Origin of the sequence: Sphingomonas oleivorans (assembly GCF_003050615.1) — a bacterium.
Lineage (GTDB): Bacteria > Pseudomonadota > Alphaproteobacteria > Sphingomonadales > Sphingomonadaceae > Sphingomonas_H > Sphingomonas_H oleivorans.
This window is the reverse complement of record NZ_NWBU01000007.1, coordinates 1-56,221: the sequence shown is the minus strand read 5'-3', so window position 1 is coordinate 56,221 and position 56,221 is coordinate 1. Positions and strand designations below refer to the sequence as shown.

55 protein-coding genes, 1 tRNA gene and 1 pseudogene (1 of these 57 cut by a window edge) are annotated in these 56,221 nt (G+C 65.4%); 38 read left to right on the top strand and 19 right to left on the bottom strand.

The genetic code is table 11. The features are described 5' to 3' along the window. The 4 genes from CLG96_RS08500 to CLG96_RS08485 form a co-directional block, all read right to left on the bottom strand. A protein-coding gene (locus tag CLG96_RS08500; RefSeq protein ID WP_107967459.1) for a Gldg family protein crosses the window boundary here: on the bottom strand, positions 1–1,188 show its 5' portion. It extends 51 nt beyond the left edge of the window; only the first 1,188 of its 1,239 coding nucleotides appear in the window; the start codon lies at positions 1,186–1,188; its stop codon lies beyond the left edge, outside the window. A 35-nt stretch (positions 1,189–1,223) separates the two neighbouring features. Further along, positions 1,224–1,511 carry a hypothetical protein gene (locus tag CLG96_RS08495; RefSeq protein ID WP_243395702.1) on the bottom strand — a complete coding sequence of 96 codons (288 nt, stop codon included), beginning with the start codon at positions 1,509–1,511 and terminating at the stop codon, positions 1,224–1,226. Between the two features lie 85 nt (positions 1,512–1,596). Beyond that, the gene (locus CLG96_RS08490; RefSeq protein ID WP_107967458.1) at positions 1,597–2,592 is read right to left on the bottom strand and encodes a cysteine synthase A; all 996 of its coding nucleotides are present in this window, start codon (positions 2,590–2,592) and stop codon (positions 1,597–1,599) included. Between the two features lie 134 nt (positions 2,593–2,726). Beyond that, positions 2,727–3,017 carry a hypothetical protein gene (locus tag CLG96_RS08485; RefSeq protein ID WP_107967457.1) on the bottom strand — a complete coding sequence of 97 codons (291 nt, stop codon included), beginning with the start codon at positions 3,015–3,017 and terminating at the stop codon, positions 2,727–2,729. A 198-nt stretch (positions 3,018–3,215) separates the two neighbouring features. Between CLG96_RS08485 and CLG96_RS08480 the strand changes: the two genes are divergently transcribed. After that, positions 3,216–3,704 (top strand): Ros/MucR family transcriptional regulator, encoded by a 489-nt coding sequence (locus CLG96_RS08480; RefSeq protein WP_107967456.1) that lies wholly within the window; start codon positions 3,216–3,218, stop codon positions 3,702–3,704. Between the two features lie 86 nt (positions 3,705–3,790). On the opposite strand, the gene CLG96_RS08475 is transcribed toward CLG96_RS08480, so the two are convergent. Beyond that, positions 3,791–3,876 (bottom strand) — tRNA-Tyr (locus tag CLG96_RS08475). A gap of 260 nt (positions 3,877–4,136) precedes the next feature. Here CLG96_RS08475 and rlmB point away from each other — a divergent pair. Further along, a complete protein-coding gene (gene rlmB, locus CLG96_RS08470) occupies positions 4,137–4,883 on the top strand; it encodes a 23S rRNA (guanosine(2251)-2'-O)-methyltransferase RlmB (RefSeq protein ID WP_107967455.1) in 747 nt (248 codons plus the stop codon). Positions 4,884–4,890: 7 nt separating this feature from the next. Here rlmB and CLG96_RS08465 read toward each other — a convergent pair whose 3' ends face one another. After that, a complete protein-coding gene (locus CLG96_RS08465; RefSeq protein ID WP_107967454.1) occupies positions 4,891–5,208 on the bottom strand; it encodes a 2Fe-2S iron-sulfur cluster-binding protein in 318 nt (105 codons plus the stop codon). Between the two features lie 80 nt (positions 5,209–5,288). Between CLG96_RS08465 and CLG96_RS08460 the strand changes: the two genes are divergently transcribed. After that, positions 5,289–5,933, top strand: a complete 645-nt coding sequence (locus CLG96_RS08460) for a DNA-3-methyladenine glycosylase family protein (protein WP_107967453.1) — start codon at positions 5,289–5,291, stop codon at positions 5,931–5,933. Between the two features lie 7 nt (positions 5,934–5,940). On the opposite strand, the gene CLG96_RS08455 is transcribed toward CLG96_RS08460, so the two are convergent. Then, entirely contained in the window at positions 5,941–7,257 is a 1,317-nt protein-coding gene (locus tag CLG96_RS08455) for a hypothetical protein (RefSeq protein WP_133175381.1), read from the bottom strand. Positions 7,258–7,361: 104 nt separating this feature from the next. Next, entirely contained in the window at positions 7,362–8,159 is a 798-nt protein-coding gene (locus tag CLG96_RS08450) for an NTP transferase domain-containing protein (RefSeq protein ID WP_107967451.1), read from the bottom strand. 83 nt (positions 8,160–8,242) lie between these two features. On the opposite strand from CLG96_RS08450, the gene CLG96_RS08445 reads away from it, so the two are divergent. Further along, positions 8,243–8,977 (top strand): phosphocholine cytidylyltransferase family protein, encoded by a 735-nt coding sequence (locus CLG96_RS08445; RefSeq protein ID WP_107967450.1) that lies wholly within the window; start codon positions 8,243–8,245, stop codon positions 8,975–8,977. On the opposite strand, the gene CLG96_RS08440 is transcribed toward CLG96_RS08445, so the two are convergent. The 3 genes from CLG96_RS08440 to CLG96_RS08430 all read right to left on the bottom strand — a co-directional run bounded on the left by CLG96_RS08440 (position 8,949) and on the right by CLG96_RS08430 (position 11,339). Beyond that, positions 8,949–9,386: an HIT family protein gene (locus CLG96_RS08440; RefSeq protein WP_107967667.1), complete on the bottom strand. Its 438-nt coding sequence runs from the start codon at positions 9,384–9,386 to the stop codon at positions 8,949–8,951. The genes CLG96_RS08445 and CLG96_RS08440 overlap by 29 nt on opposite strands. A 43-nt stretch (positions 9,387–9,429) precedes the next feature. Beyond that, the gene (locus tag CLG96_RS08435) at positions 9,430–10,551 is read right to left on the bottom strand and encodes a CDP-alcohol phosphatidyltransferase family protein (RefSeq protein WP_107967449.1); all 1,122 of its coding nucleotides are present in this window, start codon (positions 10,549–10,551) and stop codon (positions 9,430–9,432) included. Positions 10,552–10,805: 254 nt separating this feature from the next. Next, a complete protein-coding gene (locus tag CLG96_RS08430) occupies positions 10,806–11,339 on the bottom strand; it encodes a TetR/AcrR family transcriptional regulator (protein ID WP_243395701.1) in 534 nt (177 codons plus the stop codon). Between the two features lie 185 nt (positions 11,340–11,524). On the opposite strand from CLG96_RS08430, the gene CLG96_RS08425 reads away from it, so the two are divergent. Genes CLG96_RS08425 through CLG96_RS08415 form a run of 3 tightly spaced genes read left to right on the top strand, consistent with a single transcriptional unit; the run spans position 11,525 to position 15,671 of the window. After that, complete coding sequence (locus tag CLG96_RS08425; protein ID WP_107967447.1) at positions 11,525–12,949, top strand: efflux transporter outer membrane subunit; 1,425 nt, start codon at positions 11,525–11,527, stop codon at positions 12,947–12,949. 4 nt (positions 12,950–12,953) lie between these two features. Continuing rightward, positions 12,954–14,129, top strand: a complete 1,176-nt coding sequence (locus tag CLG96_RS08420) for an HlyD family efflux transporter periplasmic adaptor subunit (RefSeq protein WP_107967446.1) — start codon at positions 12,954–12,956, stop codon at positions 14,127–14,129. Positions 14,130–14,141: 12 nt separating this feature from the next. Then, positions 14,142–15,671 (top strand): DHA2 family efflux MFS transporter permease subunit, encoded by a 1,530-nt coding sequence (locus tag CLG96_RS08415; protein WP_107967445.1) that lies wholly within the window; start codon positions 14,142–14,144, stop codon positions 15,669–15,671. Between the two features lie 41 nt (positions 15,672–15,712). Here CLG96_RS08415 and CLG96_RS08410 read toward each other — a convergent pair whose 3' ends face one another. Further along, on the bottom strand, positions 15,713–15,949 hold the full coding sequence (locus CLG96_RS08410) for a hypothetical protein (protein ID WP_107967444.1): 237 nt from the start codon (positions 15,947–15,949) through the stop codon (positions 15,713–15,715). A 203-nt stretch (positions 15,950–16,152) separates the two neighbouring features. Between CLG96_RS08410 and CLG96_RS08405 the strand changes: the two genes are divergently transcribed. From CLG96_RS08405 to CLG96_RS08355, 11 genes are all read left to right on the top strand, one after another. After that, on the top strand, positions 16,153–16,725 hold the full coding sequence (locus tag CLG96_RS08405) for a NifU family protein (RefSeq protein ID WP_107967443.1): 573 nt from the start codon (positions 16,153–16,155) through the stop codon (positions 16,723–16,725). A 21-nt stretch (positions 16,726–16,746) separates the two neighbouring features. Beyond that, positions 16,747–17,337 (top strand): malonic semialdehyde reductase, encoded by a 591-nt coding sequence (locus tag CLG96_RS08400; RefSeq protein WP_107967442.1) that lies wholly within the window; start codon positions 16,747–16,749, stop codon positions 17,335–17,337. 4 nt (positions 17,338–17,341) lie between these two features. Then, positions 17,342–17,950, top strand: coding sequence for a tRNA (adenosine(37)-N6)-threonylcarbamoyltransferase complex dimerization subunit type 1 TsaB (gene tsaB, locus CLG96_RS08395; RefSeq protein ID WP_243395700.1), 609 nt, complete (start codon positions 17,342–17,344; stop codon positions 17,948–17,950). Then, positions 17,947–18,438: a GNAT family N-acetyltransferase gene (locus tag CLG96_RS08390; protein ID WP_107967440.1), complete on the top strand. Its 492-nt coding sequence runs from the start codon at positions 17,947–17,949 to the stop codon at positions 18,436–18,438. The genes tsaB and CLG96_RS08390 overlap by 4 nt, the downstream gene beginning before the upstream one ends. Before the next feature lie 86 nt (positions 18,439–18,524). Next, positions 18,525–18,938 carry a Ros/MucR family transcriptional regulator gene (locus CLG96_RS08385; RefSeq protein ID WP_107967439.1) on the top strand — a complete coding sequence of 138 codons (414 nt, stop codon included), beginning with the start codon at positions 18,525–18,527 and terminating at the stop codon, positions 18,936–18,938. A 181-nt stretch (positions 18,939–19,119) separates the two neighbouring features. Further along, complete coding sequence (locus CLG96_RS08380) at positions 19,120–19,542, top strand: Fur family transcriptional regulator (protein ID WP_107967438.1); 423 nt, start codon at positions 19,120–19,122, stop codon at positions 19,540–19,542. Between the two features lie 52 nt (positions 19,543–19,594). Continuing rightward, positions 19,595–20,923, top strand: coding sequence for a tRNA (N6-isopentenyl adenosine(37)-C2)-methylthiotransferase MiaB (gene miaB, locus CLG96_RS08375; protein WP_107967437.1), 1,329 nt, complete (start codon positions 19,595–19,597; stop codon positions 20,921–20,923). A gap of 124 nt (positions 20,924–21,047) precedes the next feature. After that, positions 21,048–22,046, top strand: coding sequence for a PhoH family protein (locus tag CLG96_RS08370; RefSeq protein WP_107967436.1), 999 nt, complete (start codon positions 21,048–21,050; stop codon positions 22,044–22,046). 51 nt (positions 22,047–22,097) lie between these two features. Then, on the top strand, positions 22,098–22,613 hold the full coding sequence (gene ybeY / locus CLG96_RS08365; protein WP_107967435.1) for an rRNA maturation RNase YbeY: 516 nt from the start codon (positions 22,098–22,100) through the stop codon (positions 22,611–22,613). A 23-nt stretch (positions 22,614–22,636) separates the two neighbouring features. Further along, the gene (locus tag CLG96_RS08360; protein WP_107967434.1) at positions 22,637–23,539 is read left to right on the top strand and encodes a hemolysin family protein; all 903 of its coding nucleotides are present in this window, start codon (positions 22,637–22,639) and stop codon (positions 23,537–23,539) included. A 97-nt stretch (positions 23,540–23,636) separates the two neighbouring features. Next, entirely contained in the window at positions 23,637–24,968 is a 1,332-nt protein-coding gene (locus tag CLG96_RS08355; RefSeq protein ID WP_107967433.1) for a PQQ-dependent sugar dehydrogenase, read from the top strand. Between the two features lie 30 nt (positions 24,969–24,998). Here the strand turns inward: CLG96_RS08355 and CLG96_RS08350 are convergent, their stop codons facing one another. After that, positions 24,999–25,430: a VOC family protein gene (locus tag CLG96_RS08350; protein ID WP_107967432.1), complete on the bottom strand. Its 432-nt coding sequence runs from the start codon at positions 25,428–25,430 to the stop codon at positions 24,999–25,001. A 140-nt stretch (positions 25,431–25,570) separates the two neighbouring features. On the opposite strand from CLG96_RS08350, the gene lnt reads away from it, so the two are divergent. The 7 genes from lnt to CLG96_RS08315 all read left to right on the top strand — a co-directional run bounded on the left by lnt (position 25,571) and on the right by CLG96_RS08315 (position 33,701). Beyond that, complete coding sequence (lnt, locus tag CLG96_RS08345; RefSeq protein ID WP_107967431.1) at positions 25,571–27,100, top strand: apolipoprotein N-acyltransferase; 1,530 nt, start codon at positions 25,571–25,573, stop codon at positions 27,098–27,100. Between the two features lie 81 nt (positions 27,101–27,181). After that, positions 27,182–28,345: a methionine adenosyltransferase gene (gene metK / locus CLG96_RS08340; protein WP_107967430.1), complete on the top strand. Its 1,164-nt coding sequence runs from the start codon at positions 27,182–27,184 to the stop codon at positions 28,343–28,345. 96 nt (positions 28,346–28,441) lie between these two features. Next, positions 28,442–29,122: a tRNA (guanosine(46)-N7)-methyltransferase TrmB gene (gene trmB / locus CLG96_RS08335; protein WP_107967429.1), complete on the top strand. Its 681-nt coding sequence runs from the start codon at positions 28,442–28,444 to the stop codon at positions 29,120–29,122. Positions 29,123–29,262: 140 nt separating this feature from the next. Continuing rightward, positions 29,263–30,513, top strand: coding sequence for a tyrosine-type recombinase/integrase (locus CLG96_RS08330; RefSeq protein WP_107967428.1), 1,251 nt, complete (start codon positions 29,263–29,265; stop codon positions 30,511–30,513). A 424-nt stretch (positions 30,514–30,937) separates the two neighbouring features. Next, positions 30,938–31,798, top strand: a complete 861-nt coding sequence (locus CLG96_RS08325; RefSeq protein ID WP_107967427.1) for a type IV toxin-antitoxin system AbiEi family antitoxin domain-containing protein — start codon at positions 30,938–30,940, stop codon at positions 31,796–31,798. After that, the gene (locus tag CLG96_RS08320; RefSeq protein WP_107967426.1) at positions 31,798–32,715 is read left to right on the top strand and encodes a nucleotidyl transferase AbiEii/AbiGii toxin family protein; all 918 of its coding nucleotides are present in this window, start codon (positions 31,798–31,800) and stop codon (positions 32,713–32,715) included. The genes CLG96_RS08325 and CLG96_RS08320 overlap by 1 nt, the downstream gene beginning before the upstream one ends. Before the next feature lie 17 nt (positions 32,716–32,732). Beyond that, positions 32,733–33,701 carry an HNH endonuclease family protein gene (locus CLG96_RS08315; protein WP_341476947.1) on the top strand — a complete coding sequence of 323 codons (969 nt, stop codon included), beginning with the start codon at positions 32,733–32,735 and terminating at the stop codon, positions 33,699–33,701. A gap of 142 nt (positions 33,702–33,843) precedes the next feature. Here the strand turns inward: CLG96_RS08315 and CLG96_RS08310 are convergent, their stop codons facing one another. The 3 genes from CLG96_RS08310 to CLG96_RS08300 all read right to left on the bottom strand — a co-directional run bounded on the left by CLG96_RS08310 (position 33,844) and on the right by CLG96_RS08300 (position 36,653). Further along, on the bottom strand, positions 33,844–34,689 hold the full coding sequence (locus CLG96_RS08310; protein ID WP_107967666.1) for a DUF932 domain-containing protein: 846 nt from the start codon (positions 34,687–34,689) through the stop codon (positions 33,844–33,846). Positions 34,690–34,984: 295 nt separating this feature from the next. Then, complete coding sequence (locus tag CLG96_RS08305) at positions 34,985–35,284, bottom strand: DUF736 domain-containing protein (protein ID WP_107967424.1); 300 nt, start codon at positions 35,282–35,284, stop codon at positions 34,985–34,987. 661 nt (positions 35,285–35,945) lie between these two features. Next, positions 35,946–36,653: a hypothetical protein gene (locus tag CLG96_RS08300; protein WP_341476946.1), complete on the bottom strand. Its 708-nt coding sequence runs from the start codon at positions 36,651–36,653 to the stop codon at positions 35,946–35,948. A 57-nt stretch (positions 36,654–36,710) separates the two neighbouring features. Between CLG96_RS08300 and CLG96_RS08295 the strand changes: the two are divergent. Continuing rightward, positions 36,711–37,374 (top strand): annotated as a pseudogene (locus tag CLG96_RS08295) (DDE-type integrase/transposase/recombinase); the annotation flags it as partial. 49 nt (positions 37,375–37,423) lie between these two features. Next, positions 37,424–37,750, top strand: coding sequence for a plasmid partitioning protein RepB C-terminal domain-containing protein (locus tag CLG96_RS08290; protein WP_341476945.1), 327 nt, complete (start codon positions 37,424–37,426; stop codon positions 37,748–37,750). A 355-nt stretch (positions 37,751–38,105) separates the two neighbouring features. Here the strand turns inward: CLG96_RS08290 and CLG96_RS08285 are convergent, their stop codons facing one another. Genes CLG96_RS08285 through CLG96_RS08275 form a run of 3 tightly spaced genes read right to left on the bottom strand, consistent with a single transcriptional unit; the run spans position 38,106 to position 41,349 of the window. Next, positions 38,106–38,552, bottom strand: a complete 447-nt coding sequence (locus tag CLG96_RS08285; protein WP_107967423.1) for a prepilin-type N-terminal cleavage/methylation domain-containing protein — start codon at positions 38,550–38,552, stop codon at positions 38,106–38,108. Further along, the gene (locus CLG96_RS08280; RefSeq protein ID WP_107967422.1) at positions 38,549–39,766 is read right to left on the bottom strand and encodes a type II secretion system F family protein; all 1,218 of its coding nucleotides are present in this window, start codon (positions 39,764–39,766) and stop codon (positions 38,549–38,551) included. Before CLG96_RS08280 ends, CLG96_RS08285 begins: the two co-directional genes overlap by 4 nt. Continuing rightward, complete coding sequence (locus CLG96_RS08275; RefSeq protein WP_107967421.1) at positions 39,763–41,349, bottom strand: GspE/PulE family protein; 1,587 nt, start codon at positions 41,347–41,349, stop codon at positions 39,763–39,765. Before CLG96_RS08275 ends, CLG96_RS08280 begins: the two co-directional genes overlap by 4 nt. A gap of 205 nt (positions 41,350–41,554) precedes the next feature. Here CLG96_RS08275 and gspG point away from each other — a divergent pair, with 205 nt between their 5' ends. The 11 genes from gspG to CLG96_RS08225 all read left to right on the top strand — a co-directional run. Next, on the top strand, positions 41,555–41,998 hold the full coding sequence (gspG, locus tag CLG96_RS08270; protein WP_207796647.1) for a type II secretion system major pseudopilin GspG: 444 nt from the start codon (positions 41,555–41,557) through the stop codon (positions 41,996–41,998). Then, entirely contained in the window at positions 41,979–42,566 is a 588-nt protein-coding gene (locus tag CLG96_RS08265; RefSeq protein ID WP_165799601.1) for a type II secretion system protein, read from the top strand. Before gspG ends, CLG96_RS08265 begins: the two co-directional genes overlap by 20 nt. After that, positions 42,563–43,651 (top strand): type II secretion system protein GspK, encoded by a 1,089-nt coding sequence (locus CLG96_RS08260; protein WP_107967418.1) that lies wholly within the window; start codon positions 42,563–42,565, stop codon positions 43,649–43,651. Before CLG96_RS08265 ends, CLG96_RS08260 begins: the two co-directional genes overlap by 4 nt. Next, positions 43,593–44,696: a hypothetical protein gene (locus tag CLG96_RS08255; RefSeq protein ID WP_133175380.1), complete on the top strand. Its 1,104-nt coding sequence runs from the start codon at positions 43,593–43,595 to the stop codon at positions 44,694–44,696. Before CLG96_RS08260 ends, CLG96_RS08255 begins: the two co-directional genes overlap by 59 nt. Positions 44,697–44,752: 56 nt before the next feature. Continuing rightward, entirely contained in the window at positions 44,753–45,262 is a 510-nt protein-coding gene (locus CLG96_RS08250; RefSeq protein ID WP_107967416.1) for a hypothetical protein, read from the top strand. 29 nt (positions 45,263–45,291) lie between these two features. After that, positions 45,292–45,954 (top strand): hypothetical protein, encoded by a 663-nt coding sequence (locus tag CLG96_RS18715; RefSeq protein WP_165799600.1) that lies wholly within the window; start codon positions 45,292–45,294, stop codon positions 45,952–45,954. Further along, the gene (locus CLG96_RS08245; RefSeq protein WP_165799599.1) at positions 45,935–48,145 is read left to right on the top strand and encodes a secretin N-terminal domain-containing protein; all 2,211 of its coding nucleotides are present in this window, start codon (positions 45,935–45,937) and stop codon (positions 48,143–48,145) included. The genes CLG96_RS18715 and CLG96_RS08245 overlap by 20 nt, the downstream gene beginning before the upstream one ends. A 167-nt stretch (positions 48,146–48,312) precedes the next feature. Further along, entirely contained in the window at positions 48,313–49,467 is a 1,155-nt protein-coding gene (locus tag CLG96_RS08240) for a multicopper oxidase domain-containing protein (protein ID WP_165799598.1), read from the top strand. A 20-nt stretch (positions 49,468–49,487) separates the two neighbouring features. Continuing rightward, positions 49,488–50,513, top strand: a complete 1,026-nt coding sequence (locus tag CLG96_RS08235) for a multicopper oxidase domain-containing protein (protein ID WP_107967414.1) — start codon at positions 49,488–49,490, stop codon at positions 50,511–50,513. Next, positions 50,510–51,172 (top strand): SCO family protein, encoded by a 663-nt coding sequence (locus CLG96_RS08230; protein WP_107967413.1) that lies wholly within the window; start codon positions 50,510–50,512, stop codon positions 51,170–51,172. The genes CLG96_RS08235 and CLG96_RS08230 overlap by 4 nt, the downstream gene beginning before the upstream one ends. Before the next feature lie 619 nt (positions 51,173–51,791). Further along, positions 51,792–56,221 (top strand): peroxidase family protein (locus tag CLG96_RS08225; RefSeq protein ID WP_279330589.1); only part of this gene is annotated, 4,430 nt, incomplete at its 3' end.

Below are 56,221 nucleotides of genomic sequence, written 5' to 3'. Positions count from 1 at the left end.
CGGCAGGGCGGATGCGACGGCGAAGGCCATAACGATTCGATCGGGACGGACGATCCAGTCCACCCTGTCATCGCGCACCGACATGCCGCCGAGCAGCGCCAGACCGTCGCGAACGAACGGGCCATTGTCGGCAAGGCGCCCCGCGCGATGCGCGCCCAGCGGGCCCGGCCCGACCCACAGCCGATCGTCGAGCAGATCGGCATCGGCAACGAGCAGCGCCCTGCCCCGCCCGATCCGGCATTCGGCCAGCAGCCCCTCATCGGCGGTGGTGCAGGCAGATCCGGTCGCGGTGAAGCGGCCGGGGGCGGCGAAGGCAAGGCGCCGGGACATGCCGGACAATCGTAAATCGCGGACGAGCAGCCGTTCGGGGCACGGATCGAGCCGCAGGCCCCAATGGGCGAGCAACGGGCCCAAGCCATCGTCGCGCGGCGGCCGGCGCGGATCGCCGAGCGGATGATCCGAATGCCAGAGCAAGGCCGGATCGGTGAGGATCAACGCCCGGCCGCCGCCACGCATCCAGGCATCGAGCGCCACGAGCCCGGCCGGCCCCGGCGGGTGCGGCTGGGCGACGAGCAGCAGCCGCACGGGCGCGAGCGCCTCGTCCTGCGCGACATCGACGGGATGGAGCATGAAACGCCGATCCAGAAGCGCGCGGATCGCCGGCACCGCCTTGCCCGATAGCGCAGCCGCAACGCCGCCCTCGCCCCATAGCAGCGGCAGGCCGGTGAGCACGCCCAGCGGCGGCCGCACGGACGGGGACGCACGCTCGCCGGGCAAGGCAAGCCAGGCATAGAGGGTCAGGGGGCCGGGCAGCGCGAGCAGCGCCAGCAAGACGAATCCGGCGAGCGGCAGGCCGATTTTGCCGAGCCAGCGCCGAAACAGGATCGCCACAAGATCGAACGGGACGAGGAGCAGCAGCGCGGCCGCCAAAGCACGCGCGCCTTCCATGAGCGGCCAGCGCCCACCGAGCAGCCGGACGAGCAAAGCCTCCCCCGCCGAGGCGAGCAGCAGGGCCGCGGCATAGATGCCCCAGCGCAGCCGCCATGGGCGAGACGACGGGACAAGCGCGAGCCCCGCGAGCAGCCAGGGCCGGAACGCGACGAACAGCGCGATTTCCGCCCGATCGCGCGCGACGAAGGCGCCGAACATGGACGCGACCGCCAGCTCGGCGAGAGCGAAGCCCCCCACCGCGACCAGCGATAGCGCTATGTTGCGACCTGCCTTCAGCGTTCCGTGCCGGACCCGGCCTGCGATTGAGCCGGCGGCGGCGGCGACTCCGCCGGCGCGGGCTCCTCCGGCGCATTGCCGGGCGCCACGCCCAGTTCGGCCAGCGGATCGCGCGGCGCGCCCTCGGCCGACGCCTCGCGCGTTATCGCCTTCGCGCCGCTACCCGAAACGGTGGTCACCGTCGTTACCGCGTCCTCATGCGTAAAACCAATGAAGGCCGCGGCCAGCAGCACCACCAGAAAAACGCAGGCCAGCCCGGTCAGACCGATGCGAACCCTTTGCATCCGTACCTTTTCCCAACGCCCCCGGAGTTGGAGGCGACCAGCAAAGAACAGTGTATCAAACGGTCCGTCGCATGTCGAACCCGGTTTATCGCCGCAGCCATTCCGGAATGGGCAGGCCCTTGGCCGCCAGCCACTGAGGATTGAACAGCGTCGAGAGATAACGCATTCCCGAATCGCACAATATGGTGACGATCGTCTTGCCCGGCCCCAGCTCGCGGGCGAGCGCGATCGCGCCGGCGACATTGATACCCGAAGACAGGCCGACGCACAGCCCCTCATTCTGGAGCAGCGAATAGACCTGCTCCAGCCCCTGCTCGTCCGAGATGCGAAACTGGGTGTCGATGGGCGCGCTTTCCAGATTGCCGGTGATGCGGCTCTGGCCGATGCCCTCGGCGACCGAATTGCCCTCGGCCTTGAGTTCGCCATGCGCGTAGAAATTATAGAGCGAGGCGCCATAAGGATCGGTGAGCGCGATCACCACATCCTCGCTGCGCTCCTTGAGCCCCAGCCCGACGCCCGCCAACGTGCCGCCCGTGCCGACGGCGCAGGTGAAGCCGTCGATCCGGCCGCCGGTCTGCTCCCATATCTCGGGCGCGGTGGTGCGGATATGCGCCATGCGGTTGGCGATATTGTCGAACTGGTTGGACCAGAGCGCATTGGGTGTCTCCTCCGCGATGCGGCGGGAGGTGTGCACATAATGGGCCGGATTCGAATAAGGCGCGGGTGCGACCAGCACCAGCTCGGCCCCCAGGGCGCGAAGCGTATCCTGCTTTTCCCGGCTCTGCGTGTCCGTCATCACGATGATCGTGCGATAGCCCTTGGCATTGCCGACCAGCGCGAGGCCGATGCCGGTATTGCCGGCCGTGCCCTCCACGATCACGCCGCCGGGACTGAGCAGCCCCTGCTCCTCCGCATCCTGGACGATGAAGAGCGCAGCGCGGTCTTTCACCGAGCCGCCGGGATTCATGAACTCGCATTTGGCGAGGATTTCACATCCCGTCGCCTCGCTGGGGCCTTTCAGCCGGACGAGAGGGGTATTGCCGATGAGGGCGAGCGCGTCGGGCGCATTGCGGATAGCCATAAGCGAGCGATAGACGAGCCCGCATCGGCGCCGCAAGCGAGCTTCGCTTGCACCCGCCCTAGCCCCAATTGCGACAGGCCGGCCAAGCATATCATAGTAACGACAAAGAAACAAAATTGGCTATGCCAAGTATGCTAGCCTCCATTCACATTAAAGACGGCAATGAGCTGCAAGATAGAGGGGAAGCGCGGAATGATGAACGGAGCGGCACTGGCAGCATTGATCGCGACATGCGGCGTATCGATCTGCTCGACGATCGCCAACCCGGAAAGTTGGATCGAAAGAACCCGCCCGTCGCTTGGCAGGGGCGCGGCAACGACGCCCCTGCCCCACCCGCACCCTGAAAGCAGCCGCAAAGGGGCCTCCTGTTCCGGCCGCGCCGCCGCAAGGAAAGCGGAATGCCCGGCGCCATCGACCGTCATCATGCGGCCGAACCATCTTCCTTTCTGAATCCCCTCTCCCGGAACGCCGCCGCTCCGCCATGGACCGCGCCGGTGTAATGCCGACCGTAAAAAGTCCGGGGCCCGCCGCCCTGTTCTGGATAGGGTCTTTTCATTACATTGGGATGTGCAGTGATAATCTTTTGAGCTGGACAGCATTTCATAACGAGGGGAGTGACAGCAGTGGAGCAAGATCAAAATGAAACGCTGGTCAGCCTGACGGCGGAAATCGTATCGAGCTTCGTGGCGAATAATCGGATCAGCACCAACGAGGTCGCCGATCTTATCCGCAACACGCATGACGCGCTCGGTGGATTGGGAAGAACGGCCGAACCCGACGGGCCGCAACATTCCCCCGCCGTTTCGGTACGGGCTTCGCTCAAGTCCAAGGACCATATCGTCAGCCTGATCGACGGCAAACCTTACAAGATGCTCAAGCGCCATCTGCAGAAACATGGCCTGACGCCGGAACAATATCGCGAGCGTTTCAACCTGCCGGCCAATTATCCGATGGTGGCAAGCGCCTATGCCGAGGCCCGGCGCGACCTTGCCCGCACCATCGGTCTCGGGCGCAAGGCCGCCCTCCAGGCCGATGAGAGCGAATCGGAAAGCGAGCCGGAACAGGATGTGGCGCCGCGACGCTCCAGGACACGCTCCAAGGCCAAGGCCTGAGCACGACCGACAGCCAGGCGGACGGCGGAGAGGTTCGGCACGGATGGGAGAGCCGCCCTCCTGCGGGCGGGAACGCTTCGGGGCGGTGGTGGACAGGGCTGGATTCGAACCAGCGTACGCTCACGCGGGCAGATTTACAGTCTGCTGCCTTTAACCACTCGGCCACCTGTCCGGCGCCCCGAAGCGAGGCGCGCTCAATGGCGAAAGGCTGGCGGCCTGTCAACGCCGCTCTGCGCTTTTAGATCGACTTCCATCTGATTGAATCATCGCGCCCACCCTGAGCTGCCGAAGCCCATATCGAGCCTCGGATGAATCCCGGCATCCTTCGACAACTCAGGGTGAGCGCGGCCAGGTGAGAGACTCTCCAGCGCGGCGCAAGCTTCGGAATATCCTGCCTTGCCCGCGGAACGGCCACGTGGAAAAGCGTGCGCCATGCGCAGAGGACATAGACCATCCACCCCCGCCGCCGGCCGCCCCCGCTTCTGGGGCCGCCATGCCGTGATCGCGGCGCTCGCCAATCCCAACCGCACCGTGCGCCGCATGTGGGGCACGCGCGAGGCGCTTTCCGCGCTCGACCTGCCGCCGGTGATTCCCGTGACCTATGCCGACGCCGCCGATCTCGGCCGGCTGGTGCCGCAGGATGCGCCGCATCAGGGGCTGGTGATCGAGGTCGATCCGCTGCCCGACCTATGGCTGGGCGACCTTCTGGAGCAGGGACAGGATGACCGCCGTCCGCTGCTGATCCTCGATCAGGTGACCGATCCGCATAATGTGGGCGCGATATTGCGCTCGGCCGCGGCGTTCGACGCGCTGGGGATCATCACCCAGGATCGCCACGCTCCGCCCGAATCGGGCGCGCTGGCGCGGGCCGCGTCGGGCGCGCTGGAGCTGGTGCCGTGGGTGCGCGTCGTGAACCTCGCGCGCGCGCTGGACGAGATAGCCGAAGCCGGCTTCTGGCGCATCGGCCTGACCGGCAAGGGCCCGAAGACCCTGGCCGAAACAATCGGCGAGGCACGCATAGCGCTGGTGCTCGGCGCCGAGGGCGAAGGCATGCGCGCCAATACGGAGGCGCATTGCGACGAACTCGCCCGCCTGCCGATCAGCTCGCGCGTCGAAAGCCTGAACGTGTCGAACGCGGCCGCGATCTCGCTCTACGCGGTCGCGACGCGCGGCGGCTGAAAAAGGATCAATCCTCGGGGGCGATCCGGACCTTCAGACCATCCAGATCGTCTCCGAAAACCACCTGGCAGGACAGGCGCGACGTTTCGTTGCGATGATCCGAACTGTCGAGCAGGTCGCTCTCGTCATCGCTGATCGGCGGCAGCCTATCGACGAAGGTGGGATCGACATGGATGTGGCAGGTGGCGCAGGAGCAGCAGCCTCCGCACAGCGCCAGAAGCTCGTCAATGCCGTTGTCGCGGATGACCTCCATCACCGACAGGCCGGCCTCGCCCTCCAGCTCCATCTCTTCGCCTTCGCGGGTGACGACGATCAGCTTCGGCATTATGGCTCCTCTTGGTCCGGCCCCAGGGTGGCGGGTGCTATGTCGCGGCAGGCCCACGAAATCAAGCCAGGGAGACGAGGATGGGCCTGTCGGCCGAGCAGATCAGGCATGGGATGGACGCGCTGGCCGGGATCGAACCGGCCTTTGCGCGGGGGCTGGAGCGGATCGGCTATCCCGCGCCGCGCATCCGCCCCCGCGGCCATGAAACGCTGCTCAGGACGATCATCGGCCAGCAGGTCAGCGTCGCTTCCGCCAACGCCATCTTCGCCCGGCTCCAGGCCGCGATCGGGCCGGAGCTCGATCCGGCGGCGATCGCCGCCGCACCCGACGAGCTGCTGCGCGGCGCGGGACTGTCGCGGCAGAAGATCGCCTATGTGAAGAGCCTGGGCGAGGAGATCGCGTCCGGCACGCTCGACCTGACGCATCTGCCGGAAAATGATGAGGAGGCGATCGCGGCGCTGGTGCGGATCAAGGGCATCGGCCGCTGGTCGGCGGAAATCTACCTGCTCTTCGCGGAGGGACGCGGCGACGTCTGGCCGGCGGGCGACCTTGCCGTGCAGATCGAAACGGGGCGGATATTGGGGCTGGAGGAACGGCCTTCGGAGCGGCAGACGCGCGCGCTGGCGGAAGGCTGGCGGCCGCATCGCGGCACGGCGGCAATCTTCACCTGGCATCATTATGCCAATGCCGCGAAGAGCGCCAAAGAGGGTGCGAGCCCGCTCTGACGGGACTTCAGGGCGCCGCCCGCCGCGCCCCCGCGATCAACCCGCGCGTCGGAGCCGGCAGCGCCGCGCGCGACCCGACCTCGCGATGCAGGAAGCCGGCGATCGCATCGGCCGCGCGACGCGAGGAGGAAATTTCGCCGAGATCGAAGGTGGCGTCGAAACGCCTCCGCTGCTCGCCCTCGAACAAGGGCAGGCTGGCGCGCGCCGCGTCGACCGCAGCGACGATCGCCGAGACATCGTCCAGCACCGGCCCGAAATGCCAATGGCCATAATTCTCGTCCCCCTGCCAATCGACGCCATTGGCATTGAGGAACAGGCAGGGGCCGGGCTTGCGAATATATTCATAGACCTGGCTGCTGACGTCCCCGACATAGACGTCGGCAATCGTCGTGTAGCTCATCTCCACGCAGCGATCCGATCCCAGATCGACATGAATATGGGGCAGATCGGCATAGGGCGCGATGAGCGCCATCGTCCGGGCGCGCTTGGCGGCGCTGTCGCACATGCGGACATGCGGCGCGAGGATCAGATTGTAACGATCCTGCGCGGCAAAGGCGGCGACAAGCTGGACGCCGAAACGATCCCATGAGCCGAGATCGGAAAAATGGGGATTGTAGAGGACGATCGGCCGATCATTGTCGAACGGGCGCCAGCAGGGATCGCGCATCGCATCCGCCGCATCGAATTTGGGATAGCCCACTATGGCATGATCGCCCGGACGGATCAGCCCCGCCCGCTCGAACCGCTCGCGCTGCTTCTCGCCCGCCATCAGCACGAAATCGAATTTGGCGATGCGCGGATCGACGCCGACCTCGCGATCGCCCGCGCCATGATCGATATGAATGAAGCGTGTGCGACGGACGCCGAGCTTGCGCAGCGCGATCGAGGTGCGTTCCGGCAGCGCGATCGCATCGAAGCGGCGCATGGCGGGTGCGATCGCGGCGAGCGTCAGCATCTTGGGCGCGATCGACGAACCCGTCATCCTCGCGATCAGGCGCAGCAGCTCGGACCCGGCCAAGGAAAAGCGGATCGGCGCGCCGCCCATCCGGGCGACGAGCGCACGGGCATAGGCCAGATTTTCCCGACTGACCGACATGACATGAACATCGACATCGCCGCGCCGGGCGAGTTCGGCCGCGGTGGTGATGCCATGGAGCAATTGATGAAGCTGCGCATTGAACAGAAAGCAGATGGAAGGCCGCGCCTGTTCCGTCCGGTCGGCCCGCTCCGTCCAATCCTTAGCGGAAATCCCCGACCGCACATTTGCGCCGGCCTGGACACGAAACATCGCACCCTTCAGCCCCAACCGACCTGTCGATACCAAGCCGTTTGCCCCTCATCCCGATAATGAAACCGCCCAGCCGGCTCATAGCCTTTTGCGGCCTTAATTGCGAGCCGCGCAACCGACAGACCGCCGCAAAGATCGGGTCAGTCGTCCGAACGGGCTCGCAGGATGCGTTCAGCCAGCACATGATCGGACGGCTTATCGACGTCGATCGCAGCTTCGGCGAAGGGCAAGGCGACCGGCCGCGCGACGAAGCCGAGCCGGCGGCCGGCGATCGCCATGGCATGGCCGAGCGAGATGGTGCGGGTGAGCGCGCGCAGCGCGAGGAGCGGCCCGAAATGCCAGATGAGCTTCAGCGCCTTCTTGCGATCCTGCTCCACCTCGCTCCAGGCAGCGAGCGCGCGGGCGGCGCGGGCGGAGGTGAGCGCGAAGAGATTGGCGCCGGTATAGAAATCGTCCGAGAAACGCAGCCAGGTGCGGCGGCTTTCGGGATAGGCGGCGATGAGCGTGCGGCGGCCGACGACGCCGACCGCGACATCCGCGCCCTCCGTCCCGGCGAGGAAGGTTTCGATCATCGCCGGGGTGAGCAGCGGATGATCGGCGGTGGTGACGAGGACCGGCCAGGGCGCGGCATCCGTTCCGGCGATGGCGGCGATGCTGGCGGAGATGCCCGACGCGCTGTCCGCCACGGCGATGCGGGGCTCGTCGGCCAGCCAGGCGAGATCCTGGATGAGCAGTTCGTTAGCACCCTGGGCGAGGATCAGGATCCTTTCCAAGGCGGGGACGGCAAGCAGGCTGCGCGCGACATGGCCGAGCATCGGCTGCCCCGCGATCGGGACCAACGCCTTCTTTTCCAAGCCGAATTGGGCGGCGAGCGGATCGGTGCCGGGGCGCTGCCCAGCGAGGAGGATGGCGGTCCACTTGGCCTTTGGGATGGTCATGGGACCGTTCCTATCGGCAGTTCGTCATCTTTTCGCCACGGAAAAATGCGGGAGGCGTTGGCGAACATATCAACGGAATTCCCATGACGATCGACAAAGCCATCATCCTGAGCGCGGGCAAGGGATCGCGCCTGCTGCCGCTGACCGAAAGCCGGCCCAAATGCCTGATCGAGCTTTCGGGCCGGACGCTGCTCGAATGGCAGCTCGACGCGCTCGCCGCCAACGGGATCGAAGATGTGACGATCGTCACCGGCTTCCGCGCCGATCTGGTGGACGAGGTGGCAGAGACGCGCAACGGCGTTCGCACGCTCTTCAACCCCTTCTACCATGTCGCCGACAATCTCGGCTCGGTCTGGATGGCACGCGAGCGGTTCGACCGGGACACGCTGCTGCTCAACGGCGACACGCTCGTCTCGCCGGAGCTGGTTGCCCGGGTGCTGGCCGAAGCTTCCGCGCCGATCAGCGTGACGGTGGACGAGAAGCCCGAATATGATGCGGACGACATGAAGGTGCTGCGCAGGGACGGCCGGCTGCTTCGGATCGGCAAGACGCTGGCGGCGGATCAGTGCAACGCCGAATCGATCGGCCTGCTCGCCTTCCGCGGCGCGGGCCGACAGATCTTCATCGAGGCGGTGGAAGAGATCATGCACACGCCCGCCGGCACGGCGAGCTGGTATCTGAAGGTGATCGACAGCCTGGCCGATAAGAATGAGATCGGCACGGTGAGCATCGTCGGCCAGGAATGGGCCGAGGTGGATTTCCCCGCCGATGTCGATGCGGCGCGCGCGCTTACCGCGCGCTGGGCCAGGCGTTTCTGATCGCGCCGCACAGCGCCGCGACCTGAGCGGAATCGAGCGCGACCGACTGGCCGAGCGCGGGCGCCTTGGGCCAACCCGCATCGGGCAGGCTGATGCCAGCCACCATGCGTTCCCCGTCATAGCGGGGGATGACATGGAAATGGACGTGGCGATCGACCATCATCAGCATGAGATAGTTGATCTTCTGATAGTTGACCGCCTGGGTGAGCGCCTGCTCGATCGCGGCGATCACGGTGGCGAGCTCCGAGAAGGCCTCGGGCGAGAGATCGCCAAACGCCTCGGCATCGCCCTTGGCGGCGAGGACGAGGCTGCCGACGGTCGGCTGTTCCGGGCGGAGCAGCACGACCCAATGCGGATATTCCGCGATCAGCGTTTCGGGATAGCCGAAGCGGTGGATCGTCTCGTTCATATGCCCTCCGTTCATCGCCGCCATAGATATAGGATCGGCCGGTTCAGCCGAGCCAGCTCTTCACCGGCCTGCCCTGCGCCTGGACGATCAACGCGTGGAAGAGCTGGACGATGTGGACGAGGAGCGAGGCCAGCGTCCAGATCGCGACCGCGATCAGGCCGAGATCGGGCCGGCCCACGAGCAGGCTGGCGAACAGGATGATCATGTTCGGATTGCGCCGCGCGGTGATCAGGCGGAACCAGCTGTCGAAGCGGCGCCAGACATGGATGTGGATGCCGAAACGGACGATGAAGGCGCCCTCGATCAGCCGCTGGACGACATAGCCGGCAACGATCACGCCCATGCAGATCCAGAAGGTGCGAGGATCGAGCGGACGGCCATAGGCGGCGAGCCCCACCCCCCAGGCATACCACCAGAAGGGCGGATGGATGAGATCGATGCCATGATCGAAGATATTGCCCCACCAGGATGAGGTGATGGTGCAGCGGGCGAGCTTGCCGTCCACCGTATCGAGCACCATGAAGCCGAGGCCGGCGGCGAGGCCCGGCCAATAATGGCCATAATAGAAGAGGATCGTCGCCACGACGCAGAGCAGCGCGCCAAGCGCGGTAACCTGATTGGGCGTGATCCGCCAGCGGGCGGCGAGGCGGGTGAGCACCAGCGCCCATTCGGGCCAGAGATATTTGGTCAGGATATCCGTCACGCCCTTATAGGCGCCGAAATAGCTGGCGCGTTCGAGCGCGGGAACGGACGAGGGAATAAGCCGCTCGATGAAAGGCGTGTCGCGCTTGCGCAGCTCGTCATTGACGATGCCTCCTGCATCCTCCTGCGGCACGAGGATGAGGCTGCCGGCCGATCCGAGCGGCTGATCTTCCGCCATCATCGCGAACAGCGCCTCGCCCGCCGCCGAATCGGTGACATGGGCGAGCACGGGCACGCCGCCGCGCGTGACGACATGGTTGGGCCGCGCCGCGACATATTTCAGCCATGCCGGATCGAAGGCATAGGCCAGATTCACGATCAGGGCCGGCAGGCGCACGTCCGAGCCGACCGCCATGGTGAGGCCCTGCGCGGCGGCGATGCGGCCGACCCGCTCCGCGCTCGTCAGCCCCCAGAGCCGCGTATCATTGGCGCCGGCGAGCAGGATTTCGGGTTTCGCGTCCATTTCTTCCCTGTCCGAATCTTATTCATGCGATGCGCAAGGCCGGCGGATATATGGTCTGCGATACAGAGCGCCAGCGTCGCGATGGTGAGCGTCGGAATTGGCCGGCTTCCGGCGGGGAAGACGGACGAGCCCGGCGACCTTCCCCCGTTGCCGAGCCGGGGCGCGGGCTCAACCCTGCGCAGGCCAGGCCGTGACAATAAGCGGCCAGGCGCATCGGCCGGCGGCGCACAGCCTGCGCCGTGACGAGAGGCGGGTCAGCCTTCCTTGCATCCTTCGGGGCCATAAGCCCGCATGAAGCAATCGACCGCCGCTTCGATCTCGGGCGTGACGGACGGTCTGTCGGACAGATTTTCCAGCCCCCAGAGCCGCTCATAATAGCATCGCGACAGGCAGAGCGAGAGGAACTGGGCGGCGGCGATGGCGGGATCGGCACGGCGGAGCCGGCCTTCCGTCATCTCGCCCTCCATATATTCGGCCAGCCGGGCACGCGTCCGCTTCGGCCCCCGCTCGTAGAAGATCCGCCCCAGTTGCGGGAAACGATCCACCTCCGCGACGATTAGCCGGTGAAGCGCCAGCGCGGGCGGCGACGTTATCTTCTCCATATAGACGATGGCAAAACGGCGCAGCGTGGCGGCCGTGCCGCCGCCGAAGATCAGCGCCTCCCCCATCGCTTGGGCGAAGCGGCCAATCATGCCGTCCAGAACCGCCTCGAACAGCGCTTCCTTCGACGGGAAATAGCCCCAGAGCGTGCCCTTCGACCCGCCCAGCTCCGCCGCGATCGAGGACATTGAGGTAGCGGAATAGCCATGTTCCAGAAATGATCGTTCCGCGACGGCAATGATCGATTGCCGTCGTGCTTCCTTCCGAGCTTCGCGTTTGCAGTGCATTTTCGTACCATAGCGTACGCTTTCCGGTTGACAAGCGCATCCGCCAAGCTCAATTGAACCATACCAAGCGGTACGGATAGCAAAGCATGAGCAAGTTCCGAGGCGCGATCCCCCTCGTCGCGCTGACATTGTCGGCCTGCGCCTCCGTGCCCGATCTGGGCCGGGCGCCCGCGCCGCGCGGACCCGAGGCGCTCGCCAGCGCGGCGAGCCTGCCGGCAGGCATGGCGGCCTGGCCCGGCGACGGCTGGTGGCGCGGCTATGGCGACCCGCAGCTGACCGCGCTGATCGAGGAAGGGCTGAAGGGCGCACCCGACATCGCCATTGCCGAGGCGCGGCTGCGGCAGGCCGAGGGCCTGGCCCAGCAGGCCGGCGCGGCGCTGGGCCCGCAGGTCGAGGCGCGCGGCAGTGCCGCCATGGCCAAGCAGAGCTATAATAACGGCATTCCCGCCGAATTCGTACCCAAGGGCTGGAAATCGACCGGCAATGCGGCGCTGAGCTTCGGGCTGGACCTGGATTTCTGGGGCCGCAACCGCGCCGCGCTGCGCGCCGCAACCTCCGAACGGGATGCCGCGCGGATCGAGACGGCGGCGGCCCGGCTGGCGCTCGCCACCGGCATCGCTTCCGCTTATGCCGATCTGGCGCAGCTTCATGCCGATCGCGACGTGGCCGAACTGGCGCTGCGCGTGCGATCGGACAGCCTGAGACTCGTCACCAACCGGGTCGAGATCGGGCTCGACACGCAGGGGCAGCTCAAGCAGGCCGCCGCCGCCGTGCCCGCAGCACGGGCGGATCTGGCGGCGATCGACGAATCGATCGCGCTCACCCGCAACCGCATCGCAGCACTGACCGGCGCGGGACCCGACCGGGGTTTGGTGATCGGCCGCCCCGCGATCGCGACGCTGCATGCCGCCGGCCTGCCGGCCTCGATCGGCCTCGATCTGGTCGGCCGCCGGCCGGATATCGCCGCCGCGCGCACGCGCGCCACGGCAGCGGCCGAGCGGATCAAGGTGGCCCGCGCGGACTTCTACCCGAACATCAACCTGACGGGGCTGATCGGCCTGCAGTCGCTGGGGCTTTCCAACCTGACCGACAGCGGATCGACCTATGGCAATGTCGGCCCCGCGATCAGCCTGCCGATCTTCCAGAGCGGGCGGCTTTCGGGCAGCTACCGCGCGGCGCGGGGCGAATATGACGAGGCCGTCGCCACTTACGACCGGACCCTGATCCAGGCGGTACGCGACGTGGCGGACGTGACGACGAGCCAGCGCGCGCTGGACGCGCGCCTGCGCGAGGCCAGCCAGTCGCTGGCCGACAGCGAGGCCGCTTACTCCATCGCCAAGCTCCGCTATGAAGGCGGACTTTCCACCTATCTCGACGTGCTGAGCGCCGAACAGGCGCTGATCGGCGCGCGTCGCACCGTCGCCGACCTTCGCGCGCGCGCCTTCACGCTCGACGTGGCGCTGATCCGCGCGCTGGGCGGCGGCTTCACCTCTTCGCAGACCCAAGGATAAGCCGATGGCCGACCAGCCCGAGCCGCATATCGCCCAGGACGCCCGCGCCAACCGGCCGCCTGCCGCCCCCGATAATCGCGCCACGCCGCGCAACGCGCAGCGCAAGAAGCTGCTCGGCGGGCTGGCCGTGGTCGTGCTGCTGCTGGGGGCGTTATTCTGGCTCTACCAGCATTTTATCGGTGCCAATCATGTCTCGACCGACAATGCCTATGTCGGCGCGGACACGGCGCAAGTGACGCCGCTGGTGGCGGGGCCGGTCGCGACGGTGCGGGTGGCCAACACCCAAAGGGTACGGCGGGGCGACATTCTCGTCACGATCGACGATTCCGACGCGCGAATCGCGGTGGCGCGTGCCGAGGCCGAGCTGATGACGGCCGAACGCCGCTTCAGCCAGACGCGCGCGACCAGCGGCGCGCTCCAGGCGCAGGTCGCCGCGCGCCAGGCGGACATCGCCCGGGCGCGCGCGCAGTTGATCGAGGCTGAGGCCGATTATGACAAGGCACGCATCGACCTCGACCGGCGCCAGCGGCTTGCACGCTCCGGCGCGGTTTCGGGCGATGAGCTGACCAGTGCTACCAACGCCTTCGCCGCGGCGCGCGCCAAGCTGATCGTGGCACAATCCGCCGTCACGCAGGCGCAATCGACCCGCAGCTCGGCGGAAGGCGAACTGAACGCCAATGAGGCGCTGGTGCGCGGCACGACGCTCGCGACCAATCCCGAAGTGGCCGCCGCGCGCGCCCGGCTCGACCAGGCCAGGCTCGATCTCGCGCGCACCGTGATCCGCGCGCCGATCGACGGCGTGATCGCGCAGCGCCAGGTGCAGGTGGGCCAGCGCGTCGCGGCGGGGACGCCGATCATGTCGGTCGTGCCGCTCGATTCCATGTATGTCGATGCCAATTTCAAGGAAGGTCAGCTCGCCAAGGTGCGCGCCGGCCAGCCGGTCGAGCTCATATCCGACCTTTATGGCGGCGACGTCACCTATCATGGCCATGTCGTCGGCTTTGCGGGCGGCACGGGATCGGCCTTCGCGATCATCCCCGCGCAGAATGCGACCGGCAACTGGATCAAGGTGGTGCAGCGCCTGCCCGTGCGCATCTCGCTCGATCCCCGCGAGCTGAAGGCGCATCCGCTGCGCGTCGGCCTGTCGATGGAAGCCGAGATCGACGTCTCACGGCGCTGAGGAGCCCCCGCCATGGCATCGCCCTCTCAGTCCACGCCGCTGAGCGGCCCCGCGCTGCTGCTCGCAGGGCTGGTGCTCTCCATCACCAACTTCATGGTGGTGCTGGACCTGAGCATCGCCAATGTCGCCGTGCCGCACATCGCGGGCAGCATCGGCATCTCGCCGACGCAGGGGACATGGGTGATCACCTCCTATGCGGTGGCGGAGGCGATCTGCGTGCCGCTGACCGGCTGGCTGGCGCAGCGTTTCGGCGCGGTCAGGACCTTCGTCTTCGCGGTGATCGGCTTCGGCATATTTTCGGTGCTGTGCGGCCTTTCGACGAGCCTCACCATGCTCGTCCTCTGCCGCATCGGCCAGGGCTTTTGCGGCGGGCCGCTGATGCCGCTCTCCCAGACATTGCTGCTGCGCGTCTTTCCCAAGGAAAAGCATGGCGCGGCCATGGGCATGTGGGGCATGACAACGGTGGTGGGGCCGATCGCGGGGCCGCTGCTGGGCGGCTATATCAGCGACAATTATTCCTGGCACTGGATCTTCTTCATCAACATCCCCGTGGCCCTGCTCTGCAGCATGGCCGCATGGCGGCTGCTCCGAAAATCGGAGACGCCGGCGATGAAGGCGCGGATCGACAGGATCGGGCTCGCGCTGCTGATCATCTGGGTCGGCGCGCTCCAGATCATGCTGGACACCGGGCGCGAGCATGATTGGTTCGGATCGCCAATGATCGTGGCGCTGGCGGCCATCGCCGCGATCTTCTTCGTCGCCTTCATGATCTGGGAGTTGACCGAGGAGCATCCGATCGTGGACCTGCGCGTGTTCCGCCATCGCGGCTTCTCGGCGAGCGTGCTGGCGCTCGGCTTCGCCTTCGGCACCTTCTTCGCCTCCGTCGTCGTGCTGCCGCAATGGCTGCAGGGATCGCTCGGCTATACCGCGACATGGTCGGGCAAGACGACGGCCTGGATCGGCATGTTCGCGGTCATACTCTCGCCGGTCGTGGGGCGGCTCGCGCCCAAGGTGGATGCGCGCTACCTCGTCTGCTTCGGCATATTGTGGCTGGGCTTCGCCACATCGCTCAGGACCTTCTGGACGACGGGCGCGGATTATTGGACGCTGGCGCTGCCGCAACTGCTGCAGGGCATAGGCATGCCCTTCTTCTTCGTGCCGCTGACGATCCTCGCGCTTGCGGCGGTCAAGGTGGAGGAGACGGCATCGGCGGCGGGCGTGATGAGCTTCGTGCGGACGCTGGCGGGCGCGGTCGGCACCGCGATCGCATCGACCATCTGGCAGAATCGCGCGCAGATGGAACGATCGGAACTGTCCGGCCTGCTCCATGCCGGGCAGGAGGTGCCGGCCGCGCTGGCGGCGCGCGGCTTCACGCAGGAACAGTCGCGCGCGCTGATCGAACGGCTGGTGGATCAGGAGAGCATCACGCTCGCCACGACCTATATCTTCGCGCTGGCATCGGCCATCTTCATGATCGCGGCGATGCTGATCTGGCTGGTGCCCAGGCCCAGGCGCGCGGTTGACACCAGCGCGGCGCATTAAGGGATTACCTAAACTTCGCCGGGGCGACGGTTCAGGTGAATTCAGCCTTCCGCCGCAGATGCGAGGGGGGAGGCGATCACCCGGCGGCCGCGGCCGGGGGAGGAGCGGACGGGCAGCCTCAGGATATTGGCCCGGCTGCGCACCGCCTCCTGGCTGCGCTCGAGCGCGCGGGCGATATCGGGCAACAGATCGCCGCGCGCGATGCGTGCCGCAAGATCGGCGTCCGCCTCCGCCGTCCATGGATGGTTATGCCGGGCCCTGAGCATCCTGCTCGCCATGATCCTCGATCCTCTCTCGATGTGCGGGCGCGCTGGAGGCACGGCCCCGCACAGAAGCCCGGAATTAGGAGGCCGTTGCTGAACGGCCGCGGAACCCGGCTGTAAGCTTCCTGTCAGGAAAGGAGGGCGGGCTTGGCGATGGCATTGCCCGACCGGGCGCACCGGCCTTGATCCGGGCGCGCTTTCCCCCCAAATGCGCGGACATGCTGATCGAGACCGAAACCACCCCCAATCCCGCCACGCTGAAATTCCTTCCCGGCCGCGCGGTGATGGACGGCGGCACGCGCGACTTCGCCGATCCGGAAGAGGCGGAAGCATCGCCGCTCGCCGAGGCGCTGTTCGCGCTGGGCGATGTGGAAGGCGTGTTCTTCGGGCGCGACTTCGTTTCGGTCACGGCCGGCGCGGGCACGGAATGGCGCGACCTGAAGCCGCAGGTACTGGGCGTGCTGCTCGATCATTTCGCGAGCAACGCACCGCTGTTCCGCCCCGGAAGCGCCGGCGGCATCCATATCGACGAGAATGCGGCCTTTCCCGAAAATCCCGAGGATGCGGACATCGTCGCGCAAATCAAAGATCTGATCGAGACGCGCGTGCGCCCGGCCGTCGCGCGCGACGGGGGCGACATCGTCTATCGCGGCTTCGATCGCGGCACCGTCTATCTCGCCATGCACGGCGCCTGCTCGGGCTGCCCCTCCTCCACGGCGACGCTGAAACAGGGTATCGAAACGCTTCTGAAACATTATGTGCCGGAAGTAACCGAAGTCCGCGCTGCCTGACTTATCCGACCAGGGGGAATTATGGCCGAACCGCTTTCCGACGATGCGCTCGATCGCATCTTCCGCACCGCGCGGACCTATAATGGCTATCAGGACAAGCCGGTCAGCGAGGAGCAGCTCCGCGCCATTTACGATCTGATGAAATGGGGGCCGACATCGGCCAATACGGAGCCCGCACGCATCATCTGGTGCGTGAGCCAGGAGGCGAAGGATCGGCTCGCCGCGCTTGCATCCAGCACCAATGCCACGAAGATCCGCAAGGCGCCGGTGACCGCGATCATCGGCATGGACATGCAATTTTACGACAATCTGCCCAAGACCTTCCCCCACGCCGACGCGCGCAGCTGGTTCGTCGGAAGCGAGACGATGATCGCGGATACGGCATTCCGCAACAGCAGCCTTCAGGGCGCCTATTTCATCATCGCCGCGCGTGCGCTGGGCCTCGACACGGGCCCCATGTCCGGCATCGACAAGGAAGCGATCGACCGCGAATTCTTCGCCGGCACATCCATCAAGACCAACTTCATCTCGACGCTCGGCTATGGCGACCCTTCGACGATCTTCGATCGGCTGCCGCGCCTTTCCTTCGAGGAAGTCAGCAAGATCGTCTGAGGCCGTGCGCATTCTCGCCATCGAGACGGCGACGGCGGCCTGCTCGGTCGCGTTGATCGACAACGGCACGCTGGTGGCCGAGCGACACGAGATCGTTGGCCGCGGCCATGCCGAGCGGTTGATCCCAATGATCGCCGAGCTGCCGGACGGGGGCCGCGCCGATATCATCCTGGTCGATTGCGGGCCGGGCAGCTTCACGGGCGTGCGCGTGGGGCTCGCCGCCGCGCGTGCGCTGGGGCTCGCCTGGGGCGTGGCGGTGCGGGGCTTTTCTTCACTGGCGCTGGTCGCGGCGGCGGCGGCGAAGGAAGGCGGGAGCGTCGCCGTGGCGCTGACGGGCGGCCATGGCGAATTGTTCGTGCAGCGTTTTGCAGCCGACCCGCTGGCGCCGCTCGCCCCCCTCGCCTCACTGCCGCCCGAACTGGCCGCGGCGCAGATCAGTGAGCCGCGCATCCATGGATCGGGCGCGGCGGCGCTGATCGCGGCGCGCGGCTTCGGCGAGGCGCAAGACGCGCTCCCCCGCGCGGCGGACCTTCTGCTGCTGCCCGAAGCACTGGCGAGCCTGGCCCCCGCGCCCCTCTATGGCCGCGCGCCCGACGCGAAGCTGCCGTCATGAGCATCGCGCTGCGCGAAGGCGGAATTCGTGACGTCGAAGAAATGATGATCACGATGGACGAAGCCTTCGACGCGGCGTTCGGGGAAGCATGGACGAAGCCGCAATGCCAGGGCCTGATGACCTTACCCGGCGTATGGGTGACGTTGGCGACGGTCGACGGCGAGCCGGCGGGCTTCGCGCTCAACCGCGTCATATGCGACGAGGCCGAACTGCTGCTGCTGGGCGTGCGCCCAGCCTATCAGGGACGCGGGATAGGCCGGGCATTACTTGAACGATCACGCGAACTTGCACGGCAGCAAGGTGCGGAGCGTCTGCATCTCGAGGTGCGTCATGGCAATAAAGCACTCTTTCTCTACCAATCCGCTGGTTTTAGCGAAGTAGGACGGCGACGCGGATATTATAGAGGCCGGGACGGTCAGCTATTCGACGCACTTACCTTGGCATCTTCATTGCTGATCGACGATCGGTACACATTTCATCGGAAATAACTTGTAATCCCTTACCAAAAGGTTAGAGGGTCCGCGATGGTCATATCTGTCGATATTTGACCATTAAACTCAAGAGGTTCGTAGAAATGACTGAAGAAAGCGACCTAGCGGATACGCTGATCGCGCTCACGGCTGATATCGTTTCCGCACATGTCAGCAACAACAGCGTGTCCGTTTCCGATGTTCCTGCCCTGATCCAGAATGTCCATGATGCGCTTGCGACGCTTGGCAGCATAGTCGCCGAGCCGGAGCTGAAGCAGGAGCCCGCGGTTTCCATCCGCGCCTCGATCAAGCCGGACTATATCGTCTGCCTCGAGGACGGGAAGAAGCTGAAGATGCTCAAGCGCCACCTGATGACGCATTATCAGCTTACGCCGGAACAATATCGCGCCAAGTGGAACCTGCCGGCCGATTATCCGATGGTCGCGCCCAACTATGCCGAGCAGCGCCGCTCGCTGGCGAAGAAGATCGGGCTGGGCACGAAGCGCCGCCGGCGCTGAGCCCCGCCGGTTTTTTGGGGGAACGGCGCGCAGGGTCGATTGCCGGGCCGATTCCACCCTTTCCGAAGGGGGGAGCTGGCGAAAAACGGCCCTGCCCGTCCCTCGACGGCTTCCTTCCGGCATCAAAAATCACTACCTCTGGGCTCTCGCCGAACGGCAAACCGCGACGAGCAAGGATAGCATGCCCCGCAAAATCGACGTCGAAGCGCTCTGCGCCGACAAAGGCCTCCGCATTACCGAACAGCGCCGCGTGATCGCGCGCGTCCTTTCGGAGGCCGAGGACCATCCCGACGTGGAGGCGCTGCACGCGCGTGCCGCCGCCATCGATCCGGGCATTTCCATCGCTACCGTATATCGCACCGTGCGGCTGTTCGAGGATGCCGGCATTCTCGAACGCCATGATTTCGGCGACGGGCGCGCGCGCTACGAGGCGGCGCCGGAATCGCATCATGACCATCTGATCGACGTCGAGACCGGCGATGTCATCGAATTCGTCGATGCCGAGCTGGAAGCGCTCCAGCGTCGCATCGCGGAGAAGCTGGGCTTCCGCCTGGTGGATCATCGGATGGAGCTTTACGGCGTCGCCATTGCGCGGGAGGATTGACGGGGCGCCGCCTGCTTTCGCAGCCGCTCCGCCTCGCCTATAGGCCCTGCGCATGACTCGCTCCGCCCCCAAGACCTTCAAGGTCAAGTCGTTCGGCTGCCAGATGAACGTCTATGACGGCGCGCGCATGGCCGAGCTGCTGGAAGCCGAGGGGCTTTCGGCGGTCGATCAGGGCGAGGATGCCGATCTGGTCGTCCTCAACACCTGCCATATCCGCGAAAAGGCAGCGGAGAAGGTCTATTCGGACATTGGCCGGCTGAAGCGCGAGGATGGCACGTCGCCGATGATCGCGGTCGCCGGCTGCGTCGCCCAGGCCGAGGGGGCGGAGATACCGCGCCGGGCGCCCGCGGTGGACATCGTCGTCGGCCCGCAAGCCTATCATCGCCTGCCCGAAATGGTGAAGGCCGCGCAGACGGGCCGCGCGATCGACACCGACATGCCGATCGCCTCCAAGTTCGATGCGCTGCCCAAGCGGCGCAGGCAGGGGCCGACCGCCTTCCTGACCGTGCAGGAAGGCTGCGACAAATTCTGCACCTATTGCGTCGTGCCCTATACGCGCGGCGCGGAGGTTTCGCGGCCCTGGGCAGCCGTGATCGACGAGGCGAAGGCGCTGGTCGATGCGGGCGCCAAGGAGATCACGCTGCTCGGCCAGAATGTCAACGCCTGGGAGGGCGAGGACGAGACCGGCCGGCGCCAGGGGCTGGACGGGCTGATCCGTGCGCTCGATCGGCTGCCGGGGCTAAGCCGCATCCGCTACACCACCAGCCATCCGAACGACATGAAGGATGGGCTGATCGCCGCGCATGGCGAGGTCGAGAAGCTGATGCCCTTCCTGCACCTTCCCGTGCAGGCGGGCAGCGACCGCATATTGAAGGCGATGAACCGCAGCCATACGGTCGAAAGCTATTTGCGGCTGATCGAGCGGGTCCGCGCGAGCCGGCCGGACATCGCCATTTCGGGCGACTTCATCGTCGGCTTTCCGGGCGAGACGGACGCGGATTTCGAGGCGACGCTCGATATCGTCCGCGCCGTCGGCCATGCGCAGGCCTTCACCTTCAAATATTCGCCCCGCCCCGGCACGCCCGCGGCGACGATGGCAGATCAGGTGGCGGAGTCCCTGATGGACGAGCGGCTCCAGCGGCTCCAGGCGCTGATCAACGAGCAGCAGCATGATTTCAATCGCGCGACGATCGGCCGCAGGACGATGGTGCTGATCGAGCGCGACGGCAAGAAGCCGGGGCAGCGGATCGGCAAATCGCCCTGGCTGCAATCCGTACATGTCGAGACGCCGGCGGCGATCGGCGAGATGATCGAGGTCGAGATCGTTTCGGCCGGGCCGAACAGCGTGGGCGGCGCGCTCGCCGAAAGGCGCGCGGCCTAACTTCCTATATTGTTTCCGGGGCGGACGCGAAGCCATTGCAAGCGCGATGCGAAAACCGCACCTTGCATGGACCGGACTCCTCCTTCCGAGGCGTTCGGCCGATGGGTCCGACCAAGGAGAGTTGATGTCCCGCAAGCCCGTTCCCGCACAGGCCGGCGATCGCGCCCGGCTCGAGATCATCTTCGACAAGCCCCAGCTTCTGGGCCGATTGTTCGGCGAATATGACCGGAATCTGGTGGCGATAGAGAATAGGCTGGGCGTCTACATCGCGGCGCGCGGCAACAAGATCCAGATAGAGGGCTTCGCGGAAAATACCGCGCGCGCGCGCGAGGTGCTGACCGGGCTCTACAACCGCATCGTGCAAGGACAGGATATCGACGCGGGCGCGGTGGAGGGCGTGATCGCCATGTCGGCCGAGCCGGTGCTCGATGGCATCATCCGCGCCGACGTGTCCCAGCCGCCGGCGGTGATGATCCGCACGCGCAAGAAGACCATCGTGCCGCGTTCCACGACGCAGATCCGCTATATGGAGGAGCTCAACCGCGCCGACATGATCTTCGCGCTGGGCCCGGCGGGCACGGGCAAGACCTATCTGGCGGTGGCACAGGCGGTGCAACAGCTGATCCAGGGCACGGTCGACCGGCTGATCCTGTCGCGCCCGGCGGTGGAGGCGGGCGAGCGACTGGGCTTCCTGCCGGGCGACATGAAGGAGAAGGTCGATCCCTATCTCCGCCCGCTCTACGACGCGCTTTACGACATGCTGCCGACCGAGCAGGTGGAGCGGCGCATCGCATCGGGCGAGATCGAGATCGCGCCGATCGCCTTCATGCGCGGCCGCACGCTTTCGGACGCCTTCGTGATCCTGGACGAAGCGCAGAACACCACGCCCGCGCAGATGAAGATGTTCCTCACCCGTTTCGGCATGAACAGCCGGATGGTGATCTGCGGCGACCCCAGGCAGATCGACCTGCCCGACATCGGCAAGTCGGGGCTGGCGGATGCGGTCGCCCGGCTGGAGGGGATACAGGGCATCTCCACCGTGCGTTTCGGCGCAGCCGATGTGGTGCGCCACCCGATCGTCGGGCGGATCGTGGAGGCCTATGAAGGGCCGGACGACGCCTAAAACCCCTCTGCCCCAGGCGGGAGAGGATCAACAGCGAGGAACAGGACAGGCATGATCGAAGCCGAAGTCTCGATCGAGGAAGGCTGGAACGGGGCGACCGACTGGAAGGCGCTGGCGGACCGCGCGGTGCGCGCGGCGCTGGAGGCGAGCCCCTATGGCTGGATCGTCGAGCGCCCCTTCGCGGCGGAAATCTCGGTGCGGCTGACCGACGACGAGGAGGTGCGCATCCTCAACCGCGACTATCGGGGGAAGGACAAGCCGACCAACGTGCTGTCCTTCCCGATGATCCAGCGCGACATGCTCGATGCGCTGGACGATTCGGACGATGGCGAGGTGCTGCTGGGCGATATCGTGCTCGCGCATGGCGTCACCATGCGCGAGGCGGCGGAGAAGCAGGTGCCGACGGAAACCCATGCGACGCACCTGATTGTCCACGGCACCCTCCATTTGCTAGGCTATGATCATGAAGAAGGGGATGCCGAAGCGGAGGCGATGGAAGATATCGAGCGCGCCGCACTCGCCTCGATCGGCATCGACGACCCCTATGCAATCCAAGACGACGCCTGAACAGGGACCCGACACACACAGCCATGCCCGACGATTCCAGTAGCAGCGCCCGGTCCACCGACGAACCCGGCGGCCGATTGTGGGCAGGCCTTCGCAGCCTGCTTTTCGGAGGCGAGAGCGAGCCCACGCTCCGCGACCAGATCGAGGAAGCGATCGAGGAGCATGAGGGCGACGCGCCGACGCAGGGCGATCTTTCGCCCGTCGAGCGCCAGATGCTGCGCAACCTGCTCGATTTCGGCGAACGCACGGTGGGCGAGATCTGCGTGCCTCGGGCGGACATAGTGGCGGTGGCCGAGACGATCAGCTTCGCCGATCTGGTCAGGACCTTCGCCGAGGCGGAGCATAGCCGCCTGCCCGTCTATCGCGAGAGTCTGGACAGCGTGGTGGGCATGGTCCACGTCAAGGATGTGTTCACCATCCTGGCGGAGACGCGTGCGCCGCCGGCGACGATCGCCCCTTTGATCCGCGAGCCGCGCTATGTGCCGGAATCGATGGGCGTGCTCGATCTGCTCGCCGAAATGCGCGCGACGCGCACCCATCTCGCCATCGTGCTCGACGAATATTCGGGCACCGAAGGGCTGGTGACGATCGAGGATCTGGTCGAAGAGATCGTCGGCGACATCGAGGACGAGCATGACGAGGCGGCGGCCGAGTTGCTCGTGCCGCTCGACGACGGACTATGGGAAGCCGATGCGCGCACCGAGCTGGAGGATGTGGCCGAGGCGATCGATCCCCGGTTGGCCGAGATAGAGGAGGATGTCGACACGCTCGGCGGCCTCGCCTCGGTGCTCGCCGGCCATGTGCCGCAGCCGGGCGAGGTGGTCGATCATCCGAGCGGCTGGCAATTGGAAGTGACGGAAGGCGACACGCGCCGGGTGACGCGACTGAGGCTGCATCCGCCGATCGCCGTGCCGGCGGAGGAATAGCCCACGCAACTTGCATTAGTTCCGTGCGCAATCGAAGGAGGCGGGAGCCGCACCGGGCCATCTTCGGACGCGTGGGGACAATGAAGGGGGAGAGCCCATGAAGAAACGTCCGCTCATCATCGTCGCCCTCCTCGTCGTCCTGGCGATCATCATCGGCGGCTATTTCGTCATGAACTCGGAGAAGGCGAGCCTGTCGGTCGCCGATGTGCAGGGCACCTCGCCCAAATTGGTCGAGCCGAAGAAGCAGCTCTTTCCAACGGTGAATGTCGCCCCCGCGATCGGCTGGAAGGAGGGCGAAGCCCCCACCCCTGCCCCCGGGCTGACAGTGAAGGCGTTCGCCTCCGGGCTCGACCATCCGCGCTGGCTGCTGCCGCTCGCCAATGGCGATGTTCTGGTGGCCGAAAGCAACGCGCCGCCCAAGCCGGACGACAGCAACGGCATCAGGGGCTGGGCACAGAGAAAGCTGATGGGGCGGGCCGGCGCGGGCGTGGCATCCGCCAACCGCATCACCCTGCTGCGCGATGCGGATGGGGATGGCGTGGCGGAAAGCCGCTCGGTGCTGCTGTCCGGCCTCAACTCGCCCTTCGGCATGGCGCTGGCGAACGGCCAGCTCTACGTCGCCGATACGGACAAGCTGCTGCGCTTCCCCTTCGTGCCCGGCCAGACGAAGATCGACGTTCCGGGCGTGAAGCTGGTCGATCTGCCGGCCGGGCGGCGCAACCATCACTGGACGAAGAATGTGATCGCCAGCGAGGATGGGTCGAAGCTCTATGTGACGGTCGGCTCGAACAGCAATGTCGCCGAACATGGCATGGAGGTGGAAAAGGGCCGCGCCGCCATCTGGGAGGTGGATGCCAAGACCGGCAAGCACCGCATCTTCGCCTATGGGCTGCGTAATCCCAACGGCATGGCTTGGAACCCCGACAGCAAGATGCTGTGGACCGTCGTCAACGAACGTGACGAGATCGGATCGGACATCGTTCCCGATTATCTGACGAGCGTGCAGTTCGGCGGCTTCTATGGCTGGCCTTGGTATTATTGGGGCGGCTATGTCGACAAGCGCGTGCCGGCCGATCCGGACGACCTGCGCCAATATGTGATCCGGCCCGATTATGCGCTGGGACCGCATACCGCATCGCTGGGCCTGACCTTCGCCACCGGCGCGAAGCTGGGCCCGCAATTCGCCAGCGGCGCCTTCATCGGCCAGCATGGATCGTGGAACCGCCGGCCGAAATCGGGCTACAAGGTGGTCTACGTCCCCTTCGTCAAGGGCAGGCCGACGGGCAAGCCGGTGGACGTGCTGACCGGCTTCCTAAACGCCGAGGAGGAAGCGCGCGGGCGGCCCGTGGCGGTGGTGGTCGATCGCACCGGCGGACTGCTGGTGGCCGACGATGTGGGCAACAAGATCTGGCGGGTGGCGGCGCGCTGACGTCCCTTCCCGCTGCCGGGGCGGAACGGCTCAATCGATTGCGAAGAGCTGCCCCAGATCGCGGAACGCCTTGAATTCGAGCGCATTGCCCGAAGGATCGCGGAAGAACATCGTCGCCTGCTCGCCCGCTTTGCCCGGGAAGCGGATATGTGGCGGGATGCCGAAGGCGACGCCCGCCGTCTCCAGCCGCTGCGCCAGCGCATGCCAGTCGTCCCAGCCGAGCACGACGCCGAAATGCGGCACGGGCACGTCATGGCCGTCGACCTCGTTCGAGGTGGCGTCCGCCTTATGGGGCTCCATTCCGGGCTTCAGATGCGCCACGATCTGATGGCCGTAGAGATCGAAATCGATCCATTCGGGCGCGCTGCGCCCCTCCGGACAACCGAGCAGCCTGCCATAGAAAGCGCGCGCGGCGGCAAGATCATGGACGGGAAAGGCGAGGTGGAAGGGCTGAAGCGACATGGCCGCAGATTAGGCCTTCGCCTGGATTGGACAATCCATGAAAATTGTCGCCGGCGGGGAGAGACATGGCCCCCTGCCCTCGCAGGGGCGACAATAGAAGAGGGATTCACGCCTGCGCCGGAATGGCGGTAAGGGGCGGCATGAATTTCCGATCGCTCCGCCCCGGCAAGCCGCATCTCCTCTGCTTTCTTCTCGGCCCTGTCTCGGCCTGCGGCTTCGCGCCGCTGGGATTGTGGCCGCTGACGCTGGCAGCCTTTGGCGGATTTCTGTGGATGGTGCGCGAGGCGGACGGGCTGCGCGCGGCGCTGGCGCGGGGCTGGTGGTTCGGGCTGGGCCAGTTCGTGCTGGGGCTCAACTGGATCGCCACCGCATTCACCTATCAGGCGGCAATGCCGGCCTGGCTGGGTTGGATCGCGGTCGTGCTGCTGTCGCTCTATCTGGCGGTTTATCCGGCGATCGCGGCGGGACTGGCCTGGGGGCTGGGACGGCGGAGCGGAATGGCCTTCGCGCTGCTGTTCGGCGCAGCGTGGATCATCAGCGAATGGCTGCGTGCGACGATGTTCACCGGCTTCGCCTGGAACCCGCTGGGCGTGATCTGGGTGGGAACGCCGCTGGCGATGGTGGCGCGCTTCATCGGCACTTACGGGCTTTCGGGCCTGAGCGTCGCGCTGGTCGGCGCAGCGGTGCCGCTCGCGGAGGCAGCGCGCCGACGAAAATTGACGCGCGCAGCCGTCGCCACCCTGGCTATCGCTGCTACGGCCCTGATCCTGCTGCCGCTCGCCGTACGGTCGCAGCCGGGCAACGATGCGGGCCGGCCGCTCATCCGCATCGTCCAGCCCAATATCGGGCAGGAAGACAAATATAGCGCGGAGCTGGCGGCACGGAATTTCGCGCGGCTGGCGGCGCTTTCGGGCCAGCCAGGGGCCGAGCCGCGGCTGCTGATGTGGCCGGAGGCGGCGGTGCTCGACTATATCGAGGAGGAGCCATGGACGCGTGCGCGGCTGGCTTCGCTGCTGGGCCCGCGCGACATGCTGCTGACCGGCGGCACCGCGCTGGAATATGATCCGACGGGGCATGTGGTGGCCGCGCGCAACAGCCTGTTCGCGATCGATTTCTTCGCCCGCATCCTTGGCCGCTATGACAAGGCGCATCTCGTGCCCTATGGCGAATATCTGCCGATGCGGCCGATATTGTCCGCGATCGGACTGAGCCGGCTGGCGCCGGGCGATCTCGATTTCTGGCCGGGGCCAGGCGCCGAGACGCTGGCCGTGCCGGGCTTCGGCAAGGTCGGCATCCAGATCTGCTACGAGATCATCTTTTCGGGCCAGGTGGTGGACCGGGCGAACCGGCCGGCCTTCCTGTTCAATCCGTCCAACGACGCCTGGTTCGGCGCATGGGGCCCGCCACAGCATCTGGCGCAGGCGCGGCTGCGCGCGATCGAGGAAGGGCTGCCCGTCATCCGCTCGACGCCGACCGGCATTTCGGCCCTGATCGACGCGGACGGGCGGCTGATCGCACATCTGCCCTGGCGCAAGGCGGGCGCGATCGACGCCCGCCTGCCGCGCGCGGCGGCGCCCACGCCCTTCGCGCGATATGGCAATGTCCTGCCTCTGCTGCTCGCCGGCCTGCTCGCCCTGCTGGCGTTTGCGCCGCGCATCAAGGCGCGCTAAGGGCGATATAACGAAAGCTTTATGTCTTTATGTCCGCCGCGCGGCTAGACCGCCGGATAGCATCAGAGGGACCGATCACGCATGGCGCGCAGCAATTATCTCTTCACGTCCGAAAGCGTTTCCGAAGGCCATCCCGACAAGGTGGCGGACCAGATTTCGGACGCGGTGGTCGATCTGTTCCTGTCGAAGGACCCGGTCGCGCGCGTGGCGTGCGAGACGCTGGTGACGACGCAGCGCATCATCCTCGCCGGCGAAGTGCGCTCGGCCGTGCCCGTGACGAACGAGGAGATCGAGACCGCCGCCCGCGCGACCGTGAAGCGCATCGGCTATGAGCAGGAAGGCTTTCACTGGCAGACCGCCGACTTCGCCTGCCACCTGCACGAACAGTCCGCCCATATCGCGCAGGGCGTGGACGAGAGCGGCAACAAGGATGAAGGCGCCGGCGACCAGGGCATCATGTTCGGCTATGCCACCGACGAGACGCCCGACCTGCTGCCCGCCACCCTCTATTATTCACACCGCATCCTCGAGCGGCTGGCCGCCGACCGCCATGGCAAGGTCGTCGACTTCCTCGAGCCCGACGCCAAGAGCCAGGTGACGCTCGCCTTCGAAAATGGCGTGCCGGTGAAGGCGACCGCGCTGGTCGTTTCGACGCAGCATGCGGTGGGCGCGGATCAGCGCAAGCTGCGCGACTATGTGAAGGGCGTGTTCAACGACGTGCTGCCGCAGGGCTGGATGCCGGGCGACGAGCATATCTTCGTCAACCCGACCGGCCTGTTCGAAATTGGCGGGCCGGACGGTGACGCGGGGCTGACCGGGCGCAAGATCATCGTCGACACCTATGGCGGCGCGGCGCCGCATGGCGGGGGTGCCTTCTCCGGCAAGGATCCGACCAAGGTGGACCGTTCGGCGGCCTATATCAGCCGCTATCTCGCCAAGAATATCGTCGCGGCGGGCCTCGCCAAGCGCGTAACGATCCAGCTTTCCTATGCGATCGGCATTGCCGAGCCGCTGTCGCTCTATGTCGACACGCATGGCACCGGCACGGTCGAAGAATCGAAGATCGAGGCGGTGCTGCCTGAGCTGGTGCGCCTGACGCCGAAGGGCATCCGCACGCATCTGGCGCTCAACAAGCCGATCTACCAGCCGTCCGCCGCTTATGGTCATTTCGGCCGCAAGGCGGAGGGGGACTTCTTCACCTGGGAGAAGACCGATCTGGTGGACGCGCTGAAACAGGCGTTCTGATTTCGAGATCGACCATGCCTCCCGCCGCCTGTGGCGGGAGGCATGGATGCCAGCCCGCGCTGGCATGACGAGGATTGTTTGGGTAGGCGGTCGGCCATGAACGATCCCACGACCATCCGCCGCCTCTATGGCCGCCGGCAGGGCCACAAGCTGAGGCAGGGCCAGGCAGCCCTTGTCGAAGAGCTGCTGCCGACGATTTCCGTGCCCGAGACGGGCGCGCTCGATGCCCCTACCCTGTTCGGCGACGATCGCCCGCTGGAGCTCGAGATCGGCTTCGGCCGGGGCGAGCATATGGCAGGACAGGCGCAGATGCGGCCCGATCATGGCTTCATCGGCTGCGAACCTTTTCTCGACGGCGTCGTCGGCGCGCTGATGAAGATCGAGGATGCGGATATCGCCAATATCCGCATCCATATGGGCGATGCGATCGAGGTGCTGGAGCGGCTGCCCGACGCCTCGCTGGAGCGGGCCTATCTGCTCCATCCCGATCCCTGGCCCAAGGCACGGCACGCCAAGCGGCGCTTCATGAACCATGGGCCGATCAAGCTGATCGCGGACAAGCTGAAGCCGGGCGGCGAATTCCGCTTCGGGACGGACCATCCCGTCTATTGCCGCTGGGCGATGATGATCATGGGCGCGCGGCCCGAATTTGAATGGCTCGCGGAACGGCCCGCCGACTTCCTCGTGCGGCCCGACGACTGGCCGCAGACCCGCTACGAGGCCAAGGCGCGTAAGGAAGGCCGCGAAGTCTGGTACTTTAGATTTGCCAGAAAGTAGGGCGTAGCCTGGCGTACAAAAAGCTAGTTTTTCAAGTGACTTACCTACGCCACCGCAGGTTGGGGATTCCTGCGATTTCTGCTACGGTGATTACCCGGTGATTACCGAGAACGGGACATGAGGCTTCGGCGGAGGCGCAAATGGCGACGGGAAAAGTCATCAAGCGGACGGTTGACGCACTGCGCGCGGCAGGCGTCGAAGGCTTCCTCTGGGATGAGGATCTGAAGGGGTTCGGCGTAAGGACATTAGCGTCCGGCGCGGCGACCTATGTCCTACAGTACCGTATGGGCGGCCGGGAGGCGAAGACGCGACGATATACGATTGGAAGCCATGGTTCCCCGTGGACGCCCGTCACCGCCCGTGCCGAAGCCGAGCGGCTACAGATCCTGGTGGCTCAGGGCGTCGATCCAGCCGATGCGGACAAGCAGCGGCGCAGGGAAGCAGTTGATCTGGCCTTTTCGAACTATGCTGATCGATTCGCCGAATCCTGCGACCCCAGGGCTTGGGGTCGGGTGGTCAAACAGGCCCTGCGTCTCCACATCAAACCGATCCTGCGGGACAAGCCCCTTCCCAAAATCACCCGCCCGGACGTCGTCGCCGTCTTTGATAATATGCCATCTGGCCAGCAGGCAAACCGTCGGAACGTCTTTGCCGTTCTTCGGCGTCTGTTCAAATGGGCAATCAGTCGCGGGGACATCGAACGGAGTCCAATGGAAGGCATGGAGACGCCTGCCGCGGTCAAAGCCCGCGATCGCTGGCTTTCGGATGAAGAGCTCCGCCGGATTTGGGTACTGACCCCGAAGACCCATCGATGCTTCGGTCCTATCGTACGACTTCTCATCCTCACAGGCCAACGTCGCGAAGAAGTTTCCAGCCTTGCCTGGGCAGAATTGAATCGCGGCGAGCGGGTTTGGCGACTGCCCTCCGAGCGCGCCAAGAATGGCGAGTTTAACATTGTGCCGCTCAATGACCTTGCGATTGCGGTGCTGGACGAGATTGCCGGTGGCGCGAAATGGCCTCGTCGGGGTCGCGTGTTCGCAACGTCGACCGGCCACAGCTTTTCCGGTTATGACAAAGGCAAAAAGATGATCGACGCGCTGCTGAAAAAGGACGGCGGTGACCCTGTTCCCGGATGGCGCCTTCATGATCTGCGTCGAACTGTGGCAACCGGCCTTCAGCGTCTCGGCGTCCGGTTTGAGGTCACCGAAGCCATTCTGAACCATGTCGGCGTATCGCGATCAGGTGTTGCAGCAATCTACCAGCGGCACGATTGGAAAACCGAGAAAGAGCAAGCGATGCGTGACTGGGGCACGCATCTGCAAAAGGTATTGGGGATCGAAGCCGACCTTGCTGTAGCCGCTGTAAGCGACAACGCCGAAAAGGTAGCGTAGGTCGATGCATACCGGGGCGCGAAGATAATGGCACCAAGGCCTACAGGCCGCGCGGGCCAGCCAGCTGCATCAGGACCGGGCTTTGTCGATGGCTGCAAGCATGTCGACGAGTTGCTCGCGCAGGCTGGTAAGGCCGACTGCCAGCACGAGATCCGGTCGCCCAGCCAGATCGAGCTGGCTGCATGTCGCAGCGCGACATGTTGCAACCACAAGGGCGCGCCAGGATGGCTGAGCTCGGCGCGTCCTTGTGGTCGCTTGCCGACAAACCGAACCTTTGATGCATCGATGGTGATTGTACGCAGCTGCCGAGTTGCATAGGCTCCCGGTTTACGAGCCACGACTTTTCTGCGCCTATAGCGCTAGAAATCGCGTTCCGGCAAACTATCGCTTTCCATTAGTTTACCAATCTGACATAACTTGCGTGATGACCGCAAAAAGGGCCTCCCTCTTAAACCGGCTGATGCATGAGCTTCCCGAGCGGTACGTGGTTGACGCGGCCTGGCTCTCGAACATCGGGCTCAGCGCCTCTTCCATTCGCGACTATGTCGAGCGCGGCTGGCTGGAGCGGGTCGGATCGCGGCTCTACAGGCGCCCTGAACCCGAGAACGGTGGGGCGGTGCGTTGGGAGATCGCAACGCTCTCCCTGCAAACGCTGTTGAAGGTGCCCGTGCATGTCGGTGGAATGTCCGCGCTCGAGCTTGCGGGCTATTGGCAATATGCGCCGCTCGGGCGTAGGCGCATATGGCTCTACACCGATGCCCCGGCAGTACGCTCGTATCTTCGTCGCCTCGCTCTGAACGCCGACTTCGACGTCAGATCGCGCAAGCTGTTCAGCGATGCCACCCCGGATATCGGTCTCGAGACCCGTGCGCTAGACCTGGTAACCTCTGGCCTTGGGCCTGCCGACCTATCGGGCGACCATGCGGTCCCGCACCGGCAGCATCTACGCGTCTCCAGTCTCGAGCGTGCCATCCTCGAGACCTTGGAAGAGGTCCCCAAGGCGGTCAGCTTTCAGCATGGCGCCGAGCTGTTTGAAGGGCTGACCACGCTCCGGCCAAAGCTCATGGAGGCGCTGCTGCTCGCGTGCCAGAGCGTCAAGGCAAAGCGGTTGTTCCTCTATTTCGCAGGACAGCACCGCCACGCCTGGGCGCGAAGATTGCGGGCTGCAGATATCGACATCGGCTCAGGCAAGCGCCAGATCGTGCCGGGCGGGGAGTTCGATCCAGAGTTTCAGATCACCGTGCCGAAATCCGGAAAACCCAGAAGTGCTTCGAGGGCGAGCTGATGTCGACGGAGGTCTATTCCGCCCAAGTCACTCTTCTTGTTCGAACGATTCCCGAAATCGCCCGGGAGCAAGCCTTTGCGCTCAAGGGCGGCACCGCCATTAACCTGTTCGTCCGAGACCTGCCGCGGCTCTCGGTAGATATCGACTTGGTGTATCTGCCGATTGCCAGTCGATCGGAATCGCTTGCCGCGATCCAAGCCGGTTTTGCGCGGATCGCCGGCAGCATACGCAAGCGCCTGGGCCTCAAGGTCACCGAGCAAAACTCCGGCGATGGCGCAAAGCTGATCGTCCGCGGTAACACTGCCCAGATCAAGGTCGAAGTCAGCCCCGTGCTGCGCGGCACGGTGTTCGAACCCGAAATGCGCTCGGTGCGTTCAGCAGTCGAGGTTCAGTTTGGTTATGCTGAAATGCAGGTCGTCGCCCTGCCGGATCTCTATGCAGGAAAGATCGCCGCTGCGCTCGACCGCCAGCATCCGCGCGATCTCTTCGACATCCTGCATCTCTACGAAAACGAAGGTCTCACCGACGACATCTTCAAAGCATTCCTGGTCTATCTGGTGAGCCACAACCGCCCGCCCCATGAACTACTTGCTCCGAACCTACTCGACCTGGATGTCACCTATTTAGGTGAATTCAGCGGAATGACGGTAGAACCCGTGCCGCTCGAGGCCTTGCTCGACATTCGCACGAAACTTGTCGCAGACATCCGCGAGCGTATTCAGGGAACCGGCCCGGCCGCCTTTCTCCGATCCTTCTTCGCGGGGGAACCCCACTGGGCTGAGCTCGCACTACCCACCGACGCAAGCCTGCTCCCAGCTGTGCAATGGAAGCAGCGGAACCTCGAGCGCCTGCGAGCGGAGCAGCCCGACAAGTTCGAGGACCAACTTGCCAAGCTTGACGAGGTGCTGGCCGGATAGCTTGATGCGATCCTTGCATCAGCGGAATTGCGGGGCAGTGCACTCGCGATCGATGCACCACTACGCGCCGTCTGGGCGGGCGGACCGCTGATCTTGATCGCTGGCCGGACGATACGGAATGGCGGCATCACTGGATCATGCGCGAGCAATATCGCAATGCCCGCCAACCGCGCCTGCGCTACATTTTCGAAGCCATCGAAAGCGCCAAGCAGACACCACTGAACGAGAACATCGTCATCCGCTCGGCGCTGACGATCGAGCATATCATGCCGCAGAAATGGCATGCGACCTGGCCGCTCCCCGGCATGGAGGGGGTGAGTGAAGCGGATTATCCTCCGGAACTCGCGAACTTGGTGCGGGCGCGCAACAGCGCCGTCAACGCGATCGGCAATCTGACGTTGATGACGCTGGCCCTCAACTTAACCATTTCCAATGGGCCATTCTCCGTAAAAATGCCGGCGATCAAGGCCAACACTGCGCTTGCGCTCAGTCGGGACCTTGGCGGCTTTGACTATTGGGATGAAGCCGCCATCCAGGACCGCGGCGACGCCTTGTTCGAAGTGGCGCGCACCATCTGGGGGGCGCCCGATCGTACGGACATTCCCGTCGCCGCAACGGCAGGCACTCCGGGGTGGAGCGCTCTCCCGACCTTTTTCCCGGCAAAGGGCACGCAATGCCGTTTCGTCTATGCCGGCAAGGAATTCCGCGGCGTCATTACCGAGGACGGGTTGTCCATTGACGGTTCGGAGATGCCCCATAAATCCTTCTCGGCGGCATCGAGGGCGCTCACGGGCATAAGCCCCACTGATGGGGATGGGCTTCTTCAGTCCCTCGTCGGCCGTTCAATGGGCGTGGCTCAGGGCTTGGCCTGGCTCGGTCCAGACGGACGAAGCCCGACTTCTGAAAACCCGCAGCCGTCCGCCACGGGGACGACCATCCTGATCGGTGTGGAAAATGCACAGGGAAATCTGCGAGCCGGGCAGTAGCCCGGCGACCGCGCCGGTTTGTGGTGGCGCCATCATCGGGAGCGAAGCTGCCGTCGTTCAGGCCGAAATCGGACCACCGGGGAGGCTCGCGTAAACATGTCATCGCAGGGCCGGATGCACCGGCCCTGCGATCCTGGCCCTCTCAGCCAGCCTTCAGCCGTTGCATCCCTTCGGCCAGCGTCCAGAGCGCGCGATTGAGCGTCACATTCTGGTCGATGCCGTTGATGGCGCGGGTCCGGCTGCGGCGGACGCGGCCCTCGGCGTTGCGCTTGCGGCCATGCAACCCGCCACGAATGACGTTTTCCTGAATGACGTTGAACGTCGTCCACAGGCTGTTGCCGACATCTTCCCGGCGGCGTGGTTCGATGATCTGCTCGGGACGAAGCGGGCTTTCATCCTCGCCGTAGCGCGCCACGAGGCTTACTTCGGCAAGCAAGCGCCGTTCATCCTCGGACAGCTGCGTGGCCTTCATGCTTTTGCTGGCCTCGATCAGCCGGGGGAAGTCCTCCGCAACGGTATAGACCCCCTCGATGATGTCGTGCTGGATATTACCCTTGTGCGGCACGCGGACTTCCTCGAACCGCTCGCCTGCGATCATGCTGTTGGTGCAGACGAAGCGCAGCATCCCGGCGAACATCTGATAGGCGCTGGTCCCGTCGTGGCTGTTGACGACGATGACTTCGGCGGCTTCGGGCTTGCCGATGCCGTCATCCCGGCGCAGGCGCAGCATATGCTTGGCATGGCCGTGGCGGCTACCGTCGCGCGGGACCGACTGGACGGCGAAGAACGGGATCCATCCTTCGCGGCGCAGCCCCTCCACAATGTCGATGGTCGGAACATAGACATAGCGCTCCGAACGGCTGTCATGCGCCTCGCGGGCGAAGATGGAGGGGACGTGGCGGTAGAGCGCTTCGTTGTCGAGTGCCTCATATCCGCTGATCTGGTGCGCATTGCGGCCGAAACGGGTGGCAAGCTGATGATACATGATCGGTCCTTCCTTGAGCCTGGGTTTCCACGCAGCGGGAAGCGCCGCGCTGAAACCCTGCCCGTCGGCGAGACCGGGGGTGCAACCGGAGTGGGCGGCTTCGCGGGGAACCGGCTGCACGGAACGCGGAAGGCGTGGAGGAAGCTGGGCGGAAGCCGATCCAAAGGGCGCCAGGGGCAGCGCCCCAAGCATCTGCAGCAAAAATGCCGGGCCGACTGGCCCGTCCATCTGCAAGAACCGGCGAAACAAAAGCATGAGAAGATGCCCCGCTCCGATGGAGCGGGGCGCCGCATCGAGATCAGCGGGACCAGATCAGCGCATATTCGCCGGCGGTCTCGGTTTCGACCAGCGTGGCGTAGATCGGCGCCGGGAAGGTGGGATCGTCCAGCTTGACCGAGATGTAATCGCGGTTTTCGCGGCTCGTCTTCTTCCATCCCGCGCCGCACTCGATGGCGCTGACCGCGAGACGGAAGTCGGGTGTCTTCTCGCTCTCCTTGTCGATCGGCCGGAGAGTAGCCTTGGCGTTGAGGGTGAGCGTCTTGATGGTTCCGGTGAAGGAGCCGTTGCCCGCCTGGGTGAAGGTGCCGATGGTAGCCATGTCGAAGTTCCTTTTGCTCTCGGGCCGCGACCGCCGCGGCCTCGATGGCTTGTCGTGAAGCGGGGATGATCGGACGCGCACCGCTGGCGGCCGGAGCGCAGCGGAGGATGGCGCCGCGCGGCTTTTTTGCTTTGCGATGCAAAGCCGAAGGCGGCGGAAAAAAGCCGCGCGGCGGCGTTGCGCCAGGCCGGGAAAGGCGAAGCTGGCCCCGGTTAGATCAAGCCATTCGAGACCGCGCGGTCGTGCCGATGCCGGAAGCGGACACGTTGGCACACCGTCGCGACCTGACAGGCGGGCAATCGTCCCAGCTGAATTGCGCTACCCGCAGCCGACCGGCAACGAAGTCGATCATGGGATGGCGGGCGCAACGGACACTCCGCACGCGCGGCGCAGCCGGTCGAACGCGAGGCGGGATCGACAGCCGCTGAACGCCAATTTCCTTGTCGCGGGTCGGACCGCTTTCGGCTCCAGCCAGATCAATCCAGGAGATCGACCGCCAATATATTTGCTCATTGATCCATCTACCGCACGCGGCAAGCGCCATCGGAGCGGGGCGTCTTCGTAGCGGACAAATCGGCCGCGTCCCAACGTGCGCGGCCGCGATGTTTCGTCGGTGGAAATTAAAGGCCGGGACCGCGTGAGCGGTCCCGGCCCGATGCCGCTATTCGGCGGCGGTGACTAAGAACGACTCGCCGTCCTCCGGTTGGGCGTCGGAAGCCTCCGCCTCGGACGGCAATTCCACGCTCCCCATGCCCTCGGCGTCAACGGGCCCGGGCTCCTGCACTTCCGGCTTCGGCGTCCACAGCATGGCGGGAAGCCAGCCAGTCCCGGCCAAAAGCTGCTCGGCGACCCGTGCCATGTCCGACTTCTTCAAGTCTGCGATGCGGCGGGCGGCGTCCTCCGACACGCCTTCGGTCACAGCCTCCACGATATGAGCCTTGGTGACGCGGCCAAGGTAGCTGTCCACGGTGGGCGTCCAGTCCTTCGCCACGTCCAATGCCAGCGCGCTCGCCAGCCTGTCCGCCGTTTGCAGCGACCGGGGCTTGCGATCCCACGGCAGGCACAGCGCATTGACGGTGCGGGACGCGCAATGTGCCAGCAGCGCCACCCGGGTTTTACCATCCAGCCCGACGATGAACGCCCACAGGTCGACCACGTCGCGCGGCATCCGCTCGGCCCATGCCTCGTGCTGCCCGCTCGCCCGCACTGCCAGCCGCGTATCCTCGATCCCATCCGCATGACTGCCAAGCGGCGTCACGGTCGGGCGGACTTCAAGGCAACCGGCCTCGGTATAGCCGTAGAACAGTTGTGCGGTCAGCGTATGGGTGAGCGCGACCAGCGCCAGATCGGGGCGTTCGGCCAGCGCCACGCGAAGCGCCAGCGTCCGGTGCGCGGACAGGTCGCGGGCTAGACTATCGGAAACCGGCTTGCCCGCCGGACGTTCTACCGCTGGTATGACCGCTTCCTCGAAGGCGGGCCGGAGGCCTTGGAAGATCGACCTTCCGCGCCGAGCCGGGTGTGGAACCGCATCGGTGACGATATTCAGGACCAGATCGTCGAGATGGCGCTGGATGTACCTCTCGACGCTGCTCGACGACTTCTCGCGCTACATCATCGCCTGGAAGCTGTGCACCACCATGCGGGCCGAGGATGTCACCGATACGCTGGACCTCGCCCTCAAGGCCTCGGGCTGTGACAGCGCCACGGTGCTGCACAAGCCCAGGTTGCTGTCGGATAATGGCCCCAGCTACATCGCGGGCGAACTGGCGGAATACATCGAGGCCCGGAAGATGAGCCATGTGCGCGGCGCCCTGTGTCATCCGCAAACACAGGGCAAGATCGAACGCTGGCACCAGACCTTGAAAAACCGCATCCTGCTGGAAAACTACTGCCTGCCCGGCGACCTCGAGGCGCAGATCGAGGCCTTCGTCGAGCACTACAATCACCAGCGTTACCACGAGAGCCTGAACAACGTGACGCCCGCTGACGCCTACTTCGGCAGGGCCCCGGCCGTCATCCAACAGCGTGAAAGGATCAAGCGACAGACCATCGAACATCGGCGCTTGCTTCACCGCAAGCTCGCCGCATAACATCAACCCCAAGATGAAGCCCGCACTCCGCTAATCTACGCCGCGATCTGTGCCAAATGTTCTGACGACGGACAGCTTTCTCGACTTGCGCATGCGCGGACGGAACAAGTCGATGCGCGCCGGCAAGCTTGGGCGGAAATCCAGCAACCGCAAATTGACGGCCAGTGACCTCATGCAGGTTTACCAGCGAGAGGCAGAGAAGCAGCGCCTGTTGGTCAAGAAGTCGGATTTCACGCAGACGCGCCTTCTGTTCATCGTCGAAGCCATCAAGGATCTGCTCGGTGATGAAGGCTTCCTGACGCTGTTGCGGGCCGAGGGGCTTGAAACCATGCCGCGTGCGCTTGCCATGCGGATTGCGGGTGATGTCGATGACTGAGTGGGATGCCTCGAGCAGGGACCGAGCGGACCCCGGCGCAGAGAACCGCGTGCGGTTGGGCTTTGAGCGCCAGTCGGTGATGCTGCAGGTCGACATGTCAACGGCGGCCGGATTTCAGGCCAGTATGGCGGAGTAAGAGCAGGCCAGCGCTGATGTAGTTCTGACGATATGAAGAGGGCCCCGACCGGGGCCCTCTTCATATCGTGGCATTATTGGGATCAGACGGTGGTGATCTCGCCGGCAGCAGGTCGGTGAACTCGCGCTTCATCGGTGTGGGTCCGTAGGAGGGTTGGTCGACTCCTGCGGGTGATCGCGGAGGGTGCTCTTCAAGGCGCTTCCGCTGTGTCGCCCGTGATCAAGGGCAACTGGTCACAGATGGCGCCGACCCCGGGATCGCGCGCCAGCCGAGACGCTCGATCGCGAAACGCATCGGCATTCCTCCCGAAGATCGAAGGATCTGCGCATCAATCCGGAAAAGGGCGACATCGAAATCGCCCTCCCCGCCGAGGAAGCGCAGGCTGCGCCGGACCTCGCTGACTCGGGTCGCGCGCCATTGCAGGAGGAGGCCTGGGGCGAGGAGGCGGCGGCCGCTCGGTTCCGCGAGCGGATTCAATCCGCGCAGCAGGGCCAGCGCATTATGCATGGCCGTAAAGCGATCAAGCAGCACTGCCTGACGCGCATGCCGGCGGCTGAGATCCGCCTGCATCCGCGCCACGGGGATCAAAACCATGGCCATGATCACGACCGCCACGAGCAGCTCGATCACGGTAAAGCCCCGGTCGGGCACCGCGCCGGCCCTCATTGGACGGCTTCGTAGACGCTCGTCATGGCGCTCACCAGGCTCAGCACGATCGTGCCGATCGCGGCGGCGACGAGAATGATCGCCAGCTGCTCCACCACCATGCTGGCGCGTTTGAGCGCTTCGTGCAGCCGTTCCTGATGATAATCGGCGATCAGCCCGAACATTTCGGCCAGGGCACCCGATCGTTGCCCGGCCCGGAGCAGGCTGACATCCATCGCGCCGATGGCGCCTGTCTCGGCAAGCGCGTCGGCGACCGTCTTGCCTGCGCGGAAGCCGCGCGCCGCATGTGCCAGCGCTGCCCGGAAGCGCCCGTCGGGCAGCGCCGCGAGCGCCAGCGTCGAGGCTTCCAGCAGGCCGACACCCGCACCGATGGCAAAGGCCATGATCCGCGCCCAGCTGGCGCATTGGCGCGCGGCGACAAGGCCGGACAGGATGGGCAGCCGCTCGATCAGCGGCAGGAGCATGCGCTTGCCGGCGGCGCTGAAGCCCAGCGCATGGCCGCCAATGCCAAGCAGGATCGCGGCAAGGAGGATCCCCAGCCCATGCGCCTGGGCCGCTTCCCCGATGCCGAGCACGAACGCGGGCAGACCTTCGAGACTGTCCCGCCGCGAGCCGATCATCGCGGCAAAACGGGGAACGACGATCAGGAACATGAACAGGATGACGAGCAACCCCGCGCCCATCAGGAATAGCGGATAGGCGAGCGCGGTGCGGAGTTCACGCGCGACCCGTGCTTCGACGGCGAGCTCAGAGACCGCCTCGTCGATCACCCGGTCGAGCCGTCCCGTCGTCTCGCCGGCTTCGAGCAGCGCATAGATATGGTCTGGGAAACCGGGCAGGCCCGTCGCGAATGCCTTGGCCAGCCGGTCGCCGCGGCGCAGCCCGGCGGCGATTTCGCGTAGCCCGTCCCTGAGCGTGCGATCGGCAAGGCCCGAGGCGATGGACTCGATTGCCTCGAGCAACTCTACCCGGGCACGCAGCATCACCGCGAACTGGCGCATGATGAGGAGCCGTTGGGCATGGAGCGCGGCGCTGCGCCGTGTGCCCGTTCCGGTGCCCGTTTCGGCGATGTCGATCACGACCAGATCGGCGCGCGCGAGCTGGCGAAGCGCCGTGACGCGATCGGGCGCGGCGATGCTGTCCGCGATCCTATCGCCTGCCAAGGTGCGGGCGGTGTAGCGGAAGCGGCGGCGCGTGGCCGGGGCTTCGCTCATCCGCCGAGCACGCGACGGAGCTCGCCGAGGCTCGTCTCGCCGCGCCGCGTCTTGAGCGCGGCATCCTCCTGCATGGTGCGCAGGCCGCTCGCCCGGGCAATGGCGAGCAGCTCGTCCTGCGATGCCCGGCTGCGGATTGCGGCGCGGAGCGGCGCGTCGAGCGTCACCACCTCGAAAGCGCCGATGCGTCCGCGATAGCCGCTATCGCCGCACTGCGCGCAGCCGGTGCCGCCACATTCCGTGCAGAGCCGCCTAAGCAACCGTTGCGCCACGAGGCCCGTCAGCACATCGGCCAGCAGAAAATCCTCGAGGCCAAGATCGAGCAGCCGCGTGATCGCGGCCACCGCGGAATCGGTGTGGACGGTGGAGATTACGAGATGCCCGGTCAGCGCGGCCTGCACGGCAATCCGGGCGGTTTCGGAATCGCGTATCTCGCCGATGAAGATCACGTCGGGATCCTGGCGTAGGATCGATCGCAACCCGGCGGCAAAGCTGAGGCCGATATCGGCCCGTACATTCATCTGGAGCACGCCGGGAAAATCGATCTCGACGGGATCCTCGATCGTCACGATCTTGCGCACGCCGTCGTTGAGATGGCTGATCAGGCGGTAGACGGTCGTCGTCTTGCCCGATCCAGTGGGGCCGGAGACGATCACTATGCCGTTCGGCTTCGCGATCGTCGCGAGCAGGCGGGCGGCATCCTCGTCGGACAGGCCGAGGCCGGTGAGCGTCGGCAGGTCGCGCGTCTTGCCGAGGAAGCGCAGCACGATCGATTCGCCCCAGACGGTGGGGAGCGAGGAGACGCGCGCATCGATATCCTGGCCCGCCATGCGGATGCTCTGGCGGCCGTCCTGCGGCAGGCGGCGTTCGGCGATGTCCATTTCCGACAGCAGCTTGATGCGCGAGGCCACCGCATCGAAGCTCGTGCGCGGGGCGGAGCGCCAGGGCACGAGCAGGCCGTCGACCCGTAGCCGGACGGTCATGACATCCTCGAACGGCTCGACATGAATGTCGCTCGCGCGGCGGGCGACGGCTTCGGCGAACATGGCATTGACGAAATCGATGACGGGCGCCTCCTCCGCCAGCTCGCGGAGCCGTGAGGGGGTGGAGATGGACGCCGCGGCCGCTTCGGTTTGTGCCTCCTCGCCCAGTGCTGCGAGCAGGGGCGCTATCGCTTCGCTGGCAACGAGATGGAGGCGGGCGGGTGCGTCATGGCCCTGTTCGGCGGCTTCCTGCAGCTCGGCATCATAAGCACGCGGACCGGCGAGGCAGAGCCGTTCCTCCGCACCCATGCCCTCGAACCATAGCACCGCCTGCTTCTCGGCGAGCCAACCGAGCGGAATGTGAAGCCGCTCGATCGCCTCGGCGACCGCCGCGCTGGCGGGCAGCTCGGCCCGTCCGAGGAGCGGCATGCCGAGCTCCTCGGATAATATGAGGAGCAGATTCTCCTCGGCGAGCGCGCCGAGGCGGACGAGCGCGGAGGGGAGAGTGCTGCCCGTGTGCCGCTGAAGCGCCGCGGCATCATCAAGATCCCGTTCGGTGACGAGGCCGCGCGCGAGCAGCATTTCGGCGATCCGTCGCATCTCAGGTCGACCTCCGGCGCAAGAATATGCCTCGCGCGGCGGCTCGGTATCCAAGACCGACTAGGGATCATGTAGTTGAGCCGTAATCCCCGACGCAGCCTATACGATCCCGTATCGGCGCTGCTTGTCGATCGGGCGGTGCGGCTCGACAGTTCCGCCCATGGCGAGGAGGGGAAGCACGGGGTGGCCGCATCATTCACCGCATTTGCGGGATGCGTCCGGCTTCACGCTGGTGGAAATGCTGATCGTGGTGGCGATCATCGGCCTCGTGGCGGCCTTTGTGGGCCCGCGGCTGATGGCGCAGCTCGACCGATCCAAGGCGAGCGCCGCGCGGGTGCAGATACGATCGCTTGCCGCCTCGCTGGAAACGATGCGGCTGGATCTGGGGCGCTATCCCAGCGATCAGGAAGGGCTGAAGCTGCTCGTCGAGGCGCCGTCCGGCACGGTGCAGGAGGAGATTTGGGAGGGCCCCTATCTGGATAGCGGGCTTCCGCGAGATCCATGGGGACGTCCCTATGTCTATCAGGCGCCCGCCAGCCCCGATGGCCGGCCCCGCATAGGCAGTCTGGGCGCGGATGGCAGCGCGGGCGGCGTGGGGATTGCCGCCGACATTTATTTCGGAGACGGTCGTGACATGCCCGCGACTTGATCGCAGGTCCGATGCGACCGGCTTCTCGCTTGTCGAGATGCTGGTGATGCTGGCGATTTGCGCGCTTATCATGGGCATTGTTTTCGGCGCGGCATCGCGCGGCGTGCGGGACAATTTCGGGCTTGCCGACCGGGCGCTGGATAGCGCCGAGCGGGCGCGCGCCGAGACGGAATTCAGGCGCCTGCTGCATGCGGGGCACCCGACCGCTTCCCTCGCGGGTAGCGTCGATACGCTCAATCTGGCGCTCACTTATGTCGAGTCGCGCGGCTGCGGTGGCGGAAAGACCGTCCGGCTGCGGCTGGTCCACAAGGCGGGCGGCGGGGCGCTGCATTGCGACAGAAATGGACGCGACGTGCCGATCCTCGCATGGCGGCGGGGAGAGGCGCGCTTCGCCTATAGCGAGGATGGCCGGCTGTGGCACGATCGCTGGCCGCCTGCCGCCTGTGGGCAGGCGCGGCCGATATTGCCGCTGGTGCGGCTGACCCTGCTGCGCGCCGGCCATGTCGATCATGTCTGGATCGAGCAGGCCGGCAGCGGGCAGAGCGTGGCCAATCCCGGGCTTTTATGATGGCGCATGAGCAGGGTTTCGTGCTGCCGTCACTGGCGCTCGCGACTGCGCTTCTGAGCCTGTCGATCATCGTCGCGGCTGATAGCGGCGACGGACGCAATGGTGCGCTTCGGGATCTGCGCGAAAGGCTGGCGCTGGAGATTGCCGCGACCACGGCCGAGGCGCGGCTGGCCCATCTGCTCCTGACCGAGCCGCTCGATCAGCGGGGCCTCAGGGTCGGCGGCGACCGGCTGGGGCCGTCGGGCGTGCTGACGCCCATGGAGCGGGGGATGCGGGCCGCCGCGGGACGGATCGTGCATCCGCTGCTGTTCGACGGCCGGGCCTATCATATCGATGCGGGCCCGATGCTCCAAGTGGAGGTTCAGGATGAAGCGGGGCTGGTCAATCTCAATAGCGGCGACGAGGGCGCCGTTTCGCGGCTGCTGACCCGCTTCGGCGTGGCCGAGACGAAGGCGCGCCACATGGCGGCCGCCCTCGCCGATTATACCGATGGCGACGATCTGCGGCGGCTGAACGGCGTCGAGCGGATGGGTTATCGCAGGGCTGGCCTGCCGATACCGCAAGACGCGCCGCTGGAGGAAAGGAGCGGCGTTGAGGCTGTGGCTGGCTGGCGGGACGCACTTTCCTCTATCCAGGGATCGCGCCTGCAGAACAGGGTGGCGGCGCTGCCCCCGATGCAGCGTTTCAATCTCAACAGCGCGCCGTCGGATGCGCTTCAGGCGACGCTCGGTCTCGACGCCCGGGATGCGGGGCTGATCCTTGCCGCGCGGGAAAAGGTGGCGATGCAGTCGCTTGCCGATGTCGCGCGGCTGACGGGGCTCAGCCTTGCCGGCGGCATCGCGCCGATAGGTGGACTGCCCGCGCGGCAGATCCGGTTTCGCGCGCGGATCGATAGGGGCGGGAAGACCGATCCCTATCATTATGAAGCCCGCCTGACCTTCGCCGAGGAAGGCCGCGACCGGCCGCTGATCGTGGAGGTGGCGCCGCTCAGGCGCGGGCCCGCCGAATATGCCGAAAGGAGTCAGCATGGCGTTGGGAGCCCGTTTCCGATCAGCCCGGCTCTGCTTGCTGCGCGAAAATGGTGAGATTGTCGGGCCTGATGGCGCCACCGTCGATCCCGCTGGCGCGCTCATGCTGATACTGAGCCGGGCGCTTTGCCGATTCCATCTGTTCGCCGTGCCGCAGGGCATGCGCGGCAGGCAGGTGGAGCGCGCGGCGCGCTTCCATACGGAAACGCGGGCACCCTTCCGATCGAGCGATGCGCTGCTGCAGCGCCATCCGGCCGGCGCCGCCATCTGGTGGTGGGATGCCGATCAGGTGCGGGCGCTCATCGACGGGCGCTGGCGCTATGTCGCGGACCGGCTGCTGCCTGAAACGCTGTTGCAGCCGTCCGGTGCGGGATGGCTGCAACGCCGGGTGGCCGATGGCTATGAGGCGCAATATTGGAGCGGCGGCGCATTGCAGGCCTCCGCCTGGCGGCGCCGGCCCTTCGAGGAGGGGAGTTGGGTCGCCTTCCGGATGGGGATCGAGCATGACGATCCGGCTGCCTGGCAGCCGCCCGATCCCGAGCCGTCGTCCCTGCCGCCCGTGATCGGCGCGCTGCCAGCGCGGCTGCGTCCCGGCTTGGGCTGGCCGCAGATCGAACGATCGGCCCTGTTGCTCGCCTTGGCCGGTGCCGGCGTCGCAAGCTGGTCGATGGGGCAGACCCTGCGTTATGCCGGGGATGCGCGGGCGGACTTGGCGCGGGCGGAGCAGGTGCGCAGGCTGGGCGCGCTCGATGTCGGGCAGGCGCACATGCTCCGCGATCTCGCGATCGCCCGCGACTTCGCGGCCCAGACGGTGCCGGCCGACCCGCTCGGCATCGCCGCCGACGCCTTCGCGATCCTGCGGAGCTTCGGGGTGCAAACCGGCGACTGGCGGATCGACGAGACGGAATTTCGCGTCGAGATCCTCGATCTGCCCGATCATGTCTCGATCCGCGATGTGGCGTCCAGCATCGAGGAGCATCCCTGTTTCGCTGCCGTTTCCGAACGGCCCACGGGCATCGATGGAAGCATCGTCCTTCAGGCGGACGTGATGAAGGGCGGACGGCCCGCCCGCGTGGCGGCGCCGATGGATGGCGCGCTATGAGGCGAGGCGCCGCTCTCGTCGCGTGGCTGCGGGCCTTGTCCCCCCGGGAAAGGGCGATGGCGGCGGGGCTGGCCGCCATCGCCGCGCTCGGCTGGACCGTCGATGCCCAGGATCATGCCCGCTCCGCCGCCGACGCCGCCATGGACGCACGGATGATGCGCATCGAGGCCGAGGAGCGCCAGCGCACTCTTTCCAGCAGCACCTTGCGCCAGGGGGCGCGGAGCGAGGCGGAGAAGGCGCGGGACTGGGCCCTGATGGAACGGACGTTCGCGATCGCGCAGATGCGCGCCCAAAGCGAGCTCGGCGCCATGGCACGGCTCGCGGGAATCGCCAATCTGCGGGTCCTGCTCGATCCGCCGGCGCTGGCGGATCGCGATAGCCAGACGCTCATGGTCGTGGTCGAAGGCGATTTCGATCGGACGTCGTTCCTCGCGCTGCTCGACGAGATCGGGGCGGCAGATCTTTATATCGAGCCGGTCGCCATGGAACTGAGCGAAACGGCAAGTTTGCCACGGTTCAGCCTTGCGGTGCGGATTCCCTATCTGCCTTCGGGAAATGCGCCTTGAAGCCGGTGGCATCATTTGCGCTGCCAGCGATGATAGCGCTGGCGACCATGCTCCTCGGCTTCGGCCTGGGCTATATCGCGCCGCCATCCCCTTATCGGCTTGCTTCATCCGCGCCCGAGCGGGGGCCGCGCGTCGTGCGCCTCACACATCCGCAGGCAGCGATCCGTGACGCGCGCGAGCGGCTGGCCGTGCTGGATATCGGCGCTGCGCGCTTCTCTCCAACAGATGTGCCCGAGGAGATGGTAGCGCTGCCGGCCCCCTTGCCCGTCGCGCGGCCTCCGCTTCGCTCGCCTCCCCCGCCTGTAGACGTGGCAGCGATCTTGCGACGGGATCTGACCGCCGTCCTGCGCCCGCCCGACGGACCAGCCCTGCTGCTCGTCGATGGAGCAGCACCACGCGCGCGGCAGATGCTGCGGCCGGGCGATGCCTATCGGGAGGGCTGGGCGCTCAGCCATATCGACAGCGCCTTCATCGTCCTCCGGCGCCGGGGCGAGGTGCGCCGCATTCCGATCGGCGCGGGCCCGTCCGCGACCAGTCTTCCAGCCATGCCGGAAGCAGCGGAGCGGCCGGCTACCGGCGCCATTCAGGCCGGGCCGATCGAGACGAGCACGCATCCAAGGCGGCGGCTGGCCAGGCCCGGACGCGTCGCAGAACAAGCCGGAGAGAGGGAGAATGGACCGATTGGCGGATAATACCGGCAGCAGGCCGGCGCTGCTGTTGCTCATCGCGCTGCTGGGTGGCTGCACGTCATTTCCGCGGCTCGAGGTGCGTCCGGTCGCGCCCGCACAGCGCATTGCGGCCCCGAAGCCGGATGAAGCGGGCATAGGCGCGCCGCCGACGACGGGGATCAAGCTGCTTTCTCCCGATGCGCGCGCCGCAGCCGGCGAAGGGCGCGGCAAGCCTGTCGTAGAGGTGACGCCCGAGCAGATTGCGGCGCTGCTGCCCGAACGGCCGATCGCGGCGACATTGCCGCCGCAGCCGTTGACCCAGTTCATCGACACCGTGTTCGGCGATCTGCTCGGGCTTCCCTATTTCACCGGCCCCGATGTTGCCCGGCGGCGGGATCTGGTGGCGCTGAGCGGGCCAATCGCGATGTCGAACCGGCGCTTCTTCGCCATGGTGCAGGCGGCGCTGCGCCAATATGGGCTGGCGGTCGCGATCGAGAATGGCGTCGTGCAGATCGTGGAGGACGAGCTGCTCTCCTCACGCGCGCCACTGTTCATGCGGGCGCGCGCGCTTCCCGAAACGCCGCCCGCCTCGCGGCCAGTGATCCGCTTCGCCAGTCTTTCCTCGGTCAGCGTGGGTGCGGTGACGGACGTGCTTCAGACCGTCTATCGCGATCGCGGCGCGATCCGCTTCCTTGCACAGGAGGGCGACAATGCGCTCGTCATCAGCGGCAATCCGCGCGAGGTCGAATCGGCGATCGCATTGGTCGAAACCTTCGACCAGCCAGGCTTTGCGGGCGGGCAGGTCGCGCGGATCGAGCCCGTCTTCTGGACGGCGGAGGCGCTGGCGGAGACGGTCAGGTCCGTGCTCGCAACGGAAGGTTTTGCGATCGGGCCGGAGGCGGGCGTGCGCTTCCTGCCGGTGCCCTTCGCCAACTCGATCCTGATCTTCGCTTCCGATCGCGAACTTTTCCGGCGCGCGCTCTACTGGATCCGCGAACTGGATTCGCCTGGCGCTTTCGCCGATCAGGATGGCGTGTTCATCTATACGGTCGAAAACACGACGGCCGCGGAGCTGGGCGCGCTCGTCGCCCAGTTGACGCCCGGCGGACGGGCGCCCGAAGAGACGCCGAAGACGATCCCGATCACCGGCGAGCGATCCGCGCTGCCGCGTCCCGACATGAATGCGGATGCCGCCGCGGCGCGCGCGCCCGTCACCAACGGCCGGATCACCATCGATCCCGGCGGGAACCGGCTGCTGTTTCGTGGCAAGCGCAGCGAGTTCGCCACGCTGCGCGCGCTGATGGCGCAGCTCGATACGCCGCCCAAGCAGGTGCTCGTCCAGGTCACGGTGGCGGAGGTGACGCTGTCCGACGACACGCGCTTCGGGATCGAATGGCTGCTCGATGCGGCGCTGTTCGGCGGGGATGTGACCGCCGATACGCGCGGCGGGCTGGCGCGCGAGCCGGGCGGGCTGGGCGCCACCTTCACGCGTGTCTTCTCGACCGGCACCGTGCAGGCCGCGCTCAACGCGATCGCGCAGAACCGCAATCTCAATATTCTGTCCACGCCCCGGCTGGTGGCCCGTTCGGGGAGCGAGGCGCAGATATTGATCGGCAGCGACGTGCCGATCATCACGTCGCAGCGCGCCGCCGGCAACCAGACCAATGGCGACACCGATATTCTGCAGACGGTGCAGTATCGCCAGACCGGCGTGATCCTCAACATGCGTCCGGTGATCTACGGTGCGGATCGGGTGGATATCGAGCTCTATCAGGAGGTTTCGAGCCAGGAGCCCAACCGCACCTCGCCGATCGCAAGCCCGCTGATTCTCAACCGTAGCGTCACCACCCAGCTTTCGCTGCGCGAAGGCATGACCGCGGTGATCGGTGGGCTCATCCAGGACAATTATTCGCGCGAGCAGAAGGGCGTGCCGTTGCTCAAGGACATTCCGCTGATCGGCCAGGCCTTCCGGGTGGATGCCATGACGGGCGCCAAGGTGGAGCTGCTGCTCCTCGTTACGCCTTACATATTGAGAAGCGACGAAAATATGGGGGAGGCGAGCGCGGCCTATGCCGGATCGATCAACCGCCTGCTGAAGGAACGGGGGCCGCAGGTCTACACGCTGCTGCCGTGGCGGTCGCCCTTCGATGCGGATGTGCGGCGCCATGGCGGCGCACCGGCGGAGCAGGAAGACAGCGGCTCACGCCGCAGATAAGGAAGTAAATAAAAAATCTAAAGATTGTTACGGATAAGTAATTTTATGGGCCTATGGATACAGATCAGCATCTTTACCGGTCAAAATTCTGGAAGAAAGAGAAGGACATATTTGTCATGATCCACATTGGTCAGCCTTGATGCTGTCCCCGGATATGAGGGGGCGAAATGGAACGGCGGAAATTCCTCAAATATGGCTGTGCTGCGGCTGTTGCGATGCCGGCGGCATCCTGGCCCTGGGCTGCCTTGGCGCGAGAGGTGGAAAGCGAGCAGGATAGGAGCGAGCTGCATATCAGCATCGAGCCGGTCGATGCCGAGATGATCGACGGACAGATCGTCTACATGCTCCTGTTCTTCAGTGAGGACGGCAAGCCCCGGCCGGTGCTCCGCGTCCGCGAAGGGGACGAGATCCGCATCGAGATAAGCAATAACGATACGGCTCCGCACGGCTTCGCCATCCCTGGTATTCCGGCGGCGACGTCCGAACTGATCGATCCCGGCGATAGGCGCGAGGTCCGCTTCACCGCGCCGGTTGGTGGCAGCTATCTCTTTTTCGATCCGACCAAGGCTCCGCTCAACCGCATATTGGGGCTCCATGGCGCTTTGATCGTGGAGCCGCGGCTCGGGACCACGCCGGCGGGATCGCCCACGCCGTTCAGCCGTGCCAGCCAGACACCGGCGCTCCAGGCGCTGTTCGACGCGCTTGGCACGGCGCCGCGCTTTCCCGGCCAGAAGTGGAAGCCGGGCGATCCGGCTCGGGAGAAGATCTGGGTCTTCTCGCAGACCGATCCCACGCTCAACGCACGCGTCGCGAGCGGCCAATCGGTCGATCCGGCGTCGATCATGTCCTCTTTCCTGCCGCGCTATTTCCACATCAACGGGCTGAGCGGCTTCGACACTGCCGTTCACAATGGCACCGCCTCGGAGGGGATCGAGGCCGCCGAGGCGATCATGCCGGAAGGGAAGCAGGGCCAGCCGACGCTGCTCCGCACGATGAATGCCGGCCTGAGCACCCATTCGCCGCACATCCACGGCAATCATGTGATGGAGCTGAGCGAGAATATCGCCAACGGCGCCATCGACGTCAGGAAGAATATCCTCGAAGTCGATGTCTGGCGCCTGTCGCCGCTCGCCCGCAAGGATATGCTGCTGCCGTTCGAGCGGCCGCCCGACATCCCCGCCGCGAAATGGCCCCCGAAGGAGGAGCCGTTCCCGCTCCGCTACGTCATGCACTGCCACACCGAAATGTCGCAGACGGCAGGCGGCGGCAATTATCCGCAGGGGCTCGTCACGCACTGGGAAATGACAGCGCCAATCGAATAAATATTTCGGGGGGCATTGAAATGGTGATCGATTTCAAGAAGACAGGCGTCAAGGGGAAAGTTACCTTTTCCACCTTCGGCTGCAATGTATTTCAGGAAAGCCCTGCCACTCCGGACAAGATCAGGCCCGACGTGGTGATTGAACGCGCGGTGCATACTGACGGCAGGTGGAATACGCCCGATGGGAAAAGGGTCAGATATTGGGGATTTGCCGACCCATTGAGCCCGATAGCGGCCGATCGCGTGGCGCCCTATCCCTCGCCCCTCATCCGCGTGCGCCAGGGACAGGTGGTGCATACGAAGCTTAAATCCAAGAAGAATGCCCACACCATTCATCATCATGGCATTGAGCCGACGACGTTCAACGATGGCGTCGGCCATGTGTCCTTCGAGGTGCAGACCGAATATAGCTATCAATGGCAGCCCGCCCATCCGGGCACCTTCTTCTATCATTGCCACCGCAACACCGTCCTTCACTTCGAAATGGGCATGTTCGGCATGCTGATCGTCGATCCGCCGGAGGGGCCCGGAACGCTCTATTCGGGCGGGCCGACCTATCAGGTGGAGAGAATCTGGGTCGCCGACGATGTCGATCCGCGCTGGCACATCCCTAACGAACATGATGCGGGCCTGTGCGGCGAGGATGCCGGCCTCAATCGGTTCGAGCCGAAATATTTCCTCATTTCCGGCGTCTTCAACAACAAGACGATGCTGGACAGCAGGGTGGCGGTGGAGGCGAAGCTCGGCGACAGGATCCTGATCCGGCTGCTGAACGCCAGCTATTCGATCCTGAGGCTGACCCTGGGTGTCGATGCACTGCTGGTAAGTGTCGATGGGCGTCAGTTGGGCGCGGAGCCCTGGAACAGCCCGAAGCTCTTTCCGGCCGGAAGCCGCATAGAACTCACCACCGCCAGCCGCTTCGATTTGCTGATCACGCCGACACAGCGTGGAGTGTTCGGCGTGAAATTCGAATTTCTCCACTGGATAACCGGCAAGGTGCAGGCCGACGGCGCCGGCATCGCCCAGACGCGGATCATCGTCAAATGAGCATGTCCCCGATCATCCTCGCCTCTGCCTTCATCACGGCTGGCCAGGCCGCGACAGGGAAAGCGGATCATGATGGCCATGGCTATGGTCCGCCATCCCCCGAGCGGTTGGGGGGCGCCTATGACTTCATCGATATAGATGGTCGGCACGTCACGGCAGCGGATTTCACGGGCCATTGGACCTTGCTCTATTTCGGCTATAGCCGCTGCACCGCGAGCTGCACCATGGCGATCCCGACGATCGCGGAAGCTGCGCGATTGCTGCGCGAACGGGGGGTGATGACGCGGGCGGCCTTCGTGGATATCGAGCCGCCGCCGCTGGGCCTGACCCGGCGACGTGCGCCGCTGGCCGACAGCCATCATCATGGCGCCGGACATGATGACCGCAGCCAGAGCATGCGCCGGATCGCGCAGAGTTTCGGCGACGGCCTGCGCGTGCTGAGCGGCAGCCGCGCCCAGCTCGCCGCCGCGACGGCCGCCTTCCGCGTGGCCCGCGAGCATATCCCGCCGCGTGCGGGCGAGACCGGGCACAGCATCAATCATTCCTCGATGATCTACTTCCTCGCGCCCGACAGGCGCGTGGCGGGATATGGCTATCATGATGCCGAGCCGGTGGCGCTCGCGCAGATGATCCAAAAGCTTCATCAGGCGCGGCTGTAGAGCCGAAACGCAGCTATCATGGCTGGATAACCGCACTCCCTGCCGTCGCAACGCATCGATGGCAGGGAGCGCCTTGTGCATCCTGTCGCGAAGGCGAAGCACCGGATGTCCAGGCGCGGCAAATTTCTCACGCGATGGCGGCAATAGCCATTCCCGACCATGTCTCAATCATGATGCGCTTTGATCATGCTGCAATGCAGTAAGTATTGCGCGCGTCATAAGGCATGACGTTCAAGATGACTGTCAAAACGAGCAAGTAGAACTACGTTATATGGAAATGATCAAGCGTAGAAAAGATATAATAAGCTCAACCCTATAATATATCCATCTCGTCAATGGGTGTCAGGAAATATGGGGGTGTTCCGGGCTGCGGGTTTGACTGTTGGCAACAGACAGGGCTCCGCCGTTCGGCCGACGCTGATATCTACAACGGGGTAGGCAGTCGTTCTTGACCCGGAACAAGAAACCGGGGCCATATCATAGGGCGGCTGTTTGCGGGCGGGTGACCCCTTCGGGCAGACAAAGGGGGCGGTTCACATCCCTGATGATCAATCCAGCCGGGCCCTTGGTGGGCGACGGCGGCGGGCGCGCGCCCAACGCGCCCGTAAGGGAGGATAGCATGGTCCAACTGGTCAAGCATGATCTCGAATTCATTCTGAAGCAGATCAGGATCGCCGAGGCGCATGCCGCCGGCGGCGATCTCGCGACCCTGATCGCTCAGGCGGGGGCGCTTGAAGGCGCGACCGGCACCGCGCCGTCGCAGGCGTCGCTCCTGCCCTATGGCCTGCGGACGGTGGACGGCAGCTACAACAACATCCTGCCCGGACGCGAGCAATGGGGCGCGGCCGATCAGCCGTTCAAGCAATTGCTGACTCCGGTCTATCTGAACGACGGCGATGGCGACAGCATCGCCTTCAGCCCGACCACCGTTCTGACCAATAATGATTATGGCCAGCCTGGCGATGTCGCCGATGCCGATCCGCGCACGATTTCGAACCTCATCGTCGATCAGACCACTGCCAATCCGGCGGCGCTTTCCGCCATGTCGGGCGATGCGTTCACCTTCGATCATGACGGCAATCCCGACACGCCCGACCTTGTATTCCTGCCGAACGTGTCGCCCGACATTGGCGATTCGGCACCGTTCAATAGCTGGTTCACGCTGTTCGGCCAGTTTTTCGATCATGGCCTCGATCTCGTGTCGAAGGGCGGCAATGGCACCGTTTATGTGCCGCTCCAGCCGGATGATCCCCTTTATGTCGAGGGCAGCCACACCAATTTCATGGTGCTCACCCGCGCCTCGCCGGATCCGGTCAACAAGACGACCGCCTGGATCGACCAGAACCAGACCTATGGCTCGCATGCTTCCAAGCAGATCTTCATGCGCGAATATGTGGAAGGTCCCGATGGCAAGCCCATCGCCACCGGCCATCTGCTCGAAGGCGTGAATGGCGGCCTCGCCACCTGGGCCGATGTCAAGGCGCAGGCCGCGCAGCTGCTCGGCATCGAGCTCACCGACGCGGACGTCGGCAATATCCCGCTGATCGCATCCGATCCCTATGGCAATTTCATCCCCGGCGCGAATGGCTATCCCCAGCTCGTCGTCGGTCTTGGCGCCGATGGCGAGCTAGGCACGCTTGACGACGTGCTGCTTGAAGGCGATCCGGCCGCGCCCGTGAGCACGGCGGGCGCCATCCGTACCGCCCATGCCTTCATCGACGACATCGCCCATAACGCGGTGCCACTCATCAGGGACGGGGCTCTCCTCGAGGATGAGGACCTGGACGCCGGCAATTCCCTCCCGGTCGACAGCCGTGGCAGGAACACGGCTTATGACGACGAGCTGCTCGACGCGCACTATGTCACCGGCGACGGGCGCGGTAACGAGAATATCGGCCTCACCGCGGTCCACCATGTGTTCCACTCGGAACATAATCGCATCGTCGAGCAGGCGAAACAGCTCGCGCTCGGATCGGGCGATCTCGCCTTCCTCAACGAATGGCTGCTCGTCGATGTGAGCGCAATCCCCACCACCGTGGAGGAGACGCAGGCGCTCATATGGGATGGCGAGCGCCTGTTCCAGGTCGGCCGCTTCACCACGGAGATGGAATATCAGCATCTCGTGTTCGAGGAGTTCGCCCGCAAGGTGCAGCCGGATATCGATGTGTTCGTGTTCGAGCCTTCGGTCGATATCGATCCGTCGATCACCGCCGAGTTCGCGCATGTCGTCTATCGCTTCGGCCATTCGATGCTGACCGAGGATGTCGCGCGCATCAACATGGTGAACGGCCAGCCGGTCAGCGACGATATCGCCCTGATCCAGGCGTTCCTCAACCCGCTCGAATATGCTTCCATGGGCTCCCCCGATGCGGCGGCGGGCGCGATCGTTCGTGGCATGACGCGGCAGACCGGCAATGAGATCGATGAATTCGTCACGCCGGCGCTGCGCAACAATCTGCTCGGCCTGCCGCTCGACCTCGCTACGATCAACATCATACGCGGCCGCGATACCGGGGTGCCATCGCTCAATGCGGCGCGCACCCAGTTCTTCGAGGCGACATCCGACACGCAGCTCAAGCCTTATGACAGTTGGGTCGACTTCGCTCAGAATCTGAGACACCCGGCGTCGATCATCAACTTCATCGCGGCCTATGGCACGCATGAGACGATCACTGCGGAAACCACGCTGCTCGGCAAGCGCGCCGCGGCGACTGCGCTCGTCCTCGGCCAGACGCAGATGATCAATGACGATCCGAGCACTGCGGATATCGACGAGAGCCGCATCTTCGAGGCGCCCGATGACCGTGTCGACTTCCTGAACTCCACCGGAAGCTGGGCGAACCAGGAAAGCGGCCTCAACACCGTCGACTTCTGGATCGGCGGTCTGGCCGAGAAGAGGATGGACTTTGGCGGAATGCTCGGCTCGACATTCGCCTTCGTTTTCGAGATGCAGATGGAGAATCTGCAGGATGCGGACCGCTTCTACTATCTCTCGCGCACCCAGGGCCTCAACCTGCTGAACGAGCTGGAGAATAACAGCTTTTCCGAGCTGATCATGCGCAACACCGATCTTGGCGACCCTGGTTCGACGGCGCTGCCCGGAGATTCCTTCGCGTCGGTGGCCTTCATCCTCGAAATGGACAAGTCGAAGCAGATTGGCGAGGATCCCCAGCATTCCGATCCGCTGTTGCAGGCCCTCAGCCCGCTCGTCGTCCGCAAGGACATCGATAACGACGGTGATGACGACTATATCAAGATCGTGACCGGCGAGCATAGCGTCATCGGCGGCACGGAGGAGGCCGACACCATCATCGCCGGCGAGGGCGACGATACGCTCTGGGGCCATGGCGGCGACGACTATCTCGAGGCCGGTTATGGCGTCGACCGGGTCCATGGCGAAGAGGGCGACGACATCATCGTCAACGCGGGCACGGATATCGGCGAAACCGATTTCCTGCATGGCGGCACCGGCAATGATTTCATCAATGGCGGCAGCGGTCTCGCGCTCCTCTTCGGCAATGAGGGCAAGGATTTCCTCGTCACCGGACCGGACGGCAAGGAGGCGTTCGGCGGCACCGATGATGACTTCATTCTCGGCGGCGATGGCGCCGACTTCCTGCTCGGCAATGAGGGCGACGACTGGATCGAGGGCGGTCCCCGCTTCGACACGCTGGCGGGCGAGAATTCGGAACTGTTCTTCAATAGCACCATCATCGGCCATGACGTGCTCAACGGGCAAGGCAGCGATACCGATTATGACGGCGAAGCCGGCGACGATATCATGCACCAGGGCGAGGGCATCCAGCGCAACAACGGCATGGCCGGGTTCGACTGGGCGATCCACAAGGGCGATACCGTCGCGGCCAATTCGGATCTGGGCATCCCGATCTTCGTCAATCAGGAGCAGTTCATCCTGCGCGACCGCTTTGACCTTGTCGAAGGCCTGTCGGGCTGGAAGTTCAACGACGTCCTCACCGGGCGCCAGCAGGTGCTGGGCGCGCGGGACGAGGCGACCGGAGGCGCCGCGATCCCCGGTCTCGACGCGCCGCTCGAATCCTATTCGAACGCGCTCCTCGAGAAGAATGTCGATCGCATCGCCGGACTGCGCACCTTATTCGGTCACAAGCTCTGGGACACTGCCGATCCGCTCGCGGTGGTCATGAACACGGCCAATGCTTCCGACATCTTGCTCGGCGGCGGTGGCAGCGATCTTTTCGAGGGCAAGGCCGGCGATGACGTCATCGATGGCGACAAATGGCTGAATGTGCGCATCAGCGTACGCGACAGGAACGATCCTTCGGTGGAGATCGCCAGCTACGACACGATGGCGGGCGAGCTGCAGGCCAAGGTGGCGGCAAGGGTCTATAATCCGGGCCAGCTCGTCATCGTCCGCGAGATCATCGACGGCAATGTCGCGGGCGACGTGGATATCGCCAAATATAGCGGCGTCATTACCGATTACAGCTTCTCGCTGAACGTAGACGGTTCGCTCCGCGTCGTGGACGATCGCGGAACCGACACGACCGTGGCCGGCGATACGCTCCGCAATATCGAGACGCTGCGCTTCTCGGATGGCCTTGGCGGCACGATCGACATCCCCGTCTCGATGCTGCTCAACTATGCCGCCACCGGAGCGCCCACCCTCAGCGACATGACGCCGACCGAAGGTCGCACGATCACGGTCAGCCTGGATGGCGTCGTCGATCTGAACGGCCTGCCATCGACCTTCACGGTCGTGTGGCAGCAGCAGGCGGCGGACGGTAGCTGGATCGAGATCAGCGACGACCCCTCCTTCGCGCCGACCCAGGATCAGGTCGGTCTGCCGATCCGGGCGGTGGTGAGCTTCTTCGATCAGGCGGGCTTCGCGGAACAACTCGTCTCGGCGGCGACCGCGCCCGTCCGGGATCTCATCCTCGGCAACAACAATGCCAATACGCTGAACGGAACGGCGGGGCCCGATGAGATCGTCGCGCTCGGTGGGGACGATGTGCTGAACGGCCTCGGTGGGAACGATATTCTCGATGGCGGCGCCGGCAAGGACAAGCTCGA

Excerpts from the sequence above, each read along its gene's own strand:
- CLG96_RS08495 (WP_243395702.1), bottom strand. The coding sequence starts at position 1,511 with ATGCAAAGGGTTCGCATCGGTCTGACCGGGCTGGCCTGCGTTTTTCTG.
- CLG96_RS08490 (WP_107967458.1), bottom strand. The coding sequence starts at position 2,592 with ATGGCTATCCGCAATGCGCCCGACGCGCTCGCCCTCATCGGCAATACC.
- CLG96_RS08485 (WP_107967457.1), bottom strand. The coding sequence starts at position 3,017 with ATGATGACGGTCGATGGCGCCGGGCATTCCGCTTTCCTTGCGGCGGCG.
- rlmB (WP_107967455.1), top strand. The coding sequence starts at position 4,137 with ATGCGCAGAGGACATAGACCATCCACCCCCGCCGCCGGCCGCCCCCGC.
- CLG96_RS08465 (WP_107967454.1), bottom strand. The coding sequence starts at position 5,208 with ATGCCGAAGCTGATCGTCGTCACCCGCGAAGGCGAAGAGATGGAGCTG.
- CLG96_RS08460 (WP_107967453.1), top strand. The coding sequence starts at position 5,289 with ATGGGCCTGTCGGCCGAGCAGATCAGGCATGGGATGGACGCGCTGGCC.
- CLG96_RS08450 (WP_107967451.1), bottom strand. The coding sequence starts at position 8,159 with ATGACCATCCCAAAGGCCAAGTGGACCGCCATCCTCCTCGCTGGGCAG.
- CLG96_RS08445 (WP_107967450.1), top strand. The coding sequence starts at position 8,243 with ATGACGATCGACAAAGCCATCATCCTGAGCGCGGGCAAGGGATCGCGC.
- CLG96_RS08440 (WP_107967667.1), bottom strand. The coding sequence starts at position 9,386 with ATGAACGAGACGATCCACCGCTTCGGCTATCCCGAAACGCTGATCGCG.
- CLG96_RS08435 (WP_107967449.1), bottom strand. The coding sequence starts at position 10,551 with ATGGACGCGAAACCCGAAATCCTGCTCGCCGGCGCCAATGATACGCGG.
- CLG96_RS08430 (WP_243395701.1), bottom strand. The coding sequence starts at position 11,339 with ATGTCCTCGATCGCGGCGGAGCTGGGCGGGTCGAAGGGCACGCTCTGG.
- CLG96_RS08425 (WP_107967447.1), top strand. The coding sequence starts at position 11,525 with ATGAGCAAGTTCCGAGGCGCGATCCCCCTCGTCGCGCTGACATTGTCG.
- CLG96_RS08420 (WP_107967446.1), top strand. The coding sequence starts at position 12,954 with ATGGCCGACCAGCCCGAGCCGCATATCGCCCAGGACGCCCGCGCCAAC.
- CLG96_RS08415 (WP_107967445.1), top strand. The coding sequence starts at position 14,142 with ATGGCATCGCCCTCTCAGTCCACGCCGCTGAGCGGCCCCGCGCTGCTG.
- CLG96_RS08410 (WP_107967444.1), bottom strand. The coding sequence starts at position 15,949 with ATGGCGAGCAGGATGCTCAGGGCCCGGCATAACCATCCATGGACGGCG.
- CLG96_RS08405 (WP_107967443.1), top strand. The coding sequence starts at position 16,153 with ATGCTGATCGAGACCGAAACCACCCCCAATCCCGCCACGCTGAAATTC.
- CLG96_RS08400 (WP_107967442.1), top strand. The coding sequence starts at position 16,747 with ATGGCCGAACCGCTTTCCGACGATGCGCTCGATCGCATCTTCCGCACC.
- CLG96_RS08390 (WP_107967440.1), top strand. The coding sequence starts at position 17,947 with ATGAGCATCGCGCTGCGCGAAGGCGGAATTCGTGACGTCGAAGAAATG.
- CLG96_RS08385 (WP_107967439.1), top strand. The coding sequence starts at position 18,525 with ATGACTGAAGAAAGCGACCTAGCGGATACGCTGATCGCGCTCACGGCT.
- CLG96_RS08380 (WP_107967438.1), top strand. The coding sequence starts at position 19,120 with ATGCCCCGCAAAATCGACGTCGAAGCGCTCTGCGCCGACAAAGGCCTC.
- miaB (WP_107967437.1), top strand. The coding sequence starts at position 19,595 with ATGACTCGCTCCGCCCCCAAGACCTTCAAGGTCAAGTCGTTCGGCTGC.
- CLG96_RS08370 (WP_107967436.1), top strand. The coding sequence starts at position 21,048 with ATGTCCCGCAAGCCCGTTCCCGCACAGGCCGGCGATCGCGCCCGGCTC.
- ybeY (WP_107967435.1), top strand. The coding sequence starts at position 22,098 with ATGATCGAAGCCGAAGTCTCGATCGAGGAAGGCTGGAACGGGGCGACC.
- CLG96_RS08360 (WP_107967434.1), top strand. The coding sequence starts at position 22,637 with ATGCCCGACGATTCCAGTAGCAGCGCCCGGTCCACCGACGAACCCGGC.
- CLG96_RS08355 (WP_107967433.1), top strand. The coding sequence starts at position 23,637 with ATGAAGAAACGTCCGCTCATCATCGTCGCCCTCCTCGTCGTCCTGGCG.
- CLG96_RS08350 (WP_107967432.1), bottom strand. The coding sequence starts at position 25,430 with ATGTCGCTTCAGCCCTTCCACCTCGCCTTTCCCGTCCATGATCTTGCC.
- lnt (WP_107967431.1), top strand. The coding sequence starts at position 25,571 with ATGAATTTCCGATCGCTCCGCCCCGGCAAGCCGCATCTCCTCTGCTTT.
- metK (WP_107967430.1), top strand. The coding sequence starts at position 27,182 with ATGGCGCGCAGCAATTATCTCTTCACGTCCGAAAGCGTTTCCGAAGGC.
- trmB (WP_107967429.1), top strand. The coding sequence starts at position 28,442 with ATGAACGATCCCACGACCATCCGCCGCCTCTATGGCCGCCGGCAGGGC.
- CLG96_RS08330 (WP_107967428.1), top strand. The coding sequence starts at position 29,263 with ATGGCGACGGGAAAAGTCATCAAGCGGACGGTTGACGCACTGCGCGCG.
- CLG96_RS08325 (WP_107967427.1), top strand. The coding sequence starts at position 30,938 with ATGACCGCAAAAAGGGCCTCCCTCTTAAACCGGCTGATGCATGAGCTT.
- CLG96_RS08320 (WP_107967426.1), top strand. The coding sequence starts at position 31,798 with ATGTCGACGGAGGTCTATTCCGCCCAAGTCACTCTTCTTGTTCGAACG.
- CLG96_RS08305 (WP_107967424.1), bottom strand. The coding sequence starts at position 35,284 with ATGGCTACCATCGGCACCTTCACCCAGGCGGGCAACGGCTCCTTCACC.
- CLG96_RS08285 (WP_107967423.1), bottom strand. The coding sequence starts at position 38,552 with ATGAGGGCCGGCGCGGTGCCCGACCGGGGCTTTACCGTGATCGAGCTG.
- CLG96_RS08280 (WP_107967422.1), bottom strand. The coding sequence starts at position 39,766 with ATGAGCGAAGCCCCGGCCACGCGCCGCCGCTTCCGCTACACCGCCCGC.
- CLG96_RS08275 (WP_107967421.1), bottom strand. The coding sequence starts at position 41,349 with ATGCGACGGATCGCCGAAATGCTGCTCGCGCGCGGCCTCGTCACCGAA.
- CLG96_RS08260 (WP_107967418.1), top strand. The coding sequence starts at position 42,563 with ATGATGGCGCATGAGCAGGGTTTCGTGCTGCCGTCACTGGCGCTCGCG.
- CLG96_RS08255 (WP_133175380.1), top strand. The coding sequence starts at position 43,593 with ATGGCGTTGGGAGCCCGTTTCCGATCAGCCCGGCTCTGCTTGCTGCGC.
- CLG96_RS08250 (WP_107967416.1), top strand. The coding sequence starts at position 44,753 with ATGGCGGCGGGGCTGGCCGCCATCGCCGCGCTCGGCTGGACCGTCGAT.
- CLG96_RS18715 (WP_165799600.1), top strand. The coding sequence starts at position 45,292 with ATGATAGCGCTGGCGACCATGCTCCTCGGCTTCGGCCTGGGCTATATC.
- CLG96_RS08245 (WP_165799599.1), top strand. The coding sequence starts at position 45,935 with ATGGACCGATTGGCGGATAATACCGGCAGCAGGCCGGCGCTGCTGTTG.
- CLG96_RS08240 (WP_165799598.1), top strand. The coding sequence starts at position 48,313 with ATGGAACGGCGGAAATTCCTCAAATATGGCTGTGCTGCGGCTGTTGCG.
- CLG96_RS08235 (WP_107967414.1), top strand. The coding sequence starts at position 49,488 with ATGGTGATCGATTTCAAGAAGACAGGCGTCAAGGGGAAAGTTACCTTT.
- CLG96_RS08230 (WP_107967413.1), top strand. The coding sequence starts at position 50,510 with ATGAGCATGTCCCCGATCATCCTCGCCTCTGCCTTCATCACGGCTGGC.